The following is a 47,388-nucleotide window of genomic DNA, read 5'->3' as shown; positions in this document are numbered from 1 at the left end:
CAGAGGAAGGGCATACCCCGGTACTGCAACTTCACCTTCAACTCCTCCGGAGTCCTGCATTCCAAACATGCTCAAGCAGCTTCACCCCCAAACGGGCGGGCTACGCTGGCTGGGCGTACTGTATGTGATATCGGGGAACAGCAAGGGTTTATCGTGCTTCAGCAATGCCTGGAAGGTGAGCGCGAGTACCTCGTCCGAGCCGTTGCCCGCGAACACCTGCTCGGGGCGAATGCCGTGATGCGCGGCGACCGTCTCGCGCAGCTTGAGCGAGGTCGGGTCCGGATAGCGCCGCAACGATTCGCCGGTGTCGCCCAGTTCCCGCCGGATTGCATCGAGCACGCGCGGCGACGGCGGATAGGGATTCTCGTTGGTGTTCAGCTTCACGGGGCGTGCAGCGATGGGCTGCTCGCCCGGCACATAGGGCGTCAGCCGGTGAACAACGTCACTCCAATAGCGGCTCAAGCGATTCTCCTGTCGATCGGATAGGGGCGGGGCAGGGAGCGACTACGAATTGCGATGCAACTGCATCATCGCCCGTTCGAGCTCGCCCTTGATGATCTGCGGCATCACGGCGAGCGCGCGTTCGACCGACGCGTCGATCGCGTCCTGCTCTTCCCGCCGCGGCGGCTTCAGCACGTAATTGGCGACATCCGGCTTGGCGCCGGCGCGCGCGCTTTCGGGAATCAGGTCGCGCGGATGGCCGATGCCGATCCGCAGCCGCCAATATTGCTGCGACGACAGATGCGCGGTGATGTCCTTCAACCCGTTATGGCCGCCGCTGCCGCCGCCGAGCTTCAGCTTGACGCTGCCTGGCGGCATGTCGAGTTCGTCGTGAACGACCAGAATCTCGTCGGGGAGAATCTTGAAGAACTGCGCAACGGCGACGACCGACTGACCCGAGCGGTTCATATACGTCTGCGGTTCCAGCAGATGCACTTCCTCGCCGTGAAGCCGCGCCTTCGCGTAGAAACCGTGGAAGCGCCGTTCATCGCGCAACGTCGCGCCCGCTTCGCGCGCCAATTGATCGACCAGCCAGAAGCCGGCGTTGTGGCGAGTCGCGGTATATTCGGCGCCCGGATTGCCGAGCCCGACGATCAGCTTGATCATGATTGCGTAGGTCCGTCTGACTCAGGCGTTGAACGCGGCCGAGCCGAAAAAAACCGAAAAAAAACCCGCCGGGGCGAACCTCGGCGGGTCACATCGACCGTTTCATGGAAACGGCTCGAGAGGATTGCTCGCTCAGTGCAGCTTAGGCAGCCGGCGTTTCGCCTTGGCCTTCCGCAGCAGCCTCGCCTTCAGCGATTGCGCCAGCCGGGATCGTTGCAGCAGCGACCACCGGGTTTTCCGCTTCGACGTGAGCGACCAGCGCCACGCCTTCCGGCAGCTTCAGGTCTTTTGCGTGCACCGATTGACCCGCTTCGATCGTTGCCAGATCGACTTCGATGAATTCCGGCAGCGCCGACGGCAGGCACTCGATTTCGATTTCATTGATGACGTGCGAAATCACCGCGCTCGACAGCTTCACTGCCGGGTTGGTTTCCTGGTTCAGGAAGTGCAGCGGCACCTTGGTGTGCAGCTTCTTCTTCGCGTCGACACGTTGGAAGTCCACGTGCAGCACGAGCTGACGGAACGGATGGTATTGCACGTCGCGCAGCAGAACCTGTTGCGACTTGCCGCCCACTTCCAGTTCGAGAATCGACGAGTGGAAAACTTCTTTCTTCAGCGCGTGCCACAGCGCGTTGTGGTCCAGTTCGACCAATTGCGTTTCAGCACCAGCGCCATATACGATGCCCGGGGTCTTGCCCGAGTTACGCAGGCGGCGGCTCGCACCCGTACCTTGCAAATTACGCTCGAAAGCGACTACTTTCATGTTGAATCTCCAATGCACTGCCCGCGACCAGGCAGTAAAAACGGGGCCTCCAAGCCGTTATGGCTGAGGCCCCCGAACTGCGGCGCGAACCTTCGTTCGTTCGCGCCGATTGTGCAAAAGCGCGGCGTGCATTAGTGCGATGCGCGCCGCGCCTTCGCAAATACTTAACTTTCAGCGAACAGCGACATCACCGAATCGCCGCGGCGAATCCGCGAGAACGTTTCGGCCAGCAGGCCAGCGCTGGTCAACGAACGGATCTTCGCGCAGGAGCGGGCTTCGTCGCCGAGCGGGATCGTGTCGGTGACAACGAGTTCGTCGAGTGCGGAAGCCGCGATGCGCTCGCCAGCACCGCCCGACAGAACCGGGTGGGTAGCGTACGCGAACACCTGCTTCGCGCCACGTTCCTTCAAAACCTGAGCCGCCTTGCAGAGCGTGCCGGCGGTGTCGACCATATCGTCCATGATCACGCAGGTACGGCCTTCGACTTCGCCGATGATGTTCATCACTTCGGCAACGTTCGCCTTCGGGCGACGCTTGTCGATGATCGCCAGATCACAATTCAGTTGCTTCGCCAGGGCCCGGGCACGCACCACCCCGCCGACGTCCGGCGAGACAACCAGCAGGTCCTCGTAGTTCTGCTTGCGCAGATCGCCGAGCAGCACGGGCGTGGCGTAAATGTTGTCGACCGGGATGTCGAAGAAGCCTTGAATCTGGTCGGCGTGCAGATCCATCGTAATGATCCGCTCGACGCCGGCGATTTCCAGCATGTTCGCCACGATCTTCGCCGAGATGGCGACGCGCGCCGAACGCGGGCGTCGATCTTGACGGGCATAGCCGAAGTAGGGGATGGCGGCAGTGATCCGGCCAGCGGATGCGCGCTTGAGCGCATCGACCATGATCATCAGTTCCATCAGGTTGTCGTTCGCCGGCGCGCAGGTGGACTGCAGAACGAAGACATCCTTGCCACGCACGTTTTCCTGAATCTCGACCTGGATTTCACCGTCCGAGAAACGGCTAACCATGGCTTTGCCGAGGGGAATACCGAGGATTTTGACGACTTCCTGTGCAAGCGCGGGATTTGCGTTGCCAGTAAAAACCATCAGGCCGTCATGGCTGCTCATCGTGCACCTGCTTCAGGCTGGGGGCGAGGGGAAATGCGAGAATTTTTGGCAGGGGAGAAAGGATTCGAACCTTTGCATGCCGGAATCAAAATCCGGTGCCTTAACCAGCTTGGCGACTCCCCTACACTAACTTTGAGCTCCGCCGAACGTGGAGTTTCGTTCGACGATGCAAAACTTATGACGCGAAAGCAAAGAGTGGATGCTGATCGAGACTGGCGGCCACTGCGCTGTTCCATTCGCCTGGCAGTGTGGCTTGCACCGCTTCTGCCTCGGCTTTGCTACGGAACGCTGCAAAAACACTTGCACCTGATCCAGACATCCGCGCTGGCGCGACGTTTTCAAACCATCGCAGCACTTGCGCTACTTCCGCGTATTTTCCTACGACAACCTGCTGCATGTCATTCCGGCCAAAACTCTCTGGCCATTCAGTATTGCAGCTAAGTTCTGCAGGAAAGTCCGTAATTCTGAGGGGTTTTGAATCTCTTGTCAACGTTTTTTCAGAGAAAATCGCTGCAGTCGGAACATGAACCCTCGGCGTCACTACCAGGAAATGACGCGGCGGCAATTGTACAACGTCTAATGTTTCTCCGACACCCTGCGCGAATGCATTTTTCCCAAAAATAAAAAACGGCACGTCCGCGCCGAGTCCTAACGCCAGCGCCTGCAATTCCGGCCGCGGCAGGTCGAGTTTCCACAAACGGTTTAGCGCAAGCAGCGTGGTGGCCGCGTCGGAGCTGCCGCCGCCGAGACCCGCGCCCATCGGCAGACGTTTCTCGATTTCGATGTCGACGCCTTCCGGTGAGCCCGTATGCGCCTTGAGCAGCGTTGCGGCGCGCACGGTGAGGTCGTGTTCGGGCGGCACGTCGGCGATTTCGGTGCTGCGCGTGATCAAGCCGTCGTCGCGCCGCCTGAAGTGCAGCGTGTCGCCCCAGTCGAGCAACTGGAAGACCGTTTGCAGCGTGTGATATCCGTCCGGCCGGCGGCCGGTGATGTGCAGGAAGAGGTTGAGTTTCGCTGGCGCGAGGCAATCGCGCAGCGAGTCGGTCGTTTCAATCATGAGTCTGGGCTACATGCGCCAAAGTGGCGCCGACGAAGCGGCAGGGTCGCGCGACGAGGCGCGGGTTACTGATCCAGCACGAGCTTGATGTCGAGCGGCGGCTCGGCACGGCTCAGGTTCACGCGCTTCACGCCGGTGGCCGGCGCGTCGGCGTAGGCCAGATAATCGATTGTCCAGCCGTCCTGTGTGATCTGCTTCAGATGCGACGGTTGCTCCGGATCCTTCTCCGTCCTGGCGCGCGAGGTGGGCGCTGGCGACGGCTGCAGCCAGTAACGCAAGCCTTCGACCGGCAGCGAGAAGCCGAGCGCGTTCTGCATGAGCGTGGATACGTTATCGGCGGTGAGCGGCTGGCGGTTCGGCAACTCGAGCGTGGCCGAACCGGGCGAAGAAGTCACGATCGCGAGAGTCTGGCCGAGCGGATTGCGCAATTGCAGGGAGACGGTGTCGCCCGTTTCCTGCCAGGAGAAGTTGCCGTAAGCGTTGCGCTGCTGGCCGTTCTGATCGTTGTACTGGATCGCGAAACGGCCCAGGTAGGCACGGCTCGTCTGAGCGGTGACGGCAGTCGCGGCATTCGACGTGGACGGCCCTTGCGGTTTCACCGACGCACAACCGGCCAGCGCGACAACCGCTGCGGCCACGAGTCCGAGCGCCGCGCCGCGCGGCGCCCGGGAACGGGAAATCAAACGGAAAAGACGCATCAAAGATCGTTTACCTGAAGACGTTGCAGCGTTTTAACAAGCGTGTCGTTATCCGGTTCGAGCTTGCGCGCATCGCGGAAAGCGGCGCGAGCCTGGTCCTGCGCGCCGGTTTTCCACAACACTTCGCCGAGATGCGCGCCGATTTCGGCGTTCGGCTGGATGTCGTAGGCTTTGCGCAGCACCTTGATCGCGTCCGATGTATTGCCCATCCGGTATTTGACCCAGCCGACGCTGTCCATGATGAATGCGTCGTTCGGTGCTAGCGACGATGCCTTCTCGACCAGCTTGTCCGCTTCCGCGAGGCGCTGATTGCGATCGGCCAGTGAATAGCCGAGCGCGTTATAGGCCTGGGGATTGTCGGGCTGACTCTGGATCAGCTTGCGCAACTGCGCTTCCATGACATCGAAGTGACCGTTCTTTTCGGCGGCCATCGCGTAGTCGTAGGTGAGGTCGGGATCGTCGGGAAAGGCCGCGGTGACTTGTTGCAGGCGCTTTTCGGCTTCCGGATAGCGCTTTGCGTCGAACAGGATCGCCGCGTCGGTGCGCGCAAGCAGCGCCTGGTCGCGCGGATCGGGCGACTGAAGACTCGCCAGCAGCTTGCGGGCGTCGTCGGTCTTGCCCTGCTTGGCGAGCAATTGCGCGCGCGTGACCTGGGCGGGCATGTATTGCTGGCTCGACGGCGAAATCTTGTTCAGCCAGTCGCCCGCCGCCGTTTCGTTTTTCTGTTCGAGCGCCAGTTGCGCCAGATAGATATACGCCTGGCCCGGATCGGCGCCCGGCGTTTTCTCTGCTTGCTGCGCGTATTGAGTCAGATACGTTTGCGCTTCGTTGAAATTCTTTTGCTGGATCTTGATCAGCGCGAGCGCCATCAGCGGCGTGAGGTCGTTCGCATTGTTCTTGTGCATGACCTCGAACTGCTTCTGCGCGTCATCAAGACGGTCGCTTGCGAGGTACATCTGTGCGAGCGCGAGACGCGCGTCGTGCGATTTCGGATTCTGCTGCACGTACTTTTCGAGCGACGCGATGCCTTCCTTGCGCTCCTCCGGACCCATTTGCGACAGCATCAGCGCGGCCGGCAAATAATCGGGCTTGAGCGTGAGCGCCTGTTCGAGCGACTTGCGCGCGCCCGGCGCGTCGTCCGATACGAGCTGCTGGCGCGCGACGGCCAACTGCGCTTCCGGCCGGTTCATGTCGTTCTTCAGCAAATCCTGCAGCACATGCAGTCCGCCGATGCGGTTGGGGCCGCGCGAGATCAGCAGTTGCAACGCCAGCATCGCGCTGCCGCGATTCTCCGCAGGCACTTTCGCGAGTTCGCGGGCGAGGAGCGGCGAAGCTTCGTCGGGCTTGCCGGACAGCACGAGCAGCGACGCGTCGAGTTGTGCGGCGCGTTCCGAATCCGGCGCATATTGCTGCCACAATTGCGCGGCGGCCAGCGCATCGGACGGACTCTGCGCGGCCAGCGCAATTTCGGTGGCGCGTTGCGCCATGCGCGGATCGTGCGTGTCGCGCGCGAGCGCGAGATAAGTCTGGTAGGCGGGCGCGGGCTGATCGCGTTGCAGCGCGACTTCGGCGGCGAGCACCTGGAATACGATCTGGCTCGACAGCGCGAGCCTGGGCAGCGACTTCTGCTCGTCCGCCGAGGGCGGACCGAGCGGGTCCGCCAGTGCGACGGAGGTGTCGTCCGAGCCGGGTGAAGGGTCCTGCGCGTATGCGGGCACCGCGGACAACGCCCAGACCGCGAGCGCGGCCGCGCCGAGCACCCGCCGGGCGGACACGGCGTGCGGCACGCGGGATGCGCTAGCCGGGCGCTTCGAAAACAGCTTCACGAAGGACAAGTTCATGGAAATCCGTTCAATGTTTCGGACGATTGTAACGCGCTCGCTACAATACGCGCACACCACTCACGCAAGTTGCAGACCAGTCAGACATGCCAGAGTTGCCAGAAGTTGAGGTTACCCGACGGGGAATCGAACCGTATGTGTCCGGCCGCAAGGTTGAACGCGTCGACGTGCGTACGCCCGCGCTGCGTTGGCCGATTCCCGCCGACCTTGCGAAAACCTTGCGTGGCCACGTGGTGCGCAAGGTCGAGCGGCGCGGCAAGTACCTGCTGTTCGAGATCGACGCCGGCTGGTTCATCGTGCATCTTGGCATGACCGGCACGTTGCGCGTGCTGCGTCACGTGCCGCATCCGCCTGCTGCCGCGAAACACGATCACATCGACTGGATCTTCGACGAATTCATTTTGCGCTATCGCGATCCCCGGCGCTTCGGCGCGGTGCTGTGGCATCCTCGCGAAGCCGGCGACGTACTCGAGCATCCACTGCTCGCGAGCCTCGGCGTCGAGCCGTTTTCGCCGGCGTTTTCCGGCGCGCTGATGCATCGGCTCACGCGCGGGCGCAAGGTTTCGGTGAAGCAGGCGTTGCTGGCCGGTGAAATCGTCGTGGGCGTGGGTAATATCTACGCATCGGAGAGTCTGTTTCGTGCGGGCATCCGACCGACCACCGCGGCGGGCCGCGTCTCGCTCGTCCGTTACGATCTGCTGGCCGACGCCGTGCGCGTGACGCTCGCCGCCGCGATCGAGAAGGGCGGCAGCACATTGCGCGATTTCGTCGGCAGCAATGGCGAAAGCGGTTACTTCCAGCTCGATTATTTCGTCTATGATCGCGCGGGGCTGCCATGCCGCGTGTGTGGAACGCCGATCAAACAGATCGTGCAGGGGCAGCGCTCCACGTATTTCTGTCCCACCTGTCAGCGCTAATTTCAATGCCCTCTCGCTTATCTCCGCGTTCGTCCCCATCGGCCGCACGCCAAGCCCCCGCGTTTGCCGCGATGTCCGCTTTTTCCGCGCGGCTGATTGCGTGGCAGCGCCAGCATGGCCGTCACGGTTTGCCGTGGCAGAACACCCGTGACCCGTATCGCATCTGGCTGTCTGAAATCATGCTGCAGCAGACCCAGGTGTCGACGGTGATTCCGTACTACGCGAAGTTTCTGGCGCGTTTTCCCGATGTTGCGGCGCTGGCCGCCGCGCCCGTGGACGATGTGATGGCGCTGTGGGCCGGCCTTGGCTACTACACGCGTGCGCGCAATCTGCATCGTTGCGCGCAGGCCGTGGTCGAGCAGCATGGCGGCGCGTTTCCGGCATCGGTGGATGAGCTTGCGGCGTTGCCGGGCATCGGCCGCTCGACGGCGGCGGCGATCGCCTCATTCGCCTTCGGCGCGCGCGCGACGATTCTCGACGGCAATGTGAAACGCGTGCTGGCGCGCGTATTCGGCGTGGAAGGTTTTCCAGGTGAAAAGAAAGTCGAGAACGCGATGTGGACGCTGGCGGAGTCGCTGCTTCCGTCGAATGCATCGGACGACGACGTGAGCGCCTACACGCAAGGTCTGATGGACCTCGGCGCGACGCTCTGCGTGCGCGGCAAGCCGGACTGCCTGCGTTGCCCATTCGCCGCCGACTGCGTGGCCAATCAGACCGGACGCCAGCGCGAATTGCCCACCGCGCGGCCGAAGAAAACCGTGCCGACGCGCCGCACATGGATGCTCGTGCTGCGCGACGGCAACGCGGTGATGCTGGAAAAGCGCCCGCCGTCAGGCATCTGGGGCGGCTTGTGGAGCCTGCCCGAAGCCGCCGGCGAAGACGCGCTCGTCGAGCGTGCGCGCGCCTTCGGCGGCGATGGAACGGTTTCGCCGCTGGCGCCGCTCACGCACGTATTCACGCATTTCAAGCTGAATATAGAGCCGCGAATCGCCGAACTGGATCGTGGGGCTGGCGCGTTGGCCGCGCTAGCCGATTCCGACACCGCGTGGGTCGCGCTAAGCGATCTCGACTCGTTCGGTGTGCCTGCGCCGGTGCGCAAACTGCTCGACGGTTTGCAGGGTTCGCTGATCTGAACGAATCCGGCAAAACAACAAGCGCCAGCGCTTCAAAGCAGTTGATGCTGCTGCATATAGTGATGAACCACGTCGATGCGCGCGCCGGCGTCCTGCACTTCCATCAATTTCTGGCGCGCGCGCAGCGCGATCGGCAGCACTTCCGCGAGACGGTTCGACACCCATGAAGGGTCCTCGAGCCTGAACGGCTCCGCGAACGGCAGGCTGTCGGGGTCCCGTTCACGGATCGTTGCGATGATCCGCTCGAGCACTTCGGCGCACGCGCCGAATTTGGCCAACTGGTCGTTGCCCTCGAGCGGCATGTCGTCGCCGAGCGGCTCCGCCATGCCGACCAGCAAGCCGCTCGACTCCACGCGATGCGACAGCAGACGGAAGCGCCGCGTGCCGCGTGCGCGGATCAGCAGCATGCCGAACGCTTCGACGTCGCATTCCTCGATTTCGGCAAGACAGCCGATTGCTTCGGGTACCGACGGCTCTTCTTCACGCGCCACCTCGGCACCGCTTTTCAGCAGACAGACGCCGAATGGCGTCTTTTCGCGCAGGCAGTCGCGCGCCATGTCGAGGTAGCGCGCTTCGAAAATCTTGAGCGGCAGCAGTCCGTCGGGAAACAGCACCGTATGCAGCGGAAACAGCGGCAAATCGGCAAGCACAGTAGAAGAAGACATGGCGCAACGCTTCGAGTTGAGGCCGCGCGATGCGGCCAGTTAAGCCACTAATCTCGATGACTGACCGGCATCTACCGGCGCATCCCTGTGCCGCACAATCACATTCGCCGAAGGCGCGAGACGCGCGGCGAGCGTCTCCGCAATGAACACCGAGCGGTGCTGGCCGCCCGTGCAACCGATAGCGACCGTCAGATAACTGCGATTGTCGTCACGGAAATGCGGCAGCCATTTGGCGAGGAATTTCTCGATGTCGTCGATCATTTCATGCACGAGGGGCACTGCGTCGAGAAAATCGATCACCGGTTTGTCGAGGCCCGTGAGGGGCCGCAATTCATGATCGTAGTACGGGTTCGGCAGCGTGCGCACGTCGAAAACGAAATCGGCGTCGAGCGGCACGCCGCGTTTGAAGCCGAATGACTCGAACATCAACACGAGTCCCGCGTCTTTCTGCTCGATGAAGCGTTTGACCCACGCGCGCAGCACGTTAGCGCGCAGATTGCTGGTGTCGATCTGATGCCCGAATTCGGCGAGGCCCGCCACGAGTTCGCGTTCGCGTTCGATCGCTTCCGCGAGCGAGGTGAGCAGGCCCACATCCGCATCGTGCGCGGTGGAACCGGATAGCGGATGGCGGCGACGCGTTTCGGAGAAACGCTGAATCAGCGACTGCGTGCTGGCGTTCAGAAACAATACGCGCACGTCGTGAGCGCGCGACAGGTCGCGGATCATGGCGGGCATTTCGTCGAGCGAAGCGCTCGAGCGCGCGTCGATGGCGACGGCGAGGCGGTCTTGCCCGTCCACGGCGAGGTAATTGGCGAGTTGCGGCAGAAAACGCGGCGGCAAATTGTCGACGCAGTAATAGCCTGCGTCTTCAAGCGCGTTCAGGGCAACTGACTTGCCGGAGCCGGATATACCGGTGATCAGGATTATGCGCATGGAGTCGTGGGATCCGTACATTTCATCATAGCATCTGGTCCCCCGTGCGCGTACCCGCGGCTGCCGGTGGCCGCGGGCGCGACGTGGTGCAGCCAGCCTAGATCAATTTGCCGGGGAACTGGCTATCGGGGTCTTGCATCGCCAGACGCTGGCGATCCATGAAGTCACGCAACGTGTCGATGCCGCGCAGTTGCAGGATGGTGTTGCGCACGGCCGCTTCCACCAGCACCGCGAGGTTGCGGCCGGCGGCCACCTGAATCGTCACTTTGCTGATCGGCAGGCCGAGTACGTCGACGGTTTGACTCTCCAGCGGCAGCCGCTGAAATTCGCCGTCGGGACGGCGTACCAGTTGCACGATCAGCTTGAGCTTCATTTTGCGGCGGACCGCGGTTTCACCGAAGATCGTCTTGATGTCGAGCAGGCCGAGGCCGCGCACCTCGAGCAGGTTTTGCAAGAGCGGCGGGCAGCGCCCTTCGACGAAATCCGGGCCGAGCCGCACGAAGTCCACCGCGTCGTCCGCGACGAGGCCGTGGCCTCGGCTGATCAGTTCCAACCCGAGCTCGCTCTTGCCGAGGCCCGAGTCGCCGGTGAGCAGCACGCCCATGCCGAGGATGTCGAGAAACACGCCGTGCAGGGTGGCGCGCGGCGCGAGGATGCGCGACATGTAGAGGCGCAGGCTGTCGATCACAGCGGCGGCCGACATCGGCGTGGTGAAAAGCGGCGTGGACGAGCGCGTGCAGCGCAGCACGAGTTCCGGCGGTGCGGCGACCCCGCCCGCTACCACCAGAAACGGCGGTTCCAACGCGATCAGCTCGGCCATGTGGCGCGAGCGGTCTTCGTCGGTTTGGCGTGTGTAATAGTCGATTTCGGCGTCGCCGAGCACCTGGATCCGGTTCGGGTGGATCAGGTTCAAGTGGCCGACGAGGTCTGCGCTCGACGTGGCATTGGCGACCGATTCCGAAGAAAAGCCGCGTTCCCAGCCTTCATGCCCCGTCAGCCAGCTCAGCTTCAGCGTGGCGGCGTTGTCGTCGAAAATGCTTTGGGCGTTGATGCTGGACGTATCCATGAGTCAGTGACTCCAGTGTGGGCCGCGTGCCGGGCAAGGGGGCGGCCGCGCTAACGCGGGCCGTGCACCTTCCCAGGCTGAACCCGCGTGCTGGCGGGTGACCGGCGTGCGGAGAACCGCCGATGCATCAAGGTTGCCACTGAGTGAGCAGGCGATGCAACGATTCGCGGTCTGCTTCCGTGTGCAGGCGCTCGCGGGCCTCGCGGTCGGACAACAACTGGGCGATTTCCGAAAGGATTTCGAGGTGCTGCTGGGTGGCCTGTTCCGGTACCAGCAGAAAGATCAGCAGCGAGACCGGCTGACCGTCAGGCGATTCGAAGGGGATGGGTTCGGCAAGACGCACGAACGCGGCGAGCGGCTGCTTCAAGCCTTTGATCCGGCCATGCGGAATCGCGACGCCCTCGCCGAGCCCCGTCGATCCGAGGCGCTCGCGCGCAAACAGATTGTCAGTGACTGTGCTGCGGGCGATGCCGTTCTGGTTCTCGAAGATCAGGCCCGCTTGCTCGAACACGCGCTTCTTGCTGGTGACCGATAGTCCGACGACGACGTTCTCGAGGGGAAGAAATTTGGCTAAACGATTCATGTTGACAGGCGAAAACGTGGCCTGGGTTCTCCTCGCTGGGGCATTTGAGTGGTGTTCCATTCGTTTGATGCTCACGGCGACGTACGTGGAGCCCGAAAGCGCAGGACTCCGGCCGACGACCTCCATGTGAACTAACTAGACCCCGATGGTAACCGGAACATTATAGAACAGGGTAGCCGCCGATGGTGCGGCGCGCCATCGATGCCCCATAGGTTTATTCGACGGGCAACTCGTGCCGCGCCGCCGCACCAGAAAGGCGCCTGGAAACGAAAAACCGCCCGGTCTTGGGCGGTTTGGCTGGTGAAAACGGAAGCGAGGAAAATGAAGAAAACCTTCTAATTTTCCTATTGCGGCGGCACGTCTAGCAGCGGCGCCGGTTGGTACTTGATCGCCTCATGCGCATGGCCCTGCAGACGATCTTTGTGGCGTATCACTTGTCGGTCAAGCTTGTCGATCATCAGATCGATCGCAGCGTAAAGATCGCTGTCACAGCTCTCGACAAAAATGTCCTTGCCCTTGAGATGAAGGTTGATTTCAACCTTTTGACGCTTTTCCTTTTCCTTATGGTTGTCGACCGAGAGGACCACACTGCCGTCGATGACCTGATCGAAATGTCTTAGCACCCTATCCAGTTTGGTGATCACGTATTCGCGCAACGCAGGCGTTACTTCGAGGTGGTGTCCACTGATCTGCAGATTCATAGTGCTTCTCCAAGCTAATGGCCGCTTGGTCCACACGATGACGTAGGTCCGGTCGATCTGTCGGCTTGCCTGAGTCGCCCCCCGGTGACTGACTTCTGGCAGGTCGCATCGGCCGGCCTGTCCGCCAAACTGCGGAGCGGCCGGTAAATGCCCGCCACGGAAGGCGACGGGCTACAGAGACTTGCGCAGGTTGACTGCCGGAATCTTGAGCGCTTCGCGGTACTTCGCAACGGTACGCCGTGCGACCACGAAGCCCTGTTCCGCCAGCAGTTCGGCTATGCGGCTGTCTGAGAGAGGCGATTTCGAGTTTTCCGCTCCTATCAGTTGTTTGATGAGCGCGCGAATGGCCGTGGAAGAAGCCGCGCCGCCCGTGTCTGTCGAAACGTGTGATCCAAAGAAGTACTTAAATTCAAGCGTCCCGAATGGGGTCAGCATGTATTTACCGGTTGTCACACGCGAGACAGTTGACTCGTGTAGACCCAGCGTATCAGCAATTTCCCGCAAAACCAAGGGGCGCATGGCAATTTCGCCGTGCATAAAAAAGCTCTTTTGACGCTCGACAATGGCTTGCGCGACCCGGAGGATCGTTTCGAAACGCTGCTGGATATTTTTGATCAGCCAGCGCGCTTCCTGCAGTTGCTGGCGCAACGATCCGCTGCCGGGATCGCCGCGGTTATTGCGCAAAATATTCGCGTACAGGTGGTTGATGCGCAGCTTCGGCACCACTTCCGGATTCAGTTCGGCCTGCCACCCCTGAGCCGTCTTGCGCACCATGATGTCCGGCACCACGTAGTCCGCTTCGGCCTTGCCGTAGGCGGCGCCGGGGAACGGTTCGAGCGAGCGGATCAGCAGGTGGGCATCGCGCAGGTCGTCGTCGCTTGCCTTCAGATGTTTGCGCAGACGCGTGAAATCACGGGCCGCGAGCAGTTCCAGATGATGCGCGACGATCTCGAGCGCGAGCGTGCGGGTAGGAGACGGTTCGAGCCGCAGCAATTGCAGCTTCAGACACTCCGACGCCGAACGCGCGCCGACTCCCGCCGGGTCGAAGCTATGCAGCAGCGCGAGGGCCGCGTTCAGTTCATCCAGGTCGACTTCGAGTTCTTCCGGCAGGTCGGCCAGCACTTCTTCGAGCGTGGCGGCGAGGTAGCCGTCGTCGTCGAGCGATTCGATCAGGAAGGTGATCAGCGCCCGGTCGCGTTGGCCCGCCTGAGTGACGCGCAATTGCGCCATCAGGTGGTCGCGCAGCGAGGTGCTCGATTCGTGGATCTGCAGCGGGGGCAAATCGTCGTCGTCGGACGCATTGCCGGAGCGGCCATAGTCGTCCAGATTCCATTGCGACGCGTCGCCGTTGCTGTCGCTCGCGAGACCGTTGTATTCGTCGACGCCCTGCGGCTCGCCGTTCTCCGCGCGCTCGCTGCTGCTGGACGATGACGACGTATTGCCGCCCATCTGATCGGGCGGCGGTGAGGAGTTGGGCGACTGGGCAATCAGCGAGCCGTCGGCCGCCACGCGCAGGGGGCTCGCGATCCAGTCGTCCTCGTTTTCGAGGAGCGGATTCTGCGAGATCGCCATGGCGACTTCCTGCTGCAGTTCGAGCGTAGACAGCTGAAGCAGCCGGATGGACTGCTGCAGTTGCGGGGTCAGCGCAAGATGCTGCGATAGGCGGAGTTGGAGGCTGGCTTTCATGGCAATTTGAGATTCATTGTAGAGAGTTTGCCACGACCGCGATACCTTGCGACATTCGCAATTACGCGTGCACCGCGTTTTCGGCGGTGCTGGGCGCGAAACGGCCCAGATCAAAAGTGCTGCGGGGTGCGTGCAAAGGGACCGGCGGGTGGCGCGTTGACACCGCCGGCAATCCCGTCGTCGCTTACATGCGGAAGTGCTCGCCCAGGTAGACGCGCCGCACGCTTTCGTTTTCGATGATTTCGCTCGGCGCCCCGGCGGCCAGCACGCTGCCGTCGCTGATGATGTAGGCGTGGTCGCAGATGCCGAGTGTTTCGCGCACGTTGTGGTCGGTGATCAGCACGCCGATATTGCGCTGCTTCAGAAACTTGACGATTTTCTGGATTTCCAGCACCGCGATCGGATCGACGCCCGCGAACGGCTCGTCGAGCAGGATGAAGCTGGGGTTGGTGGCCAGCGCCCGTGCGATTTCGACCCGGCGACGCTCGCCGCCCGACAGGGACAGCGCCGGATTCTCGCGCAAATGAGCAATCTGCAACTCATCCAGCAAGGCTTCCGTGCGGTTCGTGATGGCCTCTTTCGTGAGCCGCTTGCCGTTGTCTTCGTGCTGCAACTCCAGCACGGCGCGAATATTTTCCTCGACGGTCAGCTTGCGGAACACCGAGGCTTCCTGCGGCAGATACGACAAGCCCAGCGACGCGCGCTTGTGAATCGGCAGCAAGCTGATCGACTTGCCGTCCAGGTCGATTTCACCCGCGTCGAGCGGCACGAGGCCGACGATCATATAGAACGACGTGGTCTTGCCCGCGCCATTCGGGCCGAGCAGGCCGACCACTTCGCCGCTTTTCACGTCGAGCGACACGTCTTTGACGACCGTGCGCGAGCCGTAACGCTTCTTCAGGCTGCGCACCACCAGCGAACTGCTGGTGCCGGCCGGCTTACGATTGGGGAGGGACGCGGAAGAGCTCACTGGTTCGGCGCTCCCTGGATCGTGGTGGACGGCGCGAGCGTGGCCGACGCGCCGTTCAGCGCAGCCGCGCCGCCGTTGCGCGGCGCCAGCATCGCGCGCACGCGGCCGCTCGGGTTGCCCGGACCGGCGACGTCCTTGCCCGCCTTGGCGGTGTAGAAGTCTTTCTGGCCGTCATACGTGATGACGCTGCCGCGCACCTGGTCCATCACCGTCGAGAGGCCCTGCAGGCGCTTGACCGTGGCGTTGGTGGTGAGTGTGGTGAGATCCTGCTTGCCGTCGTAGTCGATGCGGATAGCCGTGCCTTCGATGTATTCGTCGAGCCCCTCGCGTTTCTGGCGGAAATACGACAGATTGCCGCCGCTCGAGGTGCCGGTGGCGTACTGATAGCCCTGCGGGTCTTGCGTCACTTCCACGCGATCGGCCTTGATCACGATGGTGCCTTTGGTGGCGACCACGTGGCCGGTGAAGACGTTGACCTGCTTGAGGTCGTCGTAAGTCATATTGTCCGCTTCGACGTTCAGCGGCTTGTCCTTGTCGGCGCGGTCGGCGTGCGCAAGCGGCGCGAAGCCGGCGAGCGGCAACGCGACGATGAGCGCGGCGAGTCCGGCGCGGCACGCGGACAGGGTACGCGTGCGGCCGGTGTCAAAACGGGGGAACGATTCGTTCATGCAGTCACGCCTGGAATGGATTTACCCGGGTTGCTTGGGCGCGTTGCCGCCGGCTTCGGACGCGGCGATCGCGCCTTTCACGTTGCCGAACAGCTTCATCACCCGGGTGACGTTGTTGTAGTTCATGCCGCTGGCAGTCATCACGGACATGCCGCGCTGAAGTTTAACCGGCTTTTCGGTCTCGATCACATCGTCGTTGACCAGCACCCTAAAATGCTGCGAATCCGCCTGCATCTGCGGATCGCCGTTGCCGGGCGCCCGCAGGATGCGGGCGTTGTCGTATAGATCGACGATCGACGCGTCGCCGTTCACCTTGCCGATGTCGCCGGTTGCGGTGACGATCGGCTTGCCGGGCTGGAACGCGCGCATGGCGGGTTTCACCAGGTCGCTCAGTTCGTCGTCTTCGTAATGGATCAGTGACTGGGCCGTCAGGCGGTATTGCGTGGAGCCCGACTGATCGAGTTCGGAAACCGAGAAGTTTTCGGCAAAGTAATCCGGCGTGTGTTCCTTGGGACGCACCACGCCTTCGTTCTGGCGCGGCAGCGTGGCTTGCAGCAGCCACCACGTAATGCCGGCGAGCGCGGCCATCGCGACGAGCGGAATAAGCGACGTCAGGCGAAACTGATTCATCCGACGAGACCCCGCTGTTCGCCGCTACAGGCCGCCGCGAGCAGTGCCTCGTATTTGTGCTGCGCGCGCAGCAGTGTGTCGCAGACTTCGCGCGCCGCGCCGTGACCGCCGCGTGCTTCGCTCACCCAGTGAGCGCGGGCGATCACTTCAGGATGCGAATTGGCCGGCGCCGCCGCGAAGCCGACCCTGAGCATCACGCCCAGGTCGACCCAGTCGTCGCCCATGTAGCCGCATTCTTCCGGGCTCATGCCGGTTTGCTTCAACAGGTCCGCGAATGCCTGGGGTTTGTCTTGCACGCCCTGATAGACATGGGCGATGTTCATCTCTTTCGCGCGCGCCGCGACGATGCCCGACCGGCGCCCTGTGATGATCGCCGTTTCGATGCCGGCCTGGCGCAGCAGCTTCATGCCGTGGCCGTCCATCGAGTTGAACGCCTTCATCGTGTCGCCTTCCGCCGTGAACAGCAGGCCGCCGTCGGTCAGCACGCCGTCGACGTCGAAAATCATCAGCTTCACGCGGCTCGCGCGTTCGGTAGCGGTAGGCGGGGCGACGGCCATCAGATCACCTTCTTCGAGAACAGATCGTGCATGTTGAGCGCGCCGATCAGCTTGTGTGCTTCGTCGACGACCAGCATCTGATTGATGCGGAAGCGTTCCATCAGTTCAACGGCTTCGACGGCGAGGTGGTCCGGGCCGATGGTGCGCGGCCCCGCGGTCATCACCGAGGAGATCGGCAGATTGCGGAAGTCGCCGTCACGTTCGAGCACGCGGCGCAAGTCGCCGTCGGTGAAGATGCCGGCCACGCGGTCGTCCTGGTCGACGATCGCCGTCATGCCCATGCGCTTGGCGGTCAACTGGAACAGCGCGTCGCGCACGGTGGCCTCGGGCGTGACCTTCGGCACCTGGTCGCCGGTGCGCATCACGTCGCGCACATAGGTGAGCAGACGCCGGCCGAGCGCGCCGCCCGGATGCGAGCGGGCGAAATCGTCGCGGCCGAAACCGCGCGCGTCGAGTACCGCGACCGCGAGCGCGTCGCCGAGCGCGAGCGCTGCGGTCGTGCTGGCGGTGGGCGCGAGATTCATGGGACAAGCTTCTTTCGCCACGGCGGAATTCAGGTGCACGTCGGCCAGTTGCGCAAGACTCGACGACGGGCGCCCGGTCATCGCAATCAGCTTCGCGCCGAGCCGCTTGACGAGCGGCAGGATTGTCACGAGTTCCTCGGTTTCACCGGAGTTGGAGAGCGCGAGAAACACGTCGTCGGCGGTGACCATGCCGAGGTCGCCGTGGCTTGCTTCAGCGGGATGCACGAAGAAAGCGGGGGTGCCGGTGCTGGCGAGCGTGGCCGCGAGCTTGCGCGCCACGTGGCCGGATTTGCCGATGCCGGAAACCACCACGCGCCCACGGCAACCCAGGATGAAATCGACCGCCCCGACGAAGCCATCGTCGAGTTGATCGCGAAGCGCGCGCACCGCGTCCGCTTCGATGTCGAGCACGTCGCGAGCGAGCGCGAGTGCCCTGTCGCCATTGATTTTCGCTATCATTCGCGGAGTATAGCAAAGGCGCTTGTTCGCCGCGCCGGGCCTGCTGTGCAAAGCCGCTACCTTTGACGGCCCCTCAACCTTGTCGCACGGCGTGTCGCGTGCGCGGTTCCGCTGACGAACGAGGACGCTTCACCCATGCGCTTTTGCCGATGATTTCCCCGCTCGAAATGACGCTGTTCCTGCTGCTGGCTTCAGTTGCGGGCGTGGTGCTTTTTCGCTTTCTGAATCTTCCGCCGATGCTCGGCTATCTGACAGTCGGCATCGTCGTGGGGCCGCACGCGCTAGGTCTGATTCCCGACTCGGCGGGTGCGCAGAACCTCGCGGAATTCGGCGTCGTATTCCTGATGTTTTCGATCGGGCTGGAGTTTTCGCTCGCGAAACTGCGCTCGATGCGCCGGCTTGTCTTCGGTCTCGGTCTATTGCAGGTGCTCGGCACCATTGCCGTTGCGGTCACGCTCGGCTTCGTGCTCGAGCGCTGGGTGCACATCAGGTGGCAGGCGAGCGTGGCGCTGGGCGGCGCGCTGGCGATGTCGTCCACGGCGATCGTCAGCAAGATGCTCGCGGAGCGGCTCGAGATCGAAACAGAGCATGGCCGCAATATCTTCGGCGTGTTGCTGTTCCAGGATCTGGCCGTGGTGCCCCTATTGATCGTGATCGCGGCGCTGGGCGGCAATTCCGAGGATCTCATGAGCGCGCTCGGGCTCGCGGCGATCAAGATCGTCGTGGCGTTGGCGCTCCTGCTGATAGTCGGGCAGCGCTTCATGACGCGCTGGTTCAACGTGGTCGCGCGGCGCCGCTCGCAGGAACTGTTCATTCTCAATCTGTTGCTGGTGACGCTCGGCGCGGCGTTCATCACCGACAAGTTCGGCCTGTCGCTCGCGCTCGGCGCGTTCATCGCCGGCATGTTGATCGCCGAAACGCCGTACCGGCATCAGGTGGAAGAGGACATCAAGCCGTTTCGCGACGTGCTGCTCGGTCTTTTCTTCGTCACCACCGGCATGCTGCTGAATCCGCGCGTGATCTGGGAGCATCCGTTCATCGTGCTCGGTTTCCTGGTCGGCCCGCTTCTGCTCAAGGCGGTGATGGTGATGGGGCTGTCGCGCCTGTTCGGCGCGTCGCCGGGCGTGGCGATGCGCACCGGCATCGGCCTCGCGCAAGCGGGCGAGTTCGGCTTCGTGCTGCTGAACCTGATCCTCGACAAGCATCTCGTCGACGCCACGCTGTTGCAGGCGATTCTCGCGGCGATGCTGCTCTCCATGCTGGCCGCGCCGTTCCTGATTCAGAACGCGGACCGTATCGTGCTGCGGCTGTCGTCGACTGAATGGATGATGCAGTCGTTGCAGATGACGCGCATCGCCACGCAGAGCCTGAAGCAAAGCGGCCACGTGATCATTTGCGGCTATGGCCGCGCCGGCCAGAATCTCGCGCGCATGCTGGAGCATGAAGGTTTGTCGTACGTCGCACTGGATCTCGACCCTGACCGCGTACAAGCCGCGGCGGCAGCCGGCGAATCGGTCGTGTTCGGCGATGCCGGGCGGCGCGAATCGCTGCTCGCCGCGGGTATCCATCGCGCGGCGGCGATCGCGATCACCTACGCCAACACACCGTCGGCATTGCGCGTGCTGCACAACATCCACGAGATGGAACCGACGCTGCCCGTCATCGTTCGTACCGTCGACGACGCCGATCTGGAGAAGCTGCTGGCCGCGGGCGCGACCGAGGTGATTCCGGAAATCGTCGAGGGCAGCCTGATGCTGGCGTCGCACACGCTCGTCGTGATGGGCGTGCCGATGCGGCGCGTGGTGCGGCGGGTCGAGGAAATGCGCGACGAGCGCTATGCGCTGTTGCGCGGCTATTTCCACGGCGCCGACGACATGGACGACGACGACGGCCACGAACAGGTGCGGCTACAATCGGTTCCGGTCGACGAACACGCGGACGCGGTGGGCCGCACGCTCGCGGAATTGGGCCTGTTCGATCTGGGCGTCGAAGTGACGGCGATTCGCCGGCATGGCATTCGCGGCGTCGAGCCGGACCCGTCCACCAAGCTGCGCGCGAGCGATATCGTGGTCTTGCGCGGTCTGCCTGAACAGTTGGCGCAAGCCGAGGAACTGCTGTCGAAGCACCGGCGCGCGGGCGCCGCCGCAGCCTGACTTGCCTTTCACCGGACCCGCGAGGTCCATCCGGAGACAACATGTCCAACGCGCTCGCGAGCGCGCCGCTCGATGCGGCCGACTACATCAAAAGCCACATTCGCACGGTGCCTGACTGGCCGCAGCCGGGCGTGCAGTTTCGCGACATCACGCCGCTTCTGCAGGAGCCGAAGTCGCTGCGCGTGCTGATCGACCTGTTCGTGCAGCGCTATATTGACGCGAAGCTCGACTACATTGCCGGGCTCGACGCGCGCGGTTTCATCATCGGGCCGATTCTCGCGTACGAGCTGAATCTCGGTTTCATCCCGATCCGCAAGCAGGGCAAGCTGCCGTATAAGCGCGTCTCGCAGTCGTACGCGCTCGAATACGGCGTGGCGACCGTCGAGATTCACGAGGACGCCTGCAAGGCGGGCGACCGTGTCGTGATCATCGACGATCTGATCGCCACCGGCGGCACGATGATGGCCGGCAAGATTCTGCTCGAGGGGCTCGGCGCGGTCGTGGTGGAAGGCGCGGCGATTATCGATCTACCGGAACTGGGCGGCTCGAAGCTACTGCGCGACGGCGGCCTGCCGCTCTACACGGTGACCGCATTCGACGGTCATTGACCATTCGCCGCGAACCCTCTTTCGCGCACGCTGCACACAAGGAAGGTAACAACGATGCCCAACTTTCTGTTGTTTCTCGCCACGTCGGTCGCCATCACCATGGCGCCTGGTCCGGATAATCTGCAAGTGCTCGCCCGCGGCATCTCGCAAGGCCGCGCGGCGGGGTTGGTCGCGGCGCTCGGTTTCGCGGCCGGCATCACGTTTCACACCACGCTTGCCGCGCTCGGCGTCGCTGCGTTGCTGCGCTCCTCGCCGCTTGCCTTCGAGGCGATCAAGCTGGCGGGCGCCGCGTATCTGATCTGGATCGGCGTGAAGGCGCTGCGCAGCCAGGGCCTCGCCACCGCGCACGAGCGTGCGCCGCAACCGCTGATGGCGGTGTTTCGTCAGAGCGTGCTCGGCAATCTGCTGAATCCTAAGGTGACGCTGTTCTTCGTCGTGTTTCTGCCGCAGTTCGTGCAGCCGCACGGCACGCAAAGCGTCACTGTGCAGATGCTCGAACTCGGCGCGCTGTTCATGTTGCAGACCGTGGTGGTGTTTTCGCTGTTCGGCGTGTGCGCGGGGATCATCGGCGGCTGGTTGAAACGGCGGCCGCGCGTCGGCGTGTGGCTCGACCGCCTGGCCGGTGCGACGTTCATCGCGATCGGGATTCGCGTGGCCTTGCGCGATTGAGCGTCGCGGACACCGCTGAAAACAGTTGGAGCTTCACATGACCTTGCCTTGCATCACCGCCGCGCGCCGCTTCGACGCTCACGCGCATCTGCCGTTCTGGATCGACGCGGAGCAGGTCGGCTGGATTCGCTCGACCGATGTGCCGCTGCTCGCGCGCTGGCCCGATGTGTTCGACATCGATAGCGCCCGCGTGACCCTGACGCCAGCCTTCAACACGATCGATCTGCGCAGTGCGGCGCTCGGCTCCGTGATCGGCGCACTCGCCGCCGAAGGCCGCATTCCTGGCTGGCGCAACGAGACTTACGCGATCCGCAATGGGTTCGATGCGAAGCCGCTCGCGTATATCGAGCGCGCCGCGTCGCGCTTCTTCGGCACGATGACGTACGCGGTTCATCTGAACGGCGTCGTAGAATACGCGGATGGCGCGCCGCAACTGTGGATCGCGCGCCGCAGCGACACCAAGGCGACCGATCCGGGCATGCTCGACAATGTGGTGGCCGGCGGGATCGGCTGGGGCTTCGGCATCGAGGCGACGATCGTCAAGGAATGCTGGGAAGAAGCCGGCATTCCGGAAGAGATCGCCGTGCGCGCCGTGGCGGGCCGCACGGCTCATGTACTGCAATCGTTGCCGGAAGGCACGCAGGCCGAACAGATCTTTATCTACGACCTCGCGCTGCCGGCCGATTTCGCACCGCGCAACCAGGACGGCGAAGTGGGCGAACACCGGCTCGCGCGCATCGACGAAGTGGCGCGCTGGATCGAGGAAGGCGCAATGACGGTGGACGCGAGTCTCGCCACGCTGGATTGTCTGCTGCGCCGCCGTTGGATCGATGAAGACGCGTGTCCGGGCATCGGCACGTTGTTCGCACCGCCGACGTTCGCCTAAGCGCCCGCGCGAGCGACCCGCGCTGAACTACTACTGCACCGTTGGATCTGAATCGCGCTATCGGGCAGCACACACCGAACGAACCACGCATTGAAGAAGGGAGTCACCCAGGTCATGTCGACCGATCACAGCTTTATCCTCAAACTGTCGTGCGCCGACCGGCCCGGCATCGTCCACGCGGTTTCCGGCTTTCTGTTCGAGCGTGGCAGCAATATTCTCGACTCGGCGCAATTCGGCGACAGCCGCACCGGCGAATTCTTCATGCGCGTGCATTTTCAGCAGGTGGGCGGCGATCCGGGGCTGGAGGCGCTGCGCAAGTCGTTCGCCGCGCTCGCTGAACAGTTCGGCATGCGCTGGGAGTTGCACGATGCGTCGGTGAAGCCGCGTGTGGTGATCATGGTGTCGAAAATCGGCCATTGCCTGAACGACTTGCTGTTCCGCTATCGCACCGGTCAACTCGGCATCGAGATTCCAGCGATCATCTCGAATCACAAAGAGTTCTATCAACTCGCCGCCAGCTACGACATTCCGTTCCATCACTTCCCGCTGCTGGGCGGCACGCCCGAGGCGAAGGTCGCGCAGGAAGCGCGCGTGCTCGAAGTGATCGACGAGCACCAAGCCGATCTGGTCGTGCTCGCGCGCTATATGCAGATTCTGTCGCCGAAACTGTGCGAAGCGCTCGCGGGCCGCGCGATCAACATTCACCATTCGTTCCTGCCGAGCTTCAAGGGCGCGAAGCCGTATTACCAGGCATTCGACCGCGGCGTGAAGCTGATCGGCGCAACGGCCCACTACGTGACGACGGATCTCGACGAAGGTCCGATCATCGAGCAGGAAGTGGAGCGGGTCGATCACAGCATGACGCCGGAGCAACTGACGGCGATCGGCCGCGACGTCGAATGCGTGACGCTCGCACGTGCGGTGAAGTGGCACGTCGAGCATCGCGTCGTATTGAACGGCAGCAAGACGGTGGTGTTCCGCTAAAAGCAGCCGACGCGCTTGCAGTGGCGGGGGCCCGACTTTCCGCCAATGCTGCAAGCATGTGCGCCGGAAGCGACCTTTCCCCGAGAACTACGCTACGGACCTGCCGCCGTCCCGCATGCGGCTTGCGTTTTGCGCCGAACGGCGGCGCGCGTTCAGCTTCTTCAGCCAGATCAGCAGTCCCGTCGCGCTCAGCACGGCGACCGCGATGCCGACCGCGCTAATCAGAATCCGCCCGCCGATTCCCAGAATGCGCCCCGAATGCAGCGGGTACTGCACCTGCATGAAGATGTCGCCGGCCGTGCCCTTGCCGGGTATCTGCGCGCCGAGCGGCTTGCCGGTGGCGGCGTCCCAATACATCCAGGGATTACCCAGGCCGATATCGCCGTGATCGTTGCCGGTCGCGTAGAAGCCTACGCCGTAGGCGTGGAGGAATTCCGCGTAGTAGAGGCCGCCCGGCGGTGCGTTGAGATCACGTGCCTTGCCGGCTGCCTCGGCCAGTTGCACGATGCGCTCGCGGCTCAGCACCTGGTCGCCCGGTTGCGGGGCGCGCAGGATTTCCGGATTGTTGATCGGGTCCGGCGTCAGCGTCGAGAACAGCGACACGATTGGCCGCACGACAGGCGCCGCGAGATTCATCGACACCGACGTCAGCGCGACGATCACCAGCAAGCCCCAGATCCAGACGCCGCCGGAGCGGTGCAAATCGAAGGTGAGCGCATAGCCGCCGCGTCCGAAGCGAAACGCGAACGACTTGCGCCATGCGTTCAGGCTAGGGAACGACAGCCATAGCGCGATCACGCTATCGAACAGCCACACGATCCCGACAATGCCCATCAGCCAGACGCCGATATCGACGCCGCCGGTAAACGGCAAGTGCAGCGTGTAATGCAGTTTGTAGATGAAGGGAATCAGATTGAGCCGCGCGAGCGATACCGCACCCCATTCGCGACGTCCCTGAATCTCGCCGGTGGCGGGATCGACCGCGATCTGGTTGAAGTCGAGTGTGTAAGGCTGTTTGGTCGCGGGATTGGTGCGCGGCAGCGCCATCATCTGCAACGTGCGGCCGGGTTCGGCGGCAAGCGGCAGATACGTCACCTGGAGACGCGGATCGGCGGCTTCCACGCGACGTGCCAGTTCAAGTCCGGAGAGCGCCGGGCCAGCGGTACGGGCCTTGAAGAACGATGGGTTCAGCGCCGCATCGAGTTCATGATCCCACGCGATGATCGCGCCGGTCAGGCCCGCGACGAACAGAAACAGCGCCGTGGCGACACCGAACCAGCGGTGCAGTCGGATGAGTTGCTGCCTCATACGCGAGCTGGAGGGGTAAAGCGGAAGTTCGGATGAGCTGTCACGGCACCGGTTCTGCGTAAATGGGAATTGTTCTCATCTTAGGGAATCGTGCCATCGGCTGCAAGTTTTCCGTAAGCGCAACACGGTTAAGCCGACGGAGTGACGCTCGATCATTGGGCGACGCCCCATCTGGCATGGCCTCCAGCTCGCATCGGTTATGCGCATGCGGCAAAATGCCGCATCTCGAAGCTTACAATTCGCATAGCTTTTTCGGCATCATCGCGGCCTGTACGAATTGGGAATGATTCTCATTTGTTCGGGGTATTCAGAAAAACAGGGTCAGCGATGAGCGTAAGAGACGGGGTAAGAAACGGAATAGAACCGCTGCCGCAGAAACGGCTAACGATGCGGCCGCTGCATTGGGCCACCTGCCTAGCGTTTGCGGCGAGCCACGCTGCCTTCGCGCAGCAGGCGCCGGCATCGGAGACGCCTGAAGCGGGCGAAAAAGCGTTGCCAGCAGTCAAGATCACAGCGGCGCAAGACACCGAGCAGCATCTGAAGGAAGAACTCAGCAGTGGCGCGCTCGGCACGCGTTCACAACTCGACACGCCGTTCTCGACCACCGTCGTCACGAGCGAACAATTGCAGGACCGCCAGCCGTCCAAACTCGGCGACGTGTTCGCCACCGACGCCTCCGTCTCCGACAACGGCAACGCCTACAACGCATGGGCCACGTATCTGACGGTGCGCGGCATGCAACTGGACTGGCAGAGCGGCTTCAAGATCGACGGCATGCCGTTCAACAGCTACGGCATCACGATGCCGTACGAGCAGCTCGAAAAAGTGGAACTGCTCAAGGGGCTGACCGGTTTCATGTACGGCTTCGGCGCGCCGGGCGGCGTCGTGAACTACGTGACGAAGAAGCCGCCGCTGTCCGGCACGCCGGTGCGCAGCATCGACATCGGCTATTACACCGACGGCGTGTGGACCGAGCACGCCGATCTCGGCGGCCGCGTCGGCCCTGACGGCATGTTCGGCTATCGCCTGAACGCGACGCATGAGGAAGGCAAGACCTACAACAACGGCAACGTGCGGCGCGATTCAGTTTCCGTCGCGCTCGACGCGCGCATTACCCGCGACCTGAAGGCGACCTTCGGCGCGCTCTACCAGGAGCGTCATTCGACCGGCATCACGGGCGCGATTTCGACGGCGCTGTATTCCGGCACGGGCCTGCCGCACACGATGAGCGGCGGCACGGGCGACCTCTCTGGTCCCGATCAGCACCTGAACACGAACCTGCAGCTTTACACCGCGGGCGTTCAATACAACCTGAGCCCGGACTGGACGCTCAATGCGAGCTACAGCTACAGCAAAAGCTCGCGCGACCGCAACGAGAGCACGTACTACCTGCTCAATGGCGCGGGCGATTACACGGACAGCCGTTTCGCCGGCAAGGAAGGGCATCGGCTGAGCTTGTGGCAGGTGTCGGCGGAAGGCAGCGTGAAGACCGGACCGTTGCAGCACCAGCTCGTGATCGGCGCGGCGTATCAGCGTCAAACGAACGATTACGGCGCGAACAGTTTCTTCGGCCAGATCGGCACCGGCAACCTCTACCAGCCGAACACCAACACCTTCGGCGGCGCGTCGAACTACTACACCTATCGCGACAGCGACATCACGCAAAAAGCGCTGTTCGCGAGCGATACGATCCAGTTGACCCAGCGCTGGTCGGTGCTCGGCGGCGTGCGTTACACCAACTACGAGCAGCACGGCTACTCGACCACCGGCGCGACCACGTCGACCTACAGCCAGAACGGCGTCGTCACGCCGACCGTCGCGCTGATGTTCAAGCTGGCGCCGACCACGACGCTTTACACAAGCTACGTCGAGTCGCTGGAAGCGGGCACCGTGGTGGGCGACACCTACGCGAACCGGGGCGAATTGCTCAAGCCGTTGCGCAGCAAGCAGTATGAAGTCGGCATCAAGACCGAGCATCCGCGCTGGAGCGCGACTGCCGCGCTGTTCCGCATCGAGCGCGGCGCGGCTTACGCGAACAGCGCGAACGTCTATGCGCAGGACGGCGAGTCGATCTTCCAGGGCGTGGAGTTTGGCGGCGACGTGCGTCTGGGGTCGAGCTGGAATGTCGGCGGCGATCTCATGTGGATCAACACGAAGTACGAAAAGGGCGCGGCGAACAACGGCAACCGCGTGGCCGGCGCGCCTCAGTTCGTGGTGGCGGGTCATGCGACGTACTCGGTGCCCTACGTGCCGGGTCTGCGCATCGGCGCCGACGCCAAGTTCACGGGCAATACGAACGTGCGGCCGGCCGGCAATCTGAACGCGCCGGGCTATATGCTGGTCAATCTGGGCGCGAGCTATGCCACGCGCATCGGCGGCTATGACGTGACGTTCCGCGCGGCCATCGACAACCTGCTCAATCGCCGCTACTGGGAGTATCAGTACGCGGATTACGTGACGCCGGGCGATCCGCGCACCTTGTCGCTGAATGCGCGCATCGACTTCTGATGCATGCATAAAAAAACGGCACCGCGGTGCCGTTTTTTTTCGCCTTGCCGTTGTGCGCGCCGCCGCGCGCGGCAGTTCAAACCAGCCGCAGATAAATCAGTTCGCGCTTGATATACGCATAGAAGATCGGCGCCGCGACCACGCCCGGCAGGCCGAACGCGGCTTCCATCACGAGCATCGCGACCAGCAGTTCCCAGGCGCGCGCCTCGATCTGCCCGCCGACGATGCGCGCGTTCAGGAAGTATTCGAGCTTGTGAATCAGGATCAAAAACGCGAGCGACATGACCGCAGCCGGGAAGCTCACCGAGAGCGCCACTGCGACGATGATCGTGTTCGAGATCAGATTGCCGATCACCGGCAGCAAGCCGACGATGAACGTCACCATGACCAGCGTCTTGGAGAGCGGCAACTGATCGTGGAACATCGGCAGTACGACCAGCAGGAAGATGCCGGTGAACACCGCATTGATCGCGGAAATCTTCACTTGCGCGAACACGATGCGGCGGAACGCTTCGGAGAAACGTGTCACGCGCGTGACGAAGGCCGTGGAAAGCGGCAGCCGATGCATATGCTTCTGCGCGCCCACCGCGATGATCGCGCCGATGATCATGCCGATCAGAATGTGAGTGAAAGCGCGCGCCGCCGTCTTGCCGCTTTGCTGCAGCATGTTGGCGTGCGTCTGCATCAGTTCGGCGGCCTTGGCTTTCATCTGCTCGGTGTCGACCGGCAAGTAACTGGCAATGAATTGCGGAATCCGCCCCCGCGCCTGATCGATCAACTGCATGGCCTGATCGAGCAGCTTCTGCACGCTCGGCACGTCGTTCTCGAAATGCTCGATGAGGCCGAGCGTGATGCCGGTGAGCGAACCCACGATCACCACCGAGAGCAGTACCACCGCGAGCCAGCGCGCGCGCTGGCTCGACATATGACGCTCGATGCGCGGCGCGATGGTGTGAACCAGTTGGAACACGAGCATCCCGGCCAGCAGCGCGCCGAGCAGCCTGAGTTGAATGACCGCCCACATGCCGATCAACATCACCACGTAACTGCCGATTTCGACCGCCGACAGCTTCGGCAGGCTCATGTCGCTAGTCAGCCTGACCGGGCGTGGGCGTAGGTCCTGCACTTGCCCGTCGTCGCGCGCCTGATTCCGCTTGGCCATGGCTTTTCCCGTTCCACCCGTGTTGTGCACCGTTACTTTCTGCTGGCGGCGCGTTTCAGCAACGGCGCCAGATACCTGCCGGTAAAACTTGCCTTCGACTTCGCAACCTGCTCCGGCGTGCCCTGGGCGATGATCTGCCCGCCGCCCGCACCGCCTTCCGGACCGAGATCGATCACCCAGTCGGCAGTTTTTATCACATCGAGATTATGCTCGATGATAACGACGGTATTACCCTGATCTCGCAATCGATGGATAACTTCCAGCAGAAGGGCAATGTCGTGGAAGTGCAAACCGGTGGTCGGCTCGTCGAGAATGTATAGCGTGCGACCCGTGTCGCGCTTGCTCAGTTCCAACGATAGCTTGACGCGCTGCGCCTCGCCGCCCGACAAGGTAGTGGCCGACTGACCCAGCCGGATATAGCCCAGGCCGACGTCCAGCAAGGTCTTTAGCTTACGCGCGACGACCGGCACCGGCTTGAAGAACTCGTAGGCGTTTTCCACCGTCATGTCGAGCACTTCGCTGATGTTCTTGCCTTTGTACTGCACGTCGAGCGTTTCGCGGTTGTAGCGCTTGCCGTGGCAGACATCGCAAGGCACATAGACGTCGGGCAGAAAGTGCATTTCCACCTTCAGCACGCCGTCGCCCTGGCAGGATTCGCAGCGGCCGCCCTTCACGTTGAACGAGAAACGGCCCGGATCGTAGCCGCGTTCCTTGGCCGCCGGCACGCCCGCGAACAGTTCGCGGATCGGCGTGAAGAGGCCCGTGTAGGTGGCCGGATTCGAGCGCGGCGTGCGGCCGATCGGCGACTGGTCGACGTTGATGACCTTGTCGAAGTGCTCGAGACCCTCGATCGATTCGTACGGCGCGGGCTCCGTGGCCGAGCCGTACAGGTGATGCGCCACCGCGTGATACAGCGTGTCGTTGATCAGCGTCGACTTGCCTGAACCCGATACGCCGGTCACGCAGGTCAGCAGGCCCACCGGCAGATCGAGCGTGACGTGTTTCAGATTGTTGCCGTGCGCCTCCACGATGCGCAGGCGGCGCTCGTCCGGGTCTTTTCGCTCGTCGGGAAATTCGATGTTGCGCGCGCCGGACATGTACTGACCGGTCATCGAAGCCGCGTTGGCCTGCACTTGCCTGGGCGTGCCTTCGGCGATCACCATGCCGCCGTGCTCGCCCGCGCCGGGGCCCATGTCGACCACGTAGTCGGCCATGCGGATCATGTCCTCGTCGTGCTCCACGACGATCACCGAATTGCCGAGATCGCGCAGATGCTTGAGCGTGGCGATCAACCGGTCGTTGTCGCGCTGATGCAGGCCGATCGACGGCTCGTCCAGCACATACATCACGCCGGTCAGACCTGAGCCGATTTGCGAGGCGAGACGAATGCGCTGCGCCTCGCCGCCCGAGAGCGTTTCCGCGCTGCGTTCGAGCGACAGATAGTCGAGCCCGACGTTATTCAAAAACATGAGCCGCGCGACGATTTCCTTGACGACCTTGTCGGCGATCTCGCGTTTCGAGCCTTCCAGCCGCAGCGTCTGGAAATAGCCGAGCGCATCGCGCAACGGCCAGCCGCTGATTTCGAAGATGCCGCGGGCGTCGCCGTCCGCGCCGATCCGCACGAAGCGCGCTTCGCGGCGCAGCCGCGTGCCGGCGCAAGCGGGGCACGGCTGATTGTTCTGGTACTTGGCGAGTTCCTCGCGCACGGCGGCCGAGTCGGTCTCGCGATAACGCCGCTCCAGGTTCGGGATGATTCCTTCGAACACATGCTCGCGAACCGACGTGCGGCCCCGCTCGTTGATGTATGAGAACGGAATCTCCTGCTTGCCCGAACCGTACAGCAGAATCTTGCGAACTTTTTCCGGCAGATCCTCGACGGCGGTGTCGATGTCGAACTCGTAGAACGCCGCGAGGCTTTGCAGCATCTGGAAGTAAAACTGGTTGCGCCGGTCCCAGCCCTTCACCGCGCCCGCCGCGAGCGAGAGCGACGGATGCGCGACCACCCGCTTCGGATCGAAGAAGGTGATCTGGCCGAGGCCGTCGCATTCCGGGCACGCGCCCATCGGATTGTTGAACGAGAAGAGGCGCGGCTCCAGTTCCTGCAGCGAATACGAACAGATCGGGCAGGCGAACTTGGAGCTGAACAGATGTTCCTTGTCCGTATCCATTTCGAGCGCGATCGCGCGGCCGTCGGCAAGACGCAGCGCCGTTTCGAACGATTCGGCGAGGCGCTGCTTCATATCGCCGCGCACTTTCAGACGGTCCACCACCACGTCGATTGTGTGCTTGTCGTTCTTTTTCAGCTTGGGCAGCGAGTCCACCTCATAAATCCTCGCGACGCCTTCATTCGCGGTGCCGCCGCCCGAGCGCACCCGGAAGCGGATAAAGCCCTGCGCCTGCATTTCCTCGAACAGTTCGACGTGCTCGCCTTTGCGGTTCGCCACCACGGGCGCGAGGATCATCAGCTTGGTCTCTTCCGGCAACGCGAGCGCCGCGTCGACCATCTGCGAGACGCTTTGCGCTTGCAGCGGAATCTCGTGGTCCGGGCAGTAAGGCGTGCCGACCCGCGCGAACAGCAGCCGCAAATAGTCGTGAATTTCGGTGACGGTGCCGACCGTGGAGCGCGGATTGTGCGACGTCGCCTTCTGTTCGATCGAGATCGCCGGCGAGAGGCCCTCGATCAGATCGACGTCCGGTTTTTCCATCAATTGCAGGAACTGGCGCGCGTAGGCGGAGAGACTTTCGACGTAGCGCCGCTGTCCTTCCGCATAGAGCGTGTCGAACGCGAGCGACGATTTGCCTGAGCCGGAAAGGCCCGTGATAACGACGAGCTTGTGACGTGGAAGGTCGAGATTGACGTTCTTCAAGTTGTGGGTGCGAGCCCCACGAATACGGATTTGTTCCACGGATTTATTCCATGAACTGCGGAAAGAGGAAGAGGCTAAACCTGCTACTATAACGACTTTTCAAGACCGCCGTTACGGCTTCCTGACCGCCCGAACGGGCGCCAGGGCAAGCTGTAAGGCAGCGGTCCAGCGTCGCGGGAACAGGTTTAACTGGGGCCGTTTTCCGCGAGTACAAGCTAGCCGCGAGGCAACAGCGGGGCGGCGCGAGCGGGGAGTGCGCGAAGCCGCCGGCTCGAATGCCGCGCCGCATACTGTCTGTGTCCCGCAGTCCCGTGGTAAGCCGGCTGGTCGTGGCCGCCCCGTCTGGGCCGGCCGCCCGCGGTGCGCCGCCCAGCTCATTCGAAGAACGCTCCCGATGTCCAATCCGTCCGCCACACCCTCACGCATGAGCGCGCCCGAACTGCGCGCGACCGTGTCGCTCGCCGCCATCTTCGCGCTGCGCATGCTCGGTCTCTTCATGATCATGCCGGTGTTCTCGATCTATGCGAAAACCATCCCCGGCGGCGACAACGTGCTGCTGGTGGGCATCGCGCTCGGCGCATACGGCGTGACGCAGTCGATGCTGTACATCTTCTACGGCTGGGTCTCCGACAAGGTCGGACGCAAGCCCGTGATCGCCACCGGCCTGCTGATTTTCGCGCTCGGCAGCTTCGTCGCGGCGGGCGCGCACGACATGACGTGGATCATCGTCGGCCGGGTGATCCAGGGCATGGGCGCGGTGTCGTCCGCGGTGATCGCGTTTATCGCCGACCTCACCGCCGAGGAGCATCGCACCAAGGCGATGGCGATGGTGGGCGGCAGTATCGGCGTCTCCTTCGCGGTGGCGATCGTCGGCGCGCCGATCGTGTTCCACTGGGTCGGCATGAGCGGATTGTTCACGCTGGTCGGCATTTTCTCGATTCTCGCGGTGGGCGTGGTGCTGTGGGTCGTGCCCGACGCGCCCAAGCCGGTGCACGTGCGCGCGCCGTTCGCCGAAGTGCTGCATAACGTCGAGCTGCTGCGCCTGAATTTCGGCGTGCTCGTGCTGCACGCGACGCAAACCGCGCTGTTCCTCGTCGTGCCGCGCATTCTCGAAGCGGGCGGCTTGCCGGTCGCCTCGCACTGGAAAATTTATTTGCCGGTGATGGGCCTCTCGTTCGTGATGATGGTGCCGGCGATCATCGCCGCTGAAAAACGCGGGCAAATGAAAACCGTGCTGTTGTCGGCGATCGGTCTTATCCTGATCGGACAGTTGTTATTGGGCGTCGCTCCGCATACGATTCTGAGTGTGGCGGCGATCCTTTTTGTGTACTTTCTAGGCTTCAATATTCTGGAGGCCTCGCAGCCGTCGCTGGTGTCGAAACTGGCGCCGGGCACCCGCAAGGGCGCGGCTGCCGGCGTGTACAACACCACGCAGTCGATCGGTCTTGCGTTGGGCGGGATGATCGGCGGCTGGCTGCTGAAGGTGGACGGTCAGAGCGCCGTTTTCTTCGCGTGCTCTGGCCTCGTGTTTTGCTGGCTTATAATCGCCGCAAAGATGAAACAGCCGCCGCGCAAGGCGTAATACGGCGACCCCGAAGGGCGCATCCCGAAGACCGCACTCGGGGATTCGCCCCAAAAACACCAGAACTCACCCGGCGGCGGGATGCGGCGCACTTCCGGTCTCGGGCCCGCCGGCCCATGAGACGCGAACCGTGCACCGCCGCGCCGCCCGAAATGGAATCAACAGGAGAAACTCATGGCATCCGTGAACAAGGTCATTCTCGTCGGCAATCTCGGAGCCGATCCGGAAGTCCGTTATCTTCCGAGCGGCGACGCAGTGGCGAACATCCGCCTTGCAACGACGGATCGGTACAAGGACAAGGCGTCCGGCGAATTCAAGGAAGCCACCGAATGGCACCGTGTGTCGTTCTTCGGCCGGCTCGCTGAAATCGTGTCGGAATATCTGAAGAAAGGCTCGTCGGTGTACCTGGAAGGGCGCATTCGCACCCGTAAATGGCAGGCGCAAGACGGCACCGACCGTTACTCGACCGAAATCGTCGCCGAGCAGATGCAAATGCTGGGCGGCCGCGGCGGCTCGATGGGCGGCGGTGGCGACGAAGGCGGTTATAGCCGCGGTGAGCCGTCGGAGCGCAGCGGCGGTGGCGGTGGTGGCCGTGCGATGTCGGGCGGCGGTTCGCGTGGCGGCAGCGGCGGCGGCGCGGGTGGTGGCGCCAGCGGTGGTTCTAGCCGTCCGAGCGCCCCGGCCGGCGGCGGCTTCGATGAAATGGACGACGACATTCCGTTCTAAACCCGACTAAAACAGTTTTGCAGGTGCGAGCCCGCCCTCCCATGGAGTGCGGGCTTTTTGTTTGCCCGCCTATTCATGGCCCGCTGTTGAGCCGGCGAATCCCTGCTTCAGCGCGACCACGAAGCGACGCGCCCCGGTGCGTCAGATAACAGCGTTGCTGGCCGCAGCCGCCCGTCCGCGCAGCCAGTTGATGCTCGCGAACAGCAGCACCGCAAACACGATCAACATCGTGGCCACGGCGAGGATCGACGGGTCGATCGAATCGCGAATACCGCTCCACATCTGCCGCGGCACGGTGGTTTGATCCGGCCCGCCGATGAACAGAATGACGATCACTTCGTCGAACGAGGTCGCGAAAGCGAACACGCTGCCGGTCGCCACCGCCGGCGTGATGAGCGGCAACGTCACGCGCCTGAATGCGACCCAAGGCGGCGCGCCGAGTCCGGAAGCGGCCCGCAACAGACTGTGATCGAAGGAAAGCAATGACGCCGTCACGGTGATCACGACGAACGGCGTGCCGAGCGCCGCGTGCGCCAGCACGACGCCGGGATACGAGTTCACGAGGCCGAGCGGCGCGAAGATCAGATAGAAGCCCGCGGCAACGACGACGATCGGCACGATCATCGGCGAGATGATGAGCGGCATGATCAGACCGCGCAGCGGAAACTGCGCGCGCGAGAGGCCCAGCGCGGCGAGTGTGCCGAGACAGGTGGCGATCAGCGTCGAAGCCGCGCCGATGCCGACGCTATTCAGCAGCGCGCGTTGCCAGTCCGCGCTCGTGAGCGCCTGCTCGTACCAGCGCAGCGAAAAGCCCTGCATCGGATACGAGAAGTACGAGCCGGCATTGAACGAGAGCGGGATGATCGCGAGAATCGGCGCAATCAGAAAGAACAGCACGAGCGCGCTATGCAGCCGCACCCCGCGGGCGGCGATGCGTTCCGTCAGCACCATGTTGCGTTGATCCTGCATGTCCCGTTCCTTCGTCGTGTGCGTGTTTCGACCCGGTTCAACCGAAACGCAAGCGGTCGATGCCGACAATGCGGTTGAACAGGAAATAAAAGATCGCCGTGAAAATCACGAGATAGGCCGACAGCGCGCCGGCGAGGCCCCAGTTGAGCTGCGTGTTGGTTTGCATCGCGATGAGCTGGCTGATCATCTCGTCGCCGGCGCCGCCGAGCAGCGCAGGCGTGATGTAGTAGCCGAGCGCGAGCACGAATACCAGGAAGCAGCCGGCGCCGACGCCCGGCAGCGTCTGCGGCACGTAGATCCGCACGAACGCGGTGAACGGATGCGCGCCGAGCGATTGCGCGGCCCGCATGTACACCGGCGACACGCTCTTCATCACCGAATAGATCGCGAGAATCATGTAAGGCAGGAGCACGTGCGTCATGCCGATCAGCACGCCCGCGCGGTTGAAGATCAGCGGCAGCGGATGCGTGGCGAGACCGAGACCCATCAGCAGGCTATTGATGACGCCGCCCGGTTGCAGCAGCACGTACCACGCGGTCGTGCGCACGAGCAGCGAGGTCCAGAACGGCACGATCACGAGAAGCATCAGCCGGTTGCTGCTTTTCGCGGGCAAGTTCGCGAGCAGCCAGGCGACGGGATAACCGAGCACGAGGCACAGCAGCGTGACGGCGGCGCTGATCGAGATCGTGCGCGCGAACGCCTGCCGATAGACGGAAGCGTTGTCCGGGACGAACCCGACCGCGCCTTGCGGCGTGACTTGCGCATCGACCGCGGCGAGCAGATAGTCCGGCGTCGGCGACGCGGCGGCGCGCTTCAGCAACCGCCAGGTCTCCGGCGAGTTCCAGCGGTCGTCGAGTCCGACGAGCGTCGTTTTCCACGCGGGCGGCGCATCGGCGGGCAGTTGGCGCGCGGTGCGCATCAACAGGCTGCGAAACTCGGGCTGCGCGAAGTTCAGCCGCCGCGCCACCGTGCCGAGCTGCCCGCTCTGCTGCGCCTCCTTGAGCCCCGCCGCGAGCAGGGCGAACGTGTGTTCGTCCGGCACGCCGCCACCGTCCCACGCATCAAGCGCGCGCGCAAGCGCGGGCATGCTGTCGGGCACTTCGCGGTTCTGCACGCTGCGCGCGAGCAACAGCATGATCGGCGCAATGAAGGTCGACAGCAGAAACACGAGCAACGGCAGCGCGAGCAACAGCGCTTGCATCGATGCGCGGCGGCGCGTCTTTTGAAACGACGCGCGGCCGTCGGCTCTCGTCAGTGAGCCCGGCACCGGGCCTTGGGCGGAAGCGGGCATGCTGGTAGTCAAGTTGGGCTCTCGTCGGACGATGGTGTTACTGCGTCAGCCACACCTGGAACCGCTTGTTGATCTGGTCCGCGTTGTCGGCCCAGAAGTTCGCGTTGATCTGCAGCGCGCGCTTGAAGTTCTCGGGTGCGGTCGGCAGATCGGCGAGGCGCTGCTTGTCGACTAGCGCGATCGCGTCCTTGCGCGGCGGCGCGTAGGCGATGTACTTCGACAATTCCGCATAGGCCTTCGGCTGCGAAGCGGTGACGATGAACTTCGCGGCAGCGTCGGCGTGTTTCGCGCCCGTCGGCACACCCCACCAGTCGAAGTCATAGACTTGCGCGTCCCAGACGGCCTTGAACGGCTTGTTGTCCTTCTTCGCGGCATCGGAAATGCGGCCGTTGTAGGCCTGTGTCATCACGACCGCGCCGTCCGCCAGCAACTGCGGCGCCTGCGCTCCCGACTCCCACCACACGATGCTCTTCTTGATCGTGTCGAGCTTCCTGAACGCGCGATCCACGCCGGCGGGGGTGGCGAGCACCTTGTAGACATCCTTCGGGTCGACGCCGTCCGCAATCAACGCCCATTCCATCGATACCTTCGGCGACTTGCGCAAGCCGCGCTTGCCCGGGAATTTCTGCAGGTCGAAGAAGTCGTTGACGGTGGTCGGGGCGGTCTTGAGTTTGCTCGCGTCGTACGCGTAGACGGTGGACCAGACCATGCTCGCGACCGCGCAATCGCTGATCGAGCCGGGGATGAAGTCGCTCGTCTTGCCGATCGTCTTCCTGTCGAACTTCTGCAGGAGCCCTTCGTCGCAAGCGGTGATCGCATCGTTGGTTTCGAGGTCGATCAGATCCCACGTGGTGTTCTTCGCCTGCTCCATCGCGGAGAGCTTCGCGAGGCCGCCGTCATACGATTCGGTGGAGAAGCCGATTCCCGTGGCTTGCGTGAACGGCTCGAAATACGCTTTCTTGGCCGCCGCTTCGTATGCGCCGCCGAAGGTCACGACGGAGAGGGTCTCCGCCGCCTGGGCGGCCACGGTGGCGAATGCGAGTACGGCGAGTGCGGCGCATTGTGCTTGGATGAGGGTGCGCATGTCAGTTGGCTCCTGCTGGTGCGGTCGTGATGATGGAAGGTGAAGGCGGTGCGGATACGGGCATCGCGGGCGCGCTTCGCGGCGCGGTCATCGCGAGAATCTTGCAGTCGTCGTGGCGCCACGCGATCTCGATCGTGCTGCCGGGCGAAGGCAGCGCGTGGCGCTGCGTATTCGGCACTTTCACGACGATCGAATCGCGCGAGCCGAGCTTCAGGTGCACGCGATGATGATCGCCGCAATACACCCGTTCCTCGACGCGCGCGTGCACCACGTTGTTGTGTTCGTCGGCGCGCGTGCTTGCCTGCGTGCCTTCCGCGCTCGGGATATGCGCGCGTTCGGGGCGCAACGCGAGCATCGCGTCGTCGCCCGCGCGCAGGCCGTGTTCGCAACGGCCGCGAATCACGCTGCCGTCCGAGAGCGCCAGCGTCGCCCAGCCTTCGCCCGCGGTGACGACACGCCCGGTCAACCCGTTGTTCTCGCCGACGAAGTTGGCGACGAACGCGTTCTGCGCGTTTTCGTACAGTTCGCTCGGTGTGGCGGCCTGCTGGATACGGCCGTCGGAGAACACGGCGACGCGGTCCGACATCGTCAGCGCTTCGGCCTGGTCGTGCGTCACATAGACGATCGTGAGCGACAACTCGCGATGCAGGCGCATGATTTCGTATTGCATCGTTTCGCGCAGGCGCTTGTCGAGCGCGCCGAGCGGCTCATCCATCAGCACGACGCTCGGCTCGAACACGAGCGCGCGTGCGAGCGCCACGCGTTGCTGCTGTCCGCCGGATAACTGCGCGGGACGCCGGTTCGCCAGATGCGGCAGCTCGATCATCTCGAGCGCGCGCTTCACACGCGCCTTCTGTTCGGCGCGGCTCACGTGCCGCACGGAGAGCGGAAACGCAACGTTCTCCGCGATCGTCAGATGCGGAAACAGCGCGTAGTTCTGAAACACCATGCCGATGTCGCGTTGATGCGGCGGCTTGTCGTCGAGCCGCCGGCCGTCGAGACGAATCTCGCCGTGAGTGGGCGTTTCGAAACCCGCGAGCATCATCAGCGTGGTCGTCTTGCCCGAGCCCGAGGGGCCGAGCAGCGACAGGAATTCTCCCTTGCTCACGTCGAGATTCAGATCATCGACGACGTACTGGGCGCCGTCATACGATTTGCTCACCCGCGAGAGCGAAATGAAGGCAGGGTTCGACATGTGATCGCGTTCCTCTCGATGGTGCGTCGTAATCAGTGCGTGCCGGGCTTCGTCGCGGCGATCTTGCCGGCGACGTAGCGCGCGAAGTCATGGTTGGGGCGTTCGAGATGGCTCAGATGGCCGGGCTTCGCGAGCGGCGCGTGCACGCCGCGAAACACCGCTTCCACGCCGCGCCGGTCTTCCGCATTCACCTCGTCGAGCAGTTTCTTCAGCGTGGCCATGTGCGCGCCGGCCTCGGGGTCCGCGATGAACTCCGGCGCAAGCCCGCCGCCGAAACGGATATGCACGCGCCCCACGCCTTCAGGTTGCAGCACGAGATACCAGAAGTAGCCCGGCGTGAGCGTGACGAGATGCGTCGGGTAGATGGCGAGCAGCGCGGTAGTCTTGCGCCAGTGTCCCGTGAGACGCGTGTTGTCCGGATGCGCGTTCCCGATGGGCAAGGACGCTTCCTTCGTGATCCAGTGATAGTTGAACGCGGGATAGCCCGGCGGGCATTCCATTTCATCGAGCCGCGAATGCGGTCCTACCGTCGCGCGATGCAGCATCGGCAGGTGATAGCTCTCCATGAAGTTTTCCGCGAGGATCTTCCAGTTCGTGTCCCACACGTGCTCTTCATGGAAGGTCTCGATGTAGTCCGACATGCCGTATGCGCCGATGAGTTCGCTCAAACCGGCAAGCTGCGTATGCACGGGCGGCGCGTTTTCGTCGAGCGTGACGTAGAGCCAGCCTTGCCATTCCTCGCAACGCACGGCGGGCAGCCTGTAGCTTTCCTTGCAGAAGCCCGCTTGCCGATCCATGAGCGGCGCGCCTTGCAGCGCGCCGTCCAACGAATAGTTCCACGCGTGATAGGGGCAGACGATGCGGCGTACATTGCCGCGTCCTTCGAGCAGCACCGACATGCGATGCAGGCACACGTTCGACATCGCCTTGAGCCGCATCTGTTCGTCGCGCAAGACGACGACCGGTTGCGCTCCGATGCGCGCGGTCATGTAATCGCCGGTTTCCTTGAGCGCGCTGGCGCGGCCGACGCATTGCCATTCCCGCTCGAAGATCGCGTGCTCTTCCAGCGAGAGAAATTCGGGCGACGTGTACACGCCGGGCGGCATCGCATGCGCGTCGCTGAAGGGCCGTTCGCAACCCGTGCGCAGGTCGTCGACAAGCGCTTGCACTGCGATCGTCCTTGCCGGGCTGGTCATGATGTCCCCCTCGAGTCGTCACGTTAAGAGCGCGCCGTCGCGAGGCTTTGCGTGGCGGCGCTCAACATGGACATCAATCTATCAAGCCAATTTGCAAGGCAAAATATTGTTTTCAGATACAAAGCAAAGTTTTTGCCTATGCAGCGCGCGAACGCGCGAAGCAGCCGATTGAGCGCTGCGCGTCATGCGTCGATATGCAGTCGCCGAATATAGTGCTCGCAGAACGAAGCGAAGCGCTGCACGACCTGGCGGGGCTTCATCGTGCGTGATTGCGCGATGCCGAGCATCGTTGCGTTGACGTTGTCCTTGAAGCGCTTGATCGCGAACTCTTCGCCGTCCACGGTGCGATTCGACTTGAGCGGAAAATTGAGCAGGCTATAGCCGAGACCGTTGGCCACCATGCCGCGCACCACCTCCGGCTGCGATGAACGGAACGCGGGCACGGGGCGGCTGCCCACCGCGTCGAAGAGCGCCGCGAAATACTCGCGGCTGTGCGGCAGATCGAGCATCACATAGGGCTCGTGCAAGAGGTCCACGAGCGACACCTTGCGCGCGCGTGCGAGGCGATGCGTCTTCGGCAGGATCACGTAAGGCGGCAGCGAGAGCAGCGGCGTGAAGGCGATGTCTTCCGTCAGGTCGAGACTGTAGGTGAGGGCGAGATCGAGCGAGCCGTCGTGCAGGCCTCGCAAGAGACCATCCTGATGCGCCTCGACGGTGCGAAACGAAATGCCCGCGTGCTCGCCCGTGAAACGGCTGATCAGCCCCGGCATGAGCGGCGGCGCGAGCGAGACGAGACAGCCGAGCGCGATGGCGCCCGTCATGCCGCCGTCCATTTCCTTGGCGGTGGTCTGCAACTCCTCCGCGATCTTCAGAAGATTGCGCGCTTGCCCGAGCAGATCGCGTCCCGCTTGCGTGAGCGACAGACCGCTCGCGTGATGCCGTATGAACAGTTGCACGCCGAACGACACTTCCAGATCCGCAAGCGCCGTCGAGATGGACGGTTGCGAGATGTGCAGACGCTTCGCGGCGGCGGTGAACGACAACGCTTCGGCGGTGACCACGAAATAGCGCAACTGGCGCAACGAGTAGCGCAACGGGTGGCTTTCCATCGACGACGCTCCCTCTTCAAGGTCTTCAATGCGCCGCATTGTGAAGCGGTCAAAAAGCGCTGCATAGGTAAACCCAATGCTATGCATTTTTTAAATGTGTTTTTCGGATTCGGAACGGGCGGGTAGATTTTCACGCAGACGAATGGCCCAGGCGGCACACGCCATCGCAAACCACCGCCTCTTCAGAAGGACACAGTCATGACAGTGGAAAGAACGTCAATCGATACGCTGGTGGTCGGCGCCGGTCAGGCCGGCGTCGCCATGAGTGAACATCTGAGCAAGCTCGGCGTGCCGCATCTCGTGCTGGAGCGCGCGCGTATCGCCGAGCGCTGGCGCACGGCACGCTGGGATTCGCTGGTGGCCAACGGTCCCGCGTGGCACGATCGTTTCCCCAATCTCGAGTTCGCGGATGTCGACCCGGACGCCTTCGCTTCAAAAGAGCAGGTGGCGGATTATTTCGTCGCGTATGCAAGGAAGTTCGAGGCGCCGATCCGCACCGGCGTGGAAGTTCGGCAGGTCGTGCGCAATGCCGGGCGGCCGGGCTTCACCATCGAAACGTCGGAGGGCGTGGTGGAGGCCAATCGCGTGGTCGTCGCGACCGGGCCTTTCCAGCGCCCCGTGATTCCGCCGATCGCGCCGCGAGATTCGGCTCTCACGCAAATTCATTCCGCCGACTATCGCAATCCGGGGCAATTGCCCGAAGGGGGCGTGCTCGTGGTCGGCGCGGGATCGTCCGGCGTGCAGATCGCGGACGAGCTGCAACGTGCGGGCAAGCGCGTCTATCTGTCGGTCGGTGCGCACGATCGTCCGCCGCGCGCCTATCGCGGCCGCGATTTCTGCTGGTGGCTGGGCGTGCTCGGCGAATGGGACGCGGAGGTCATGAAGCCCGGCAGGGAGCACGTCACGATTGCCGTGAGCGGCTCGCGCGGCGGTCATACGGTGGACTTCCGGCGTCTCGCGCAGCAGGGCGTGACGCTCGTCGGTCTCACGAAGTCTTTCGATAAGGGCGTGGCGACCTTCGAAGCCGATCTCGCGACGAACCTCGCGCGCGGTGACGAAAACTATCTGTCGCTGCTGGACGCGGCCGACGCGTATGCCGAGCGCAACGGCCTCGATCTTCCGCCAGAGCCCGAAGCGCGCGTCATTCCCGCCGATCCCGAGTGCGTCACGCATCCGTTGCGCGATCTCGATCTGGCGACAGCCGGCGTGACGTCGATTGTCTGGGCGACCGGCTACGCGGTCGATTTCAACTGGCTGAAGGTCGACGCCTTCGATGAAAAGGGTAAGCCGGTGCATCAGCGCGGTGTGTCGAAGGAGCCGGGCATCTATTTTCTCGGCTTGCCGTGGCTGTCGCGTCGCGGTTCGGCATTCATCTGGGGCGTGTGGCACGACGCGAAGCACATCGCCGATCACCTCGTCACGCAGCGCAAATATCTGGCGTATTACGACGAATCGCAGCGCCATGCGCGAGGCCGCAACGAGGAAAGCGCGGAAAGCGCCGAGGGTGCGTCCGCCGGTTCAAGCGTGCATAAAGTCAGCGAAATGGGCGTGAATTGAACGCCACGCCGCTTTGATCCGCGATCTATTTCTTCCCCGCATTGAGGTGCATCGATGAGCCAACCCACGCATACCCATATCCGCATGTTCAACACGAAGGATACGTATCCGAACCAGACGCTCGACAACGATCTTTGTCAGGCCGTGCGCGCCGGCAACACGGTCTATGTACGCGGCCAGGTGGGGACGGATTTCGAAGGCCGTCTGGTCGGCCTCGGTGATCCGCGCGCCCAGGCCGAGCAGGCGATGAAAAATCTCAAGCAGTTGCTGGAGGAGGCCGGCAGCGATTTGTCTCACGTCGTCAAGACGACGACCTACCTCACCGATATCCGTTATCGCGAGCCGGTCTATCAGGAAGTCGGAAAGTGGTTGAAAGGCGTATTTCCGATTTCCACCGGCCTGGTGGTGGTCGCGTTGGGTCAGCCGCAATGGCTGATGGAGATCGACGTCATCGCCGTGATTCCCGATGGCTGGACGCGGCCGACAGCCTGAGGAGCACGACATGACATTCTCTATCGTCGGACGTTGTGCGCGATCGGGGCAACTCGGTATCGCGATCAGTTCTTCCAGCATCGCGGTCGGCGCTCGCTGCCCGTGGGTGCGGACAGGCGTCGGCGCGGTGGCGACCCAGAACGTCACGCTGCCCGCGCTGGGCCCGCGAGTTCTCGACCTTCTGGAGAGCGGGAAAATCGATCCTGCCGCGGCATTGGACCGCGCGCTCGGCGCAAGCGAGTGGAGCGAATATCGGCAGGTGACGGTGGTCGATAGCCTGGGCCGCACGGCGTTCTTCAGCGGCAAGGAAGCGTTGGGCACCTATCACGCCGTCGCCGGCAAGCAATGCGTGGCCGCGGGCAACATGCTCGCGGGCATCGAAGTGATCGAGGCGATGGTTCCGGCGTTCGAGCAGGCATCCGGCGCGCTGGTCGATCGGCTGCTCGCGGCGATGCATGCGGCGATGGCCGCGGGCGGGGAGGCGGGGCCGGTGCATTCGGCGGCGCTCAAGATCGTCGGCGACGTGAGCTGGCCGATGGTCGATTTGCGGGTCGATTGGGCGGACGACGATCCCATCGGTCAACTCGACGGTTTGTGGCACGCGTATCGGCCGCAGATGCAGGACTACCTGACCCGCGCGTTGAATCCGACCGCCGCGCCCAGCTACGGAGTGCCGGGCAATGAATGACAGATCCAGCCGCGCGCTGCTCGAAAGCCTGATCGGCTTTCCGACGGTCAGCCGCGATTCGAATCTGGACATGATCGCGTTCATTCGGCGCTACCTCGACGAACTCGGTGTCGAGAGCGAACTGTTCTACAACGCCGAGCGCACCAAGGCGAATCTGTTTGCGACCATCGGTCCGCGCGAGCGCGGCGGCGTCGTGCTGTCCGGCCATACCGACGTGGTGCCGGTCGAAGGCCAGGCGTGGACCGTCGATGCATTCCGTCTCACGGAACGCGATGGGCGGCTGTATGGCCGCGGCACGGCCGACATGAAGGGTTTCATCGCATCGGTGCTGGCGGCGGTGCCCGGCTTTGTCGAGCGGACGTTGAAGCTGCCGGTGCATCTCGCCTTTTCCTACGACGAGGAAGTCGGCTGCCTCGGCGTGCGGCCGATGCTGGCGGAACTGGAGCGGCGCGCGCATAAGCCGGTTCTGTGTCTGATCGGCGAACCGACTGAACTCAAGCCGGTGCTGGGGCACAAGGGCAAGCTGGCGATGCGCTGTCACGTGAAGGGCGCGCCTTGCCATTCGGCCTATGCGCCGTATGGCGTCAACGCCATTCAGTACGCGGCGCGGATGATCGGCCGTCTGGAACAGATCGGCGAGCAACTGGCCCAGCCGGAACATCACGACGAGCGTTTCGATCCGCCGTTCTCGACCGTGCAGACGGGCGTGATCAAAGGCGGCCGTGCGCTGAACATCGTGCCGGCGGAATGTGAATTCGACTTCGAAGTGCGCGCGCTGCCGGGTTTCGACGCGCATCGTGTAGCCGACGCATTGCAGACCTACGCCGAAGCCGAGTTGCTGCCGAAAATGCGCGCCGTGAAGTCCGAAGCCGACATCCGCTTTCAGTCGCTCTCCGCTTATCCGGCATTGGCGACTTCGCCCGATAGCGAAGCGGCGCGTCTTTTGGCGTTGCTCAGCGGCTCCGAGGAATTCGGCACGGTGGCGTTCGGCACGGAGGGCGGGCTCTTCGAGCAGGCGGGCATTCCCACGGTGGTCTGCGGACCCGGTAGCATGGACCAGGGACACAAGCCCGATGAATTCGTCACCGTCGAGCAATTGCGCGCTTGCGACGCCATGCTGGCTCGCCTGGCGGATTGCCTTTCGGTCGCTCGTTGAGACGGAGGCATTGAGGACGGCGCCGCGCGCCACGTTGTTCAGGCGGTGACGGGTGTCACGCATCGCCTGGTGAGACAGGGGGCGCCGCGAGCAGATGCTCCAACGCATCTCTCATCGGCGAACTGGAAATAACGATCGGCCCTGAAAACGGCGAATCCAGATCCACGATGACATAGATAGCGGAAGCGATCGAAACAGCCCCCAGCGAAATCGTGACGAGCGCCAGCGCGTTGCGAGGCGCGATCAACCCGAAGCTGAGAAAAATCACGCACAACCAGAAAGTCAGCGTCTTGAAGAAAGGCTGCGAGATCGAGCTGTGCGCCTCCTCGATGAGTTTCCACCGCGCATCCACGACGCGCCGGAACTGCGTCAAACCATCATCGAGCGCGCGCTGCTGCAAGGCGTCGCGCGCTTGCAATTGCCGCAGCCGCTGGCCCACCGTGTTCAACAATTCGCCGAGGCGCACGTTTTCCAGCTTCGTCGAGCCGGGTCGCGTGCCGATGTTCTTCGGATAATCACCGGCGGGCGCGGCCTCGCCGGGCCACGTCGACGCAATCGCCGCCGCGGTATAAGCCCGCAACAGGCGGCGCGGCTCGGCGGTTTCGTCGCCGTATTGCCGCAGCGTCGTATCGAATTCGATCAGATCGGCGGCAAAGGTGCGCAAATCATTCGACGCCGTATCGAAGCTGGATTTCGCCGACGCCGTCATCAAGCCCAGCACCAGCGCGGCAAACGTCACCAGCATGCCGATCACCAACTGGACGAGTTGCACCGTTTCGTGCGCCTTGTGCTCCTCGGGCAAAAGCGGGCGCACCCACACGCCGAGTCCGGTTGCGGCGAGCAACAAAACGAAGACCAGCAGAGCCGTGGCTATTTCCGACATAGAAATGCTCCGAAGACGCGTGCCTCGTCACTTTCCATCAACCGCCGCCGACCGGAAACCCGGATAGTCCCGCAAAAGGGTCTCCGGGCAACGGCTTCCCGCTTTCGCTCGTATCTTGATGGATCGCAAGCCCACGCGCTACCAGCCATAAAGTTTTGCGCGATTCAGCCGTAGTCCCTTTATGTGTCGCAGTCGCACGAATTCGAATAAAAAGTTGCGGACCTGGCCGAAGGGGCTTAGGCGCAGCAGGCGTGGCCGAGGCTAATCACTGAACAATTCGGTCAGGCAGCCCCCTTTGGAGAGAGCCAATGCTGAAAAATCTGTCGATTCGCACCTGTCTTACCCTGATGATCGCGTTCTTCGGCGTGGTGCTGCTGCTCGGCGCCGCCGCCGGTCTGCTGTCGCTGCGCGCGAGCAATGCGTCGCTGCAGCAGATGTACACGGTGGATACGCCCGCGGTCGCCGACCTCGAAGGCAGCGCCGGCCAGTTGCTGCGTTTACGCCTGGCGCTCGCGACGTACGCATCGCTCGTCGATCTGAACGATCAGGACGGCGCGGATGCCGTGCTGAAGCGGTTCGATCAATACCAGAAAGTATCCAACGAGCGTCTTGCCCACTATCTGAGCCGCGCGAGCACGGATGCCGACGAACAGCGCCTGATCAAGGAGATGCAGGACAAGCGCGACATTTTCCTGCGCGAGGGCGTCGATCCGTCAATGGCCGCGCTTAAATCGGGCGACAAGACGGCATTCCAGCAATTGCAGGCGCGCAAGCTGCCGTCGCTCTACAGCGCGTACGAAAAGGCGATGCTCGCGCTCGAAAAATTGCAACTCGATCGCGCCGCGCAGCGTTATCAGGATGCGCAGGACCTGTTCTACGCGATCTGCATTGCGGTGGCGATCGGCATGGCGGCGTCGCTGCTGGCGTCGTGGATCGGCCGCGCGGTGCTGGTGCGCGCGATCGTCAGTCCGGTCGATGCCACCATCGCGCAATTCCAGCGCATCGCCGGCGGCGACTTGACCGGCCAGATCGTCGTGAGCAGCGACAACGAAATGGGCCGCCTCGCCGCCGCGTTGCGCAAGATGCAGGACTCGCTGATCGCGACGGTGAACTCGGTACGCCAGGGCACGGAATCGATCGACACCGGCGTGAGCGAGATCGCCGCGGGCAATACCGATCTGTCGCAGCGCACCGAGGAGCAGGCCGCGTCGCTCGAGGAAACGGCGGCGAGCATCGAACAGCTCACCTCGACGGTCAAGCAGACCGCGGACAACGCGAAGCAGGCGAGTTCGCTGGCCCAGGGCGCGTCGACGTTGGCCGCGCAGGGCGGCAACCTCACCGAGCAGGTGGTGGGCACGATGCATGGCATCGTCGACGACTCGCGGCGGATTGCCGACATTGTCGGCGTGATCGAAGGGATTGCTTTTCAGACCAATATCCTCGCGCTGAACGCCGCCGTGGAAGCGGCGCGCGCGGGCGAGCAGGGACGCGGCTTTGCGGTGGTGGCGAGCGAAGTGCGGTCGTTGGCGCAACGAAGCGCGGCGGCGGCGAAGGAGATCAAGGGTTTGATCGACGCGTCCACGGCGCGGGTGGAGGCCGGCTCGGAACTGGTCGAGCGATCGGGCTCGACGATGACGGAGATCGTCAATGCGATTTCGCGCGTCAGTTCGATCATGGGCGAGATCGCGGCGGCCGCGATCGAGCAGAGTACCGGTATCGATCAGGTCAATCTCGCTGTCGCTCAGATGGACGAGGTGACTCAGCAGAATGCCGCGCTGGTCGAGCAGGCTGCGGCGGCGGCCAGTTCGCTGGAAGAGCAGGCGAGGCGGTTGACGGCTGCCGTGGCCGTGTTTCAGACGGGGGGCGGTCGTGGTGCTGGGGGTGGTGCTTCGGCTGCTTTTGCCGGGCGGCAGAGGGCGGTTGAGGAGGCTGTGGGGGAGTTTGTCGCGGGTTAGGTTTTTTTGGGGGTTTTTTTTGCCTGCGGCGGTTTGGGTTGTGGGCCTGGTTTGTTGGCCTTTTCTTGTGGTCTTAGTGGTCTATTAGTGTTGCCCCTGTGCGGGGCGGCACCTACTTTCTTTGCCGCCGCAAAGAAAGTAGGCAAAGAAAGCGGCTCAAACAGAGGTGGCCTCGCTCGTTCGGACAGTTTTCTGAGATTTTTAAGTGGAACGTCCGGGGCGGTCATGCTGCCAATTTGATCGCAGGCAGCGTCGCGAAGTATGCCTCATCCGGCGTGCGG

The 47,388-nt window shown here is 63.3% G+C and carries 42 protein-coding genes, 1 tRNA gene and 1 pseudogene; 15 read left to right on the top strand and 29 right to left on the bottom strand.

Annotation, left to right across the window (positions count from 1 at the left end; translation table 11 throughout):
* Positions 1-117 precede the first annotated feature (117 nt).
* The 8 genes and pseudogenes from ACTJLC_RS28640 to ACTJLC_RS28605 all read right to left on the bottom strand — a co-directional run.
* A pseudogene (locus ACTJLC_RS28640) lies at positions 118-462 on the bottom strand (histidinol-phosphate transaminase); the annotation flags it as partial.
* 42 nt (positions 463-504) lie between these two features.
* Complete coding sequence (pth, locus tag ACTJLC_RS28635; protein WP_114161833.1) at positions 505-1,107, bottom strand: aminoacyl-tRNA hydrolase; 603 nt, start codon at positions 1,105-1,107, stop codon at positions 505-507.
* Positions 1,108-1,249: 142 nt separating this feature from the next.
* Positions 1,250-1,870 carry a 50S ribosomal protein L25/general stress protein Ctc gene (locus ACTJLC_RS28630; RefSeq protein WP_083084716.1) on the bottom strand — a complete coding sequence of 207 codons (621 nt, stop codon included), beginning with the start codon at positions 1,868-1,870 and terminating at the stop codon, positions 1,250-1,252.
* 164 nt (positions 1,871-2,034) lie between these two features.
* Complete coding sequence (locus tag ACTJLC_RS28625) at positions 2,035-2,991, bottom strand: ribose-phosphate pyrophosphokinase (RefSeq protein ID WP_073429406.1); 957 nt, start codon at positions 2,989-2,991, stop codon at positions 2,035-2,037.
* A 46-nt stretch (positions 2,992-3,037) separates the two neighbouring features.
* Positions 3,038-3,114 (bottom strand) — tRNA-Gln (locus tag ACTJLC_RS28620).
* A gap of 52 nt (positions 3,115-3,166) precedes the next feature.
* Entirely contained in the window at positions 3,167-4,048 is an 882-nt protein-coding gene (gene ispE, locus ACTJLC_RS28615) for a 4-(cytidine 5'-diphospho)-2-C-methyl-D-erythritol kinase (RefSeq protein ID WP_310312936.1), read from the bottom strand.
* Positions 4,049-4,113: 65 nt separating this feature from the next.
* On the bottom strand, positions 4,114-4,746 hold the full coding sequence (gene lolB, locus ACTJLC_RS28610) for a lipoprotein insertase outer membrane protein LolB (RefSeq protein WP_083084713.1): 633 nt from the start codon (positions 4,744-4,746) through the stop codon (positions 4,114-4,116).
* Positions 4,746-6,587: a tetratricopeptide repeat protein gene (locus ACTJLC_RS28605; protein ID WP_073429409.1), complete on the bottom strand. Its 1,842-nt coding sequence runs from the start codon at positions 6,585-6,587 to the stop codon at positions 4,746-4,748. The genes lolB and ACTJLC_RS28605 overlap by 1 nt, the downstream gene beginning before the upstream one ends.
* A gap of 86 nt (positions 6,588-6,673) precedes the next feature.
* On the opposite strand from ACTJLC_RS28605, the gene mutM reads away from it, so the two are divergent.
* Positions 6,674-7,504: a bifunctional DNA-formamidopyrimidine glycosylase/DNA-(apurinic or apyrimidinic site) lyase gene (gene mutM / locus ACTJLC_RS28600; protein WP_168792497.1), complete on the top strand. Its 831-nt coding sequence runs from the start codon at positions 6,674-6,676 to the stop codon at positions 7,502-7,504.
* Between the two features lie 5 nt (positions 7,505-7,509).
* Positions 7,510-8,637 carry an A/G-specific adenine glycosylase gene (gene mutY / locus ACTJLC_RS28595; RefSeq protein ID WP_440845948.1) on the top strand — a complete coding sequence of 376 codons (1,128 nt, stop codon included), beginning with the start codon at positions 7,510-7,512 and terminating at the stop codon, positions 8,635-8,637.
* 32 nt (positions 8,638-8,669) lie between these two features.
* Here mutY and ACTJLC_RS28590 read toward each other — a convergent pair whose 3' ends face one another.
* The 11 genes from ACTJLC_RS28590 to kdsD form a co-directional block, all read right to left on the bottom strand.
* Positions 8,670-9,302 carry an LON peptidase substrate-binding domain-containing protein gene (locus ACTJLC_RS28590; protein WP_073429412.1) on the bottom strand — a complete coding sequence of 211 codons (633 nt, stop codon included), beginning with the start codon at positions 9,300-9,302 and terminating at the stop codon, positions 8,670-8,672.
* A 39-nt stretch (positions 9,303-9,341) separates the two neighbouring features.
* Positions 9,342-10,235, bottom strand: coding sequence for an RNase adapter RapZ (gene rapZ, locus ACTJLC_RS28585; RefSeq protein WP_073429413.1), 894 nt, complete (start codon positions 10,233-10,235; stop codon positions 9,342-9,344).
* 97 nt (positions 10,236-10,332) lie between these two features.
* Positions 10,333-11,301: an HPr(Ser) kinase/phosphatase gene (gene hprK, locus ACTJLC_RS28580; RefSeq protein WP_073429414.1), complete on the bottom strand. Its 969-nt coding sequence runs from the start codon at positions 11,299-11,301 to the stop codon at positions 10,333-10,335.
* A 127-nt stretch (positions 11,302-11,428) separates the two neighbouring features.
* Positions 11,429-11,944: a PTS sugar transporter subunit IIA gene (locus tag ACTJLC_RS28575; RefSeq protein ID WP_073429415.1), complete on the bottom strand. Its 516-nt coding sequence runs from the start codon at positions 11,942-11,944 to the stop codon at positions 11,429-11,431.
* A 284-nt stretch (positions 11,945-12,228) separates the two neighbouring features.
* On the bottom strand, positions 12,229-12,585 hold the full coding sequence (hpf, locus tag ACTJLC_RS28570) for a ribosome hibernation-promoting factor, HPF/YfiA family (protein WP_073429416.1): 357 nt from the start codon (positions 12,583-12,585) through the stop codon (positions 12,229-12,231).
* A gap of 171 nt (positions 12,586-12,756) precedes the next feature.
* Complete coding sequence (locus ACTJLC_RS28565) at positions 12,757-14,271, bottom strand: RNA polymerase factor sigma-54 (RefSeq protein ID WP_440845955.1); 1,515 nt, start codon at positions 14,269-14,271, stop codon at positions 12,757-12,759.
* Between the two features lie 184 nt (positions 14,272-14,455).
* The gene (gene lptB, locus ACTJLC_RS28560) at positions 14,456-15,241 is read right to left on the bottom strand and encodes an LPS export ABC transporter ATP-binding protein (RefSeq protein ID WP_073429418.1); all 786 of its coding nucleotides are present in this window, start codon (positions 15,239-15,241) and stop codon (positions 14,456-14,458) included.
* Positions 15,238-15,909, bottom strand: a complete 672-nt coding sequence (lptA, locus tag ACTJLC_RS28555) for a lipopolysaccharide transport periplasmic protein LptA (RefSeq protein WP_440845944.1) — start codon at positions 15,907-15,909, stop codon at positions 15,238-15,240. Before lptA ends, lptB begins: the two co-directional genes overlap by 4 nt.
* A 21-nt stretch (positions 15,910-15,930) precedes the next feature.
* Positions 15,931-16,539: an LPS export ABC transporter periplasmic protein LptC gene (lptC, locus tag ACTJLC_RS28550; protein ID WP_440845940.1), complete on the bottom strand. Its 609-nt coding sequence runs from the start codon at positions 16,537-16,539 to the stop codon at positions 15,931-15,933.
* The gene (locus ACTJLC_RS28545) at positions 16,536-17,096 is read right to left on the bottom strand and encodes a KdsC family phosphatase (protein ID WP_440845938.1); all 561 of its coding nucleotides are present in this window, start codon (positions 17,094-17,096) and stop codon (positions 16,536-16,538) included. The genes lptC and ACTJLC_RS28545 overlap by 4 nt, the downstream gene beginning before the upstream one ends.
* Positions 17,096-18,079 (bottom strand): arabinose 5-phosphate isomerase KdsD, encoded by a 984-nt coding sequence (gene kdsD / locus ACTJLC_RS28540; protein ID WP_440845936.1) that lies wholly within the window; start codon positions 18,077-18,079, stop codon positions 17,096-17,098. Before kdsD ends, ACTJLC_RS28545 begins: the two co-directional genes overlap by 1 nt.
* Before the next feature lie 149 nt (positions 18,080-18,228).
* On the opposite strand from kdsD, the gene ACTJLC_RS28535 reads away from it, so the two are divergent.
* From ACTJLC_RS28535 to purU, 5 genes are all read left to right on the top strand, one after another.
* The gene (locus ACTJLC_RS28535; RefSeq protein ID WP_073429423.1) at positions 18,229-20,232 is read left to right on the top strand and encodes a monovalent cation:proton antiporter family protein; all 2,004 of its coding nucleotides are present in this window, start codon (positions 18,229-18,231) and stop codon (positions 20,230-20,232) included.
* Between the two features lie 41 nt (positions 20,233-20,273).
* On the top strand, positions 20,274-20,840 hold the full coding sequence (locus ACTJLC_RS28530) for an adenine phosphoribosyltransferase (RefSeq protein ID WP_083084700.1): 567 nt from the start codon (positions 20,274-20,276) through the stop codon (positions 20,838-20,840).
* A 54-nt stretch (positions 20,841-20,894) separates the two neighbouring features.
* Positions 20,895-21,509, top strand: a complete 615-nt coding sequence (locus ACTJLC_RS28525; RefSeq protein ID WP_073429425.1) for a LysE family translocator — start codon at positions 20,895-20,897, stop codon at positions 21,507-21,509.
* A gap of 37 nt (positions 21,510-21,546) precedes the next feature.
* Entirely contained in the window at positions 21,547-22,395 is an 849-nt protein-coding gene (locus tag ACTJLC_RS28520; protein WP_440845933.1) for an NUDIX hydrolase, read from the top strand.
* Between the two features lie 114 nt (positions 22,396-22,509).
* Entirely contained in the window at positions 22,510-23,379 is an 870-nt protein-coding gene (gene purU / locus ACTJLC_RS28515) for a formyltetrahydrofolate deformylase (protein WP_310313455.1), read from the top strand.
* Between the two features lie 87 nt (positions 23,380-23,466).
* Here the strand turns inward: purU and ACTJLC_RS28510 are convergent, their stop codons facing one another.
* Positions 23,467-24,687, bottom strand: a complete 1,221-nt coding sequence (locus ACTJLC_RS28510; RefSeq protein WP_440845931.1) for a PepSY-associated TM helix domain-containing protein — start codon at positions 24,685-24,687, stop codon at positions 23,467-23,469.
* A 387-nt stretch (positions 24,688-25,074) separates the two neighbouring features.
* Here ACTJLC_RS28510 and ACTJLC_RS28505 point away from each other — a divergent pair, with 387 nt between their 5' ends.
* Positions 25,075-27,195 carry a TonB-dependent siderophore receptor gene (locus ACTJLC_RS28505; RefSeq protein WP_440845929.1) on the top strand — a complete coding sequence of 707 codons (2,121 nt, stop codon included), beginning with the start codon at positions 25,075-25,077 and terminating at the stop codon, positions 27,193-27,195.
* Between the two features lie 76 nt (positions 27,196-27,271).
* Here ACTJLC_RS28505 and ACTJLC_RS28500 read toward each other — a convergent pair whose 3' ends face one another.
* Positions 27,272-28,357: an AI-2E family transporter gene (locus tag ACTJLC_RS28500; RefSeq protein WP_073429430.1), complete on the bottom strand. Its 1,086-nt coding sequence runs from the start codon at positions 28,355-28,357 to the stop codon at positions 27,272-27,274.
* Positions 28,358-28,389: 32 nt separating this feature from the next.
* Positions 28,390-31,263, bottom strand: coding sequence for an excinuclease ABC subunit UvrA (gene uvrA / locus ACTJLC_RS28495; RefSeq protein ID WP_073429431.1), 2,874 nt, complete (start codon positions 31,261-31,263; stop codon positions 28,390-28,392).
* 355 nt (positions 31,264-31,618) lie between these two features.
* On the opposite strand from uvrA, the gene ACTJLC_RS28490 reads away from it, so the two are divergent.
* Positions 31,619-32,806 (top strand): MFS transporter, encoded by a 1,188-nt coding sequence (locus ACTJLC_RS28490; RefSeq protein ID WP_114161842.1) that lies wholly within the window; start codon positions 31,619-31,621, stop codon positions 32,804-32,806.
* A gap of 174 nt (positions 32,807-32,980) precedes the next feature.
* Positions 32,981-33,532, top strand: a complete 552-nt coding sequence (locus ACTJLC_RS28485; RefSeq protein ID WP_073429433.1) for a single-stranded DNA-binding protein — start codon at positions 32,981-32,983, stop codon at positions 33,530-33,532.
* 141 nt (positions 33,533-33,673) lie between these two features.
* Here the strand turns inward: ACTJLC_RS28485 and ACTJLC_RS28480 are convergent, their stop codons facing one another.
* The 6 genes from ACTJLC_RS28480 to ACTJLC_RS28455 all read right to left on the bottom strand — a co-directional run bounded on the left by ACTJLC_RS28480 (position 33,674) and on the right by ACTJLC_RS28455 (position 40,376).
* Positions 33,674-34,501 (bottom strand): ABC transporter permease, encoded by an 828-nt coding sequence (locus tag ACTJLC_RS28480; protein ID WP_440845926.1) that lies wholly within the window; start codon positions 34,499-34,501, stop codon positions 33,674-33,676.
* A gap of 37 nt (positions 34,502-34,538) precedes the next feature.
* Complete coding sequence (locus ACTJLC_RS28475) at positions 34,539-35,792, bottom strand: ABC transporter permease (protein ID WP_440845953.1); 1,254 nt, start codon at positions 35,790-35,792, stop codon at positions 34,539-34,541.
* A gap of 37 nt (positions 35,793-35,829) precedes the next feature.
* On the bottom strand, positions 35,830-36,876 hold the full coding sequence (locus tag ACTJLC_RS28470; RefSeq protein ID WP_073429436.1) for an ABC transporter substrate-binding protein: 1,047 nt from the start codon (positions 36,874-36,876) through the stop codon (positions 35,830-35,832).
* A gap of 1 nt (position 36,877) precedes the next feature.
* The gene (locus tag ACTJLC_RS28465) at positions 36,878-38,071 is read right to left on the bottom strand and encodes an ABC transporter ATP-binding protein (protein ID WP_440845923.1); all 1,194 of its coding nucleotides are present in this window, start codon (positions 38,069-38,071) and stop codon (positions 36,878-36,880) included.
* Positions 38,072-38,103: 32 nt separating this feature from the next.
* A complete protein-coding gene (locus tag ACTJLC_RS28460) occupies positions 38,104-39,267 on the bottom strand; it encodes an SRPBCC family protein (RefSeq protein WP_083084683.1) in 1,164 nt (387 codons plus the stop codon).
* 182 nt (positions 39,268-39,449) lie between these two features.
* Complete coding sequence (locus tag ACTJLC_RS28455) at positions 39,450-40,376, bottom strand: LysR substrate-binding domain-containing protein (protein WP_440845920.1); 927 nt, start codon at positions 40,374-40,376, stop codon at positions 39,450-39,452.
* Between the two features lie 198 nt (positions 40,377-40,574).
* On the opposite strand from ACTJLC_RS28455, the gene ACTJLC_RS28450 reads away from it, so the two are divergent.
* The 4 genes from ACTJLC_RS28450 to argE are packed head-to-tail and all read left to right on the top strand — an operon-like array spanning position 40,575 to position 44,269.
* Positions 40,575-41,933 carry a flavin-containing monooxygenase gene (locus tag ACTJLC_RS28450; RefSeq protein ID WP_440845918.1) on the top strand — a complete coding sequence of 453 codons (1,359 nt, stop codon included), beginning with the start codon at positions 40,575-40,577 and terminating at the stop codon, positions 41,931-41,933.
* A gap of 54 nt (positions 41,934-41,987) precedes the next feature.
* On the top strand, positions 41,988-42,425 hold the full coding sequence (locus tag ACTJLC_RS28445) for a RidA family protein (protein ID WP_440845916.1): 438 nt from the start codon (positions 41,988-41,990) through the stop codon (positions 42,423-42,425).
* Between the two features lie 10 nt (positions 42,426-42,435).
* Entirely contained in the window at positions 42,436-43,113 is a 678-nt protein-coding gene (locus ACTJLC_RS28440; RefSeq protein WP_310312955.1) for a DUF1028 domain-containing protein, read from the top strand.
* Positions 43,106-44,269: an acetylornithine deacetylase gene (argE, locus tag ACTJLC_RS28435; RefSeq protein WP_440845914.1), complete on the top strand. Its 1,164-nt coding sequence runs from the start codon at positions 43,106-43,108 to the stop codon at positions 44,267-44,269. Before ACTJLC_RS28440 ends, argE begins: the two co-directional genes overlap by 8 nt.
* Before the next feature lie 55 nt (positions 44,270-44,324).
* On the opposite strand, the gene ACTJLC_RS28430 is transcribed toward argE, so the two are convergent.
* Positions 44,325-45,152 (bottom strand): DUF4239 domain-containing protein, encoded by an 828-nt coding sequence (locus ACTJLC_RS28430; protein ID WP_083084676.1) that lies wholly within the window; start codon positions 45,150-45,152, stop codon positions 44,325-44,327.
* A gap of 308 nt (positions 45,153-45,460) precedes the next feature.
* Here ACTJLC_RS28430 and ACTJLC_RS28425 point away from each other — a divergent pair, with 308 nt between their 5' ends.
* A complete protein-coding gene (locus ACTJLC_RS28425; protein ID WP_310119193.1) occupies positions 45,461-47,107 on the top strand; it encodes a methyl-accepting chemotaxis protein in 1,647 nt (548 codons plus the stop codon).
* Positions 47,108-47,388 lie beyond the last annotated feature (281 nt).

It is taken from the genome of Paraburkholderia sp. 22099, from assembly GCF_052045835.1.
Taxonomy (GTDB): domain Bacteria; phylum Pseudomonadota; class Gammaproteobacteria; order Burkholderiales; family Burkholderiaceae; genus Paraburkholderia; species Paraburkholderia terricola.
This window is presented reverse-complemented; position numbering and strand designations above follow the sequence as displayed.

Excerpts from the sequence above, each read along its gene's own strand:
- pth (WP_114161833.1), bottom strand. The coding sequence starts at position 1,107 with ATGATCAAGCTGATCGTCGGGCTCGGCAATCCGGGCGCCGAATATACC.
- ACTJLC_RS28630 (WP_083084716.1), bottom strand. The coding sequence starts at position 1,870 with ATGAAAGTAGTCGCTTTCGAGCGTAATTTGCAAGGTACGGGTGCGAGC.
- ACTJLC_RS28625 (WP_073429406.1), bottom strand. The coding sequence starts at position 2,991 with ATGAGCAGCCATGACGGCCTGATGGTTTTTACTGGCAACGCAAATCCC.
- ispE (WP_310312936.1), bottom strand. The coding sequence starts at position 4,048 with ATGATTGAAACGACCGACTCGCTGCGCGATTGCCTCGCGCCAGCGAAA.
- lolB (WP_083084713.1), bottom strand. The coding sequence starts at position 4,746 with ATGCGTCTTTTCCGTTTGATTTCCCGTTCCCGGGCGCCGCGCGGCGCG.
- ACTJLC_RS28605 (WP_073429409.1), bottom strand. The coding sequence starts at position 6,587 with ATGAACTTGTCCTTCGTGAAGCTGTTTTCGAAGCGCCCGGCTAGCGCA.
- mutM (WP_168792497.1), top strand. The coding sequence starts at position 6,674 with ATGCCAGAGTTGCCAGAAGTTGAGGTTACCCGACGGGGAATCGAACCG.
- mutY (WP_440845948.1), top strand. The coding sequence starts at position 7,510 with ATGCCCTCTCGCTTATCTCCGCGTTCGTCCCCATCGGCCGCACGCCAA.
- ACTJLC_RS28590 (WP_073429412.1), bottom strand. The coding sequence starts at position 9,302 with ATGTCTTCTTCTACTGTGCTTGCCGATTTGCCGCTGTTTCCGCTGCAT.
- rapZ (WP_073429413.1), bottom strand. The coding sequence starts at position 10,235 with ATGCGCATAATCCTGATCACCGGTATATCCGGCTCCGGCAAGTCAGTT.
- hprK (WP_073429414.1), bottom strand. The coding sequence starts at position 11,301 with ATGGATACGTCCAGCATCAACGCCCAAAGCATTTTCGACGACAACGCC.
- ACTJLC_RS28575 (WP_073429415.1), bottom strand. The coding sequence starts at position 11,944 with ATGGAACACCACTCAAATGCCCCAGCGAGGAGAACCCAGGCCACGTTT.
- hpf (WP_073429416.1), bottom strand. The coding sequence starts at position 12,585 with ATGAATCTGCAGATCAGTGGACACCACCTCGAAGTAACGCCTGCGTTG.
- ACTJLC_RS28565 (WP_440845955.1), bottom strand. The coding sequence starts at position 14,271 with ATGAAAGCCAGCCTCCAACTCCGCCTATCGCAGCATCTTGCGCTGACC.
- lptA (WP_440845944.1), bottom strand. The coding sequence starts at position 15,909 with ATGAACGAATCGTTCCCCCGTTTTGACACCGGCCGCACGCGTACCCTG.
- lptC (WP_440845940.1), bottom strand. The coding sequence starts at position 16,539 with ATGAATCAGTTTCGCCTGACGTCGCTTATTCCGCTCGTCGCGATGGCC.
- ACTJLC_RS28545 (WP_440845938.1), bottom strand. The coding sequence starts at position 17,096 with ATGGCCGTCGCCCCGCCTACCGCTACCGAACGCGCGAGCCGCGTGAAG.
- kdsD (WP_440845936.1), bottom strand. The coding sequence starts at position 18,079 with ATGATAGCGAAAATCAATGGCGACAGGGCACTCGCGCTCGCTCGCGAC.
- ACTJLC_RS28535 (WP_073429423.1), top strand. The coding sequence starts at position 18,229 with ATGATTTCCCCGCTCGAAATGACGCTGTTCCTGCTGCTGGCTTCAGTT.
- ACTJLC_RS28530 (WP_083084700.1), top strand. The coding sequence starts at position 20,274 with ATGTCCAACGCGCTCGCGAGCGCGCCGCTCGATGCGGCCGACTACATC.
- ACTJLC_RS28525 (WP_073429425.1), top strand. The coding sequence starts at position 20,895 with ATGCCCAACTTTCTGTTGTTTCTCGCCACGTCGGTCGCCATCACCATG.
- ACTJLC_RS28520 (WP_440845933.1), top strand. The coding sequence starts at position 21,547 with ATGACCTTGCCTTGCATCACCGCCGCGCGCCGCTTCGACGCTCACGCG.
- purU (WP_310313455.1), top strand. The coding sequence starts at position 22,510 with ATGTCGACCGATCACAGCTTTATCCTCAAACTGTCGTGCGCCGACCGG.
- ACTJLC_RS28510 (WP_440845931.1), bottom strand. The coding sequence starts at position 24,687 with ATGAGGCAGCAACTCATCCGACTGCACCGCTGGTTCGGTGTCGCCACG.
- ACTJLC_RS28505 (WP_440845929.1), top strand. The coding sequence starts at position 25,075 with ATGCGGCCGCTGCATTGGGCCACCTGCCTAGCGTTTGCGGCGAGCCAC.
- ACTJLC_RS28500 (WP_073429430.1), bottom strand. The coding sequence starts at position 28,357 with ATGGCCAAGCGGAATCAGGCGCGCGACGACGGGCAAGTGCAGGACCTA.
- ACTJLC_RS28490 (WP_114161842.1), top strand. The coding sequence starts at position 31,619 with ATGTCCAATCCGTCCGCCACACCCTCACGCATGAGCGCGCCCGAACTG.
- ACTJLC_RS28485 (WP_073429433.1), top strand. The coding sequence starts at position 32,981 with ATGGCATCCGTGAACAAGGTCATTCTCGTCGGCAATCTCGGAGCCGAT.
- ACTJLC_RS28480 (WP_440845926.1), bottom strand. The coding sequence starts at position 34,501 with ATGCAGGATCAACGCAACATGGTGCTGACGGAACGCATCGCCGCCCGC.
- ACTJLC_RS28475 (WP_440845953.1), bottom strand. The coding sequence starts at position 35,792 with ATGCCCGCTTCCGCCCAAGGCCCGGTGCCGGGCTCACTGACGAGAGCC.
- ACTJLC_RS28470 (WP_073429436.1), bottom strand. The coding sequence starts at position 36,876 with ATGCGCACCCTCATCCAAGCACAATGCGCCGCACTCGCCGTACTCGCA.
- ACTJLC_RS28465 (WP_440845923.1), bottom strand. The coding sequence starts at position 38,071 with ATGTCGAACCCTGCCTTCATTTCGCTCTCGCGGGTGAGCAAATCGTAT.
- ACTJLC_RS28460 (WP_083084683.1), bottom strand. The coding sequence starts at position 39,267 with ATGACCAGCCCGGCAAGGACGATCGCAGTGCAAGCGCTTGTCGACGAC.
- ACTJLC_RS28455 (WP_440845920.1), bottom strand. The coding sequence starts at position 40,376 with ATGGAAAGCCACCCGTTGCGCTACTCGTTGCGCCAGTTGCGCTATTTC.
- ACTJLC_RS28450 (WP_440845918.1), top strand. The coding sequence starts at position 40,575 with ATGACAGTGGAAAGAACGTCAATCGATACGCTGGTGGTCGGCGCCGGT.
- ACTJLC_RS28445 (WP_440845916.1), top strand. The coding sequence starts at position 41,988 with ATGAGCCAACCCACGCATACCCATATCCGCATGTTCAACACGAAGGAT.
- ACTJLC_RS28440 (WP_310312955.1), top strand. The coding sequence starts at position 42,436 with ATGACATTCTCTATCGTCGGACGTTGTGCGCGATCGGGGCAACTCGGT.
- argE (WP_440845914.1), top strand. The coding sequence starts at position 43,106 with ATGAATGACAGATCCAGCCGCGCGCTGCTCGAAAGCCTGATCGGCTTT.
- ACTJLC_RS28430 (WP_083084676.1), bottom strand. The coding sequence starts at position 45,152 with ATGTCGGAAATAGCCACGGCTCTGCTGGTCTTCGTTTTGTTGCTCGCC.
- ACTJLC_RS28425 (WP_310119193.1), top strand. The coding sequence starts at position 45,461 with ATGCTGAAAAATCTGTCGATTCGCACCTGTCTTACCCTGATGATCGCG.